At 70.6% G+C, this 55,686-nt stretch carries 51 protein-coding genes and 1 tRNA gene; 33 read left to right on the top strand and 19 right to left on the bottom strand.

Going from position 1 to position 55,686, the window contains the following annotated elements; translation table 11 throughout:
• The first annotated feature begins 14 nt into the window (after positions 1 to 14).
• From rpmI to pheT, 5 genes are all read left to right on the top strand, one after another.
• Positions 15 to 221, top strand: a complete 207-nt coding sequence (gene rpmI, locus G3576_RS08915) for a 50S ribosomal protein L35 (RefSeq protein WP_164694040.1) — start codon at positions 15 to 17, stop codon at positions 219 to 221.
• A gap of 15 nt (positions 222 to 236) precedes the next feature.
• Positions 237 to 602, top strand: coding sequence for a 50S ribosomal protein L20 (gene rplT / locus G3576_RS08910; protein WP_164694039.1), 366 nt, complete (start codon positions 237 to 239; stop codon positions 600 to 602).
• An 82-nt stretch (positions 603 to 684) separates the two neighbouring features.
• A complete protein-coding gene (locus tag G3576_RS08905) occupies positions 685 to 1,146 on the top strand; it encodes a hypothetical protein (RefSeq protein WP_164694038.1) in 462 nt (153 codons plus the stop codon).
• The gene (gene pheS / locus G3576_RS08900) at positions 1,143 to 2,234 is read left to right on the top strand and encodes a phenylalanine--tRNA ligase subunit alpha (protein ID WP_164694037.1); all 1,092 of its coding nucleotides are present in this window, start codon (positions 1,143 to 1,145) and stop codon (positions 2,232 to 2,234) included. The genes G3576_RS08905 and pheS overlap by 4 nt, the downstream gene beginning before the upstream one ends.
• A gap of 4 nt (positions 2,235 to 2,238) precedes the next feature.
• Positions 2,239 to 4,713 (top strand): phenylalanine--tRNA ligase subunit beta, encoded by a 2,475-nt coding sequence (gene pheT, locus G3576_RS08895; RefSeq protein WP_164694036.1) that lies wholly within the window; start codon positions 2,239 to 2,241, stop codon positions 4,711 to 4,713.
• On the opposite strand, the gene G3576_RS08890 is transcribed toward pheT, so the two are convergent.
• The 3 genes from G3576_RS08890 to G3576_RS08880 form a co-directional block, all read right to left on the bottom strand.
• On the bottom strand, positions 4,710 to 4,991 hold the full coding sequence (locus tag G3576_RS08890) for a DUF2218 domain-containing protein (RefSeq protein WP_164694035.1): 282 nt from the start codon (positions 4,989 to 4,991) through the stop codon (positions 4,710 to 4,712). The genes pheT and G3576_RS08890 overlap by 4 nt on opposite strands.
• Before the next feature lie 5 nt (positions 4,992 to 4,996).
• Positions 4,997 to 5,554: a PadR family transcriptional regulator gene (locus G3576_RS08885; protein ID WP_164694034.1), complete on the bottom strand. Its 558-nt coding sequence runs from the start codon at positions 5,552 to 5,554 to the stop codon at positions 4,997 to 4,999.
• Between the two features lie 91 nt (positions 5,555 to 5,645).
• Positions 5,646 to 6,038: a RidA family protein gene (locus tag G3576_RS08880; RefSeq protein WP_164694033.1), complete on the bottom strand. Its 393-nt coding sequence runs from the start codon at positions 6,036 to 6,038 to the stop codon at positions 5,646 to 5,648.
• 136 nt (positions 6,039 to 6,174) lie between these two features.
• Between G3576_RS08880 and G3576_RS08875 the strand changes: the two genes are divergently transcribed.
• Positions 6,175 to 7,176, top strand: a complete 1,002-nt coding sequence (locus G3576_RS08875) for a Bug family tripartite tricarboxylate transporter substrate binding protein (protein ID WP_164694032.1) — start codon at positions 6,175 to 6,177, stop codon at positions 7,174 to 7,176.
• 6 nt (positions 7,177 to 7,182) lie between these two features.
• On the opposite strand, the gene G3576_RS08870 is transcribed toward G3576_RS08875, so the two are convergent.
• The gene (locus G3576_RS08870) at positions 7,183 to 7,587 is read right to left on the bottom strand and encodes a VOC family protein (protein WP_164694031.1); all 405 of its coding nucleotides are present in this window, start codon (positions 7,585 to 7,587) and stop codon (positions 7,183 to 7,185) included.
• A 129-nt stretch (positions 7,588 to 7,716) separates the two neighbouring features.
• On the opposite strand from G3576_RS08870, the gene G3576_RS08865 reads away from it, so the two are divergent.
• The 3 genes from G3576_RS08865 (at position 7,717) to G3576_RS08855 (ending at position 11,864) form a co-directional block, all read left to right on the top strand.
• Entirely contained in the window at positions 7,717 to 8,883 is a 1,167-nt protein-coding gene (locus G3576_RS08865; protein ID WP_164694030.1) for an MFS transporter, read from the top strand.
• A 60-nt stretch (positions 8,884 to 8,943) separates the two neighbouring features.
• Positions 8,944 to 10,749 carry a translation elongation factor 4 gene (gene lepA / locus G3576_RS08860; protein WP_164694029.1) on the top strand — a complete coding sequence of 602 codons (1,806 nt, stop codon included), beginning with the start codon at positions 8,944 to 8,946 and terminating at the stop codon, positions 10,747 to 10,749.
• Between the two features lie 131 nt (positions 10,750 to 10,880).
• Entirely contained in the window at positions 10,881 to 11,864 is a 984-nt protein-coding gene (locus G3576_RS08855) for a tripartite tricarboxylate transporter substrate-binding protein (RefSeq protein WP_164694028.1), read from the top strand.
• Positions 11,865 to 11,975: 111 nt separating this feature from the next.
• On the opposite strand, the gene add is transcribed toward G3576_RS08855, so the two are convergent.
• Complete coding sequence (gene add / locus G3576_RS08850; protein WP_164694027.1) at positions 11,976 to 13,058, bottom strand: adenosine deaminase; 1,083 nt, start codon at positions 13,056 to 13,058, stop codon at positions 11,976 to 11,978.
• Positions 13,059 to 13,202: 144 nt separating this feature from the next.
• Here add and G3576_RS08845 point away from each other — a divergent pair.
• A tRNA-Ser gene (locus G3576_RS08845) sits at positions 13,203 to 13,292 on the top strand.
• A gap of 40 nt (positions 13,293 to 13,332) precedes the next feature.
• On the opposite strand, the gene G3576_RS08840 is transcribed toward G3576_RS08845, so the two are convergent.
• Positions 13,333 to 13,935, bottom strand: coding sequence for a TetR/AcrR family transcriptional regulator (locus tag G3576_RS08840; protein WP_328728912.1), 603 nt, complete (start codon positions 13,933 to 13,935; stop codon positions 13,333 to 13,335).
• Positions 13,936 to 14,069: 134 nt separating this feature from the next.
• On the opposite strand from G3576_RS08840, the gene G3576_RS08835 reads away from it, so the two are divergent.
• Genes G3576_RS08835 through G3576_RS08810 form a run of 6 tightly spaced genes read left to right on the top strand, consistent with a single transcriptional unit; the run spans position 14,070 to position 20,817 of the window.
• Positions 14,070 to 14,942, top strand: a complete 873-nt coding sequence (locus G3576_RS08835) for an FAD binding domain-containing protein (protein WP_164694025.1) — start codon at positions 14,070 to 14,072, stop codon at positions 14,940 to 14,942.
• Positions 14,939 to 15,424, top strand: a complete 486-nt coding sequence (locus G3576_RS08830) for a (2Fe-2S)-binding protein (RefSeq protein WP_164694024.1) — start codon at positions 14,939 to 14,941, stop codon at positions 15,422 to 15,424. The genes G3576_RS08835 and G3576_RS08830 overlap by 4 nt, the downstream gene beginning before the upstream one ends.
• Positions 15,421 to 17,817: a xanthine dehydrogenase family protein molybdopterin-binding subunit gene (locus G3576_RS08825; RefSeq protein ID WP_164694023.1), complete on the top strand. Its 2,397-nt coding sequence runs from the start codon at positions 15,421 to 15,423 to the stop codon at positions 17,815 to 17,817. Before G3576_RS08830 ends, G3576_RS08825 begins: the two co-directional genes overlap by 4 nt.
• Before the next feature lie 23 nt (positions 17,818 to 17,840).
• Entirely contained in the window at positions 17,841 to 18,917 is a 1,077-nt protein-coding gene (locus G3576_RS08820; RefSeq protein ID WP_164694022.1) for a C4-dicarboxylate TRAP transporter substrate-binding protein, read from the top strand.
• Positions 18,918 to 18,938: 21 nt separating this feature from the next.
• Positions 18,939 to 19,496, top strand: coding sequence for a TRAP transporter small permease subunit (locus G3576_RS08815; RefSeq protein ID WP_164694021.1), 558 nt, complete (start codon positions 18,939 to 18,941; stop codon positions 19,494 to 19,496).
• Positions 19,497 to 19,500: 4 nt separating this feature from the next.
• Positions 19,501 to 20,817, top strand: a complete 1,317-nt coding sequence (locus tag G3576_RS08810; RefSeq protein ID WP_164694020.1) for a TRAP transporter large permease — start codon at positions 19,501 to 19,503, stop codon at positions 20,815 to 20,817.
• A gap of 6 nt (positions 20,818 to 20,823) precedes the next feature.
• On the opposite strand, the gene G3576_RS08805 is transcribed toward G3576_RS08810, so the two are convergent.
• Complete coding sequence (locus G3576_RS08805; protein ID WP_164694019.1) at positions 20,824 to 24,264, bottom strand: indolepyruvate ferredoxin oxidoreductase family protein; 3,441 nt, start codon at positions 24,262 to 24,264, stop codon at positions 20,824 to 20,826.
• Between the two features lie 112 nt (positions 24,265 to 24,376).
• Between G3576_RS08805 and G3576_RS08800 the strand changes: the two genes are divergently transcribed.
• The 10 genes from G3576_RS08800 (at position 24,377) to G3576_RS08755 (ending at position 36,723) form a co-directional block, all read left to right on the top strand.
• Positions 24,377 to 24,832, top strand: coding sequence for an Lrp/AsnC family transcriptional regulator (locus tag G3576_RS08800; RefSeq protein WP_164694018.1), 456 nt, complete (start codon positions 24,377 to 24,379; stop codon positions 24,830 to 24,832).
• Positions 24,833 to 25,791: 959 nt separating this feature from the next.
• Positions 25,792 to 27,192 (top strand): sensor histidine kinase, encoded by a 1,401-nt coding sequence (locus G3576_RS08795; protein WP_164694017.1) that lies wholly within the window; start codon positions 25,792 to 25,794, stop codon positions 27,190 to 27,192.
• On the top strand, positions 27,189 to 28,544 hold the full coding sequence (locus G3576_RS08790; RefSeq protein ID WP_164694016.1) for a sigma-54-dependent transcriptional regulator: 1,356 nt from the start codon (positions 27,189 to 27,191) through the stop codon (positions 28,542 to 28,544). The genes G3576_RS08795 and G3576_RS08790 overlap by 4 nt, the downstream gene beginning before the upstream one ends.
• Before the next feature lie 37 nt (positions 28,545 to 28,581).
• A complete protein-coding gene (locus G3576_RS08785; protein WP_164694015.1) occupies positions 28,582 to 30,102 on the top strand; it encodes an SLC13 family permease in 1,521 nt (506 codons plus the stop codon).
• Positions 30,103 to 30,108: 6 nt separating this feature from the next.
• Positions 30,109 to 30,747 carry a cytochrome c3 family protein gene (locus G3576_RS08780; RefSeq protein ID WP_164694014.1) on the top strand — a complete coding sequence of 213 codons (639 nt, stop codon included), beginning with the start codon at positions 30,109 to 30,111 and terminating at the stop codon, positions 30,745 to 30,747.
• A 7-nt stretch (positions 30,748 to 30,754) separates the two neighbouring features.
• A complete protein-coding gene (locus G3576_RS08775) occupies positions 30,755 to 33,469 on the top strand; it encodes a 4Fe-4S dicluster domain-containing protein (protein WP_164694013.1) in 2,715 nt (904 codons plus the stop codon).
• Positions 33,466 to 34,779 (top strand): NrfD/PsrC family molybdoenzyme membrane anchor subunit, encoded by a 1,314-nt coding sequence (gene nrfD, locus G3576_RS08770; protein WP_207622738.1) that lies wholly within the window; start codon positions 33,466 to 33,468, stop codon positions 34,777 to 34,779. Before G3576_RS08775 ends, nrfD (G3576_RS08770) begins: the two co-directional genes overlap by 4 nt.
• Positions 34,776 to 35,300, top strand: a complete 525-nt coding sequence (locus G3576_RS08765; RefSeq protein ID WP_164694012.1) for a DUF3341 domain-containing protein — start codon at positions 34,776 to 34,778, stop codon at positions 35,298 to 35,300. The genes nrfD (G3576_RS08770) and G3576_RS08765 overlap by 4 nt, the downstream gene beginning before the upstream one ends.
• The gene (locus tag G3576_RS08760; RefSeq protein WP_164694011.1) at positions 35,297 to 35,716 is read left to right on the top strand and encodes a c-type cytochrome; all 420 of its coding nucleotides are present in this window, start codon (positions 35,297 to 35,299) and stop codon (positions 35,714 to 35,716) included. The genes G3576_RS08765 and G3576_RS08760 overlap by 4 nt, the downstream gene beginning before the upstream one ends.
• On the top strand, positions 35,713 to 36,723 hold the full coding sequence (locus G3576_RS08755) for a hypothetical protein (protein ID WP_164694010.1): 1,011 nt from the start codon (positions 35,713 to 35,715) through the stop codon (positions 36,721 to 36,723). The genes G3576_RS08760 and G3576_RS08755 overlap by 4 nt, the downstream gene beginning before the upstream one ends.
• Here the strand turns inward: G3576_RS08755 and G3576_RS08750 are convergent.
• Genes G3576_RS08750 through G3576_RS08695 form a run of 12 tightly spaced genes read right to left on the bottom strand, consistent with a single transcriptional unit; the run spans position 36,680 to position 48,436 of the window.
• A complete protein-coding gene (locus G3576_RS08750) occupies positions 36,680 to 37,033 on the bottom strand; it encodes a DUF1622 domain-containing protein (RefSeq protein WP_164694009.1) in 354 nt (117 codons plus the stop codon). The genes G3576_RS08755 and G3576_RS08750 overlap by 44 nt on opposite strands.
• A complete protein-coding gene (locus G3576_RS08745; protein WP_164694008.1) occupies positions 37,030 to 37,488 on the bottom strand; it encodes a c-type cytochrome in 459 nt (152 codons plus the stop codon). The genes G3576_RS08750 and G3576_RS08745 overlap by 4 nt, the downstream gene beginning before the upstream one ends.
• Complete coding sequence (locus G3576_RS08740) at positions 37,485 to 37,799, bottom strand: hypothetical protein (RefSeq protein ID WP_164694007.1); 315 nt, start codon at positions 37,797 to 37,799, stop codon at positions 37,485 to 37,487. Before G3576_RS08740 ends, G3576_RS08745 begins: the two co-directional genes overlap by 4 nt.
• A gap of 1 nt (position 37,800) precedes the next feature.
• Positions 37,801 to 40,296: a cbb3-type cytochrome c oxidase subunit I gene (locus tag G3576_RS08735; RefSeq protein ID WP_207622737.1), complete on the bottom strand. Its 2,496-nt coding sequence runs from the start codon at positions 40,294 to 40,296 to the stop codon at positions 37,801 to 37,803.
• Positions 40,293 to 41,270, bottom strand: coding sequence for a cytochrome c oxidase subunit II (locus G3576_RS08730; protein ID WP_164694006.1), 978 nt, complete (start codon positions 41,268 to 41,270; stop codon positions 40,293 to 40,295). Before G3576_RS08730 ends, G3576_RS08735 begins: the two co-directional genes overlap by 4 nt.
• Positions 41,267 to 41,980 (bottom strand): cytochrome c oxidase assembly protein, encoded by a 714-nt coding sequence (locus tag G3576_RS08725; protein ID WP_164694005.1) that lies wholly within the window; start codon positions 41,978 to 41,980, stop codon positions 41,267 to 41,269. Before G3576_RS08725 ends, G3576_RS08730 begins: the two co-directional genes overlap by 4 nt.
• Entirely contained in the window at positions 41,977 to 42,846 is an 870-nt protein-coding gene (locus G3576_RS08720) for a formate/nitrite transporter family protein (protein ID WP_164694004.1), read from the bottom strand. Before G3576_RS08720 ends, G3576_RS08725 begins: the two co-directional genes overlap by 4 nt.
• The gene (locus tag G3576_RS08715; RefSeq protein WP_164694003.1) at positions 42,843 to 43,163 is read right to left on the bottom strand and encodes a hypothetical protein; all 321 of its coding nucleotides are present in this window, start codon (positions 43,161 to 43,163) and stop codon (positions 42,843 to 42,845) included. Before G3576_RS08715 ends, G3576_RS08720 begins: the two co-directional genes overlap by 4 nt.
• A complete protein-coding gene (gene nrfD / locus G3576_RS08710; protein WP_164694002.1) occupies positions 43,160 to 44,134 on the bottom strand; it encodes an NrfD/PsrC family molybdoenzyme membrane anchor subunit in 975 nt (324 codons plus the stop codon). The genes G3576_RS08715 and nrfD (G3576_RS08710) overlap by 4 nt, the downstream gene beginning before the upstream one ends.
• On the bottom strand, positions 44,131 to 45,021 hold the full coding sequence (locus G3576_RS08705) for a 4Fe-4S dicluster domain-containing protein (protein WP_164694001.1): 891 nt from the start codon (positions 45,019 to 45,021) through the stop codon (positions 44,131 to 44,133). Before G3576_RS08705 ends, nrfD (G3576_RS08710) begins: the two co-directional genes overlap by 4 nt.
• Entirely contained in the window at positions 45,021 to 48,227 is a 3,207-nt protein-coding gene (gene fdnG, locus G3576_RS08700) for a formate dehydrogenase-N subunit alpha (RefSeq protein ID WP_164694000.1), read from the bottom strand. The genes G3576_RS08705 and fdnG overlap by 1 nt, the downstream gene beginning before the upstream one ends.
• On the bottom strand, positions 48,224 to 48,436 hold the full coding sequence (locus tag G3576_RS08695; RefSeq protein ID WP_164693999.1) for a hypothetical protein: 213 nt from the start codon (positions 48,434 to 48,436) through the stop codon (positions 48,224 to 48,226). The genes fdnG and G3576_RS08695 overlap by 4 nt, the downstream gene beginning before the upstream one ends.
• A gap of 545 nt (positions 48,437 to 48,981) precedes the next feature.
• Between G3576_RS08695 and G3576_RS08690 the strand changes: the two genes are divergently transcribed.
• The 7 genes from G3576_RS08690 to mnhG are packed head-to-tail and all read left to right on the top strand — an operon-like array spanning position 48,982 to position 55,521.
• The gene (locus G3576_RS08690) at positions 48,982 to 49,446 is read left to right on the top strand and encodes a PTS sugar transporter subunit IIA (RefSeq protein ID WP_164693998.1); all 465 of its coding nucleotides are present in this window, start codon (positions 48,982 to 48,984) and stop codon (positions 49,444 to 49,446) included.
• Positions 49,447 to 49,496: 50 nt separating this feature from the next.
• Positions 49,497 to 52,445 (top strand): monovalent cation/H+ antiporter subunit A, encoded by a 2,949-nt coding sequence (locus tag G3576_RS08685; RefSeq protein WP_164693997.1) that lies wholly within the window; start codon positions 49,497 to 49,499, stop codon positions 52,443 to 52,445.
• The gene (locus tag G3576_RS08680) at positions 52,445 to 52,789 is read left to right on the top strand and encodes a Na+/H+ antiporter subunit C (protein WP_164693996.1); all 345 of its coding nucleotides are present in this window, start codon (positions 52,445 to 52,447) and stop codon (positions 52,787 to 52,789) included. Before G3576_RS08685 ends, G3576_RS08680 begins: the two co-directional genes overlap by 1 nt.
• Positions 52,789 to 54,387: a monovalent cation/H+ antiporter subunit D gene (locus G3576_RS08675; RefSeq protein ID WP_235951699.1), complete on the top strand. Its 1,599-nt coding sequence runs from the start codon at positions 52,789 to 52,791 to the stop codon at positions 54,385 to 54,387. Before G3576_RS08680 ends, G3576_RS08675 begins: the two co-directional genes overlap by 1 nt.
• Positions 54,384 to 54,875, top strand: coding sequence for a Na+/H+ antiporter subunit E (locus tag G3576_RS08670; RefSeq protein ID WP_164693995.1), 492 nt, complete (start codon positions 54,384 to 54,386; stop codon positions 54,873 to 54,875). Before G3576_RS08675 ends, G3576_RS08670 begins: the two co-directional genes overlap by 4 nt.
• Positions 54,872 to 55,153, top strand: coding sequence for a K+/H+ antiporter subunit F (locus G3576_RS08665; protein WP_164693994.1), 282 nt, complete (start codon positions 54,872 to 54,874; stop codon positions 55,151 to 55,153). The genes G3576_RS08670 and G3576_RS08665 overlap by 4 nt, the downstream gene beginning before the upstream one ends.
• Positions 55,154 to 55,185: 32 nt before the next feature.
• Positions 55,186 to 55,521, top strand: a complete 336-nt coding sequence (gene mnhG, locus G3576_RS08660; RefSeq protein WP_235951697.1) for a monovalent cation/H(+) antiporter subunit G — start codon at positions 55,186 to 55,188, stop codon at positions 55,519 to 55,521.
• Positions 55,522 to 55,686: the final 165 nt, after the last annotated feature.

Raw genomic sequence — 55,686 nt, 5'->3', positions numbered from 1 at the left:
CCAGGAGGTCCGAAATGTCCAAGATGAAGACGAAGTCCAGCGTGAAGAAGCGCTTCACGCTGACGGCGACCGGCAAGGTCAAGGCGGGCGTGGGCAACAAGCGCCACATGCTGACCGCCAAGACCAACAAGATGAAGCTGCAGAATCGCGGCACCTTCGTGCTCCGGAAGCAGGACGGCGACACTGTGAAGCAGTGGATGCCCTACGGTGCGGCACGGTAAGGGGAGCGCGGAACCATGGCACGTGTGAAGCGGGGCGTTACGAAGCACGCCCGTCACAAGAAGGTCCTGAAGCTCGCCGAGGGCTATGTCGGCCGGTCGTCGACCGCCTACCGCCCCGCGCTGGAGCGGGTCGAGAAGGCGCTGCAATACGCCTATCGCGACCGCCGCAACAAGAAGCGCGAGTTCCGGGGCCTCTGGATCCAGCGCATCAACGCCGCGGTGCGCGAGCACGGTCTGACCTATTCCCGCTTCATCGCGGGGCTGAAGGCCGCGGGCATCGAGATGGACCGCAAGGTGCTGGCCGCCGTCGCCTATGACGACGCGGCGGGCTTTGCCGCCATCGTCGAAAAGGCGAAGGGCGCCCTCCCCGCGCAGGCCTGAGCCCCTTCCGGGCATCGGGTTGATCGAAGACAAGAGGGCCGCTCCCGGCAGGGGGCGGCCTTTTTCGTATCCGGGTGCGACGATGAGCAACGATGCCGAGGCAGAGGACGTGCTGTTCGCCCGTGAGAGACTCACGGAGCTCATGGAAGTGCTGATCGAATGGTTCGCCACGAATCCCGACGCGGATCCATGGAGGACGCTGGACGATCTTTTCTATGTGGCGAGCGACCTCGATCAGCGCTTCAAAGCCGCGATGCGACCGCTGGTCGAGCATGATCTCGATGCGCTCTGGCTCGACGCGATGCGCCGGGTCGGGTGCATGATCGAGCGAGCGAACACATCATCGGCCTTGGGCCGCATCACCGGGCACCTTGTCACGCCGGACGAGCCGCGAAGCTCCCCCTGGGGAGGACGGCTGGGTGACCTCGTTCAACACTGTCCGCTGACCTTGGACGAACTGGTCGGCAGCCTCTACCTCTTGCCGCCCGCGCCGATCTTGCGAGAGCGCCTCGCGGGCCCCCATGCAGGAAAGCCAGCATCATGACTGAGACGGACGACCTTTCCGCCCTGCGGGCCGAGACCGAGGCCGCCCTTGCCGGCGCCGCCGATCTTCGCGCGCTGGATGCCGTGCGCGTCGCGGTGCTCGGCAAGTCCGGCAGCCTCTCCGGCCTGCTGAAGGGCCTGGGCCAGGTGCCCGCCGAGGCCCGCAAGGAACGCGGCGCGGCGCTCAACCGCCTGAAGAACGAGATCGAGGCGCTGCTCGAATCCCGCCGCGCGAGCCTGGAGGAAGCGGCGCTCGATGCGCGGCTGAAGGCGGAGCGCATCGACGTCTCCCTGCCGCCCCGCCCCTTCGCCGCCGGCACCTCGGCGGATGGCGGCATCCACCCGATCAGCCGCACGATCGAGGAACTGACCGCGATCTTCGGCTCCATGGGCTTCAAGGTCGTCGAAGGCCCGGACATCGAGAGCGACTGGCACAATTTCGGCGCGCTCAACATCCCGGACCACCACCCGGCGCGGCAGGACCACGACACCTTCTACATGCCGGGCACGGATGCCAACGGCCATCGCCGCGTGCTGCGCACCCAGACCTCGCCCTTGCAGATCCGCACCATGCTGGGCGAGGCGCCGCCCATCCGCATCATCGCCCCCGGCCGCACCTACCGCGCCGACCATGACGCGACGCACAGCCCCATGTTCCACCAGGTGGAGGGGCTGGTGATCGACCGCGGCATCACGCTCGGCCACCTCAAGGGCTGCCTCATCGATTTCCTGCGCAGCTTCTTCGGAATCAGCGACCTGCCGGTGCGCTTCCGCTCCTCCTACTTCCCGTTCACCGAGCCCAGCATGGAAGTGGACATCGGCTGGAACCGGAAGACCGGCGAACTCGGCGGCGGCGGCGACTGGCTGGAAATCCTGGGCAGCGGCATGGTGCACCCGAAGGTGCTGGCCAATTGCGGGCTCGACCCCCGCGAATGGCAGGGCTTCGCCTTCGGCATGGGGATCGAGCGCATCACCATGCTGAAGCACGGCATGCCGGACCTCCGCCCCTTCTACGAAAGCGACCTCCGCTGGCTGCGCCATTACGCCGCGGACCCGCTCGCCCCCGCCTCCCTGCACGAGGGGATCTGACCTCATGAAGTTCACGATGAGCTGGCTGCGTGAGCACCTCGAGACCGAGGCCACGCTCGACCAGATCAGCACCACCCTCTCCGCCATCGGGATCGAGGTGGAGGGCATCGAGGATCGCGCGGCCGCCCTTTCCGGCTTCCGCATCGCGCGTGTCATCGAGGCGACGCAGCACCCCAACGCCGATCGCCTGCGCGCACTGCGCGTCGATCTCGGCGATGGAAAGGAATACTCCGTCGTCTGCGGCGCGCCCAATGCGCGCACCGGCATGGTCGGCGTGGCCGCGCTGCCCGGCGCCTTCATCCCCGGCACCGGCATCACGCTGAAAGTGGGGGAAATCCGCGGCGTGAAATCGGAAGCGATGATGCTGTCGTCGCGGGAGATGGGGCTCGGCGACGACCACAGCGGCATCGTGGACCTGCCGGCGGATGCGCCCGTCGGCGCGCGCTATGTCGATTACGCCGGCCTCGATGATCCGATCATTGAGATCAAGGTCACGCCGAATCGCGGCGACGCGCTCTCCGTCCGCGGCATCGCGCGGGATTTGGCGGCAGCGGGCCTCGGCACGCTGAAGCCGTGGGAGGTCGAGCCCGTCGCGGCCAGCTATCCCTCCCCGCTCACCTGGCGCATCGAGGATCCGCGCGCCTGCAGCTGGGTCCTCGGCCGCGCCGTTCGCGGCGTGAAGAACGGGCCGAGCCCTCAATGGCTGCAGGACCGGCTGGTGGCGATCGGGCTGCGCCCGATCAACGCGCTGGTGGACGTCACCAACTTCTTCACCTTCGCCGTCGGCCGCCCGCTGCATGTCTTCGACACGTCGAAGGTCGCGGGCACCACGCTCGCCATGCGCATGGCGAAGGATGGCGAGGAATTGCTGGCACTGAACGGCAAGACCTACGCGCTGACCAGCGAGGATGGCGTCATCGCCGACGAAGCGCGCGTGGAAGCGCTGGGCGGTGTCATCGGCGGCGAGCATTCCGGCTGCGACGAGGCCACGACCGAATGCTTCATCGAATGCGCGCTCTTCGACCCCGTGCGCATCGCGCTCTCCGGTCGCCGGCATGACGTCCGCACCGATGCGCGGTCGCGCTTCGAACGCGGCATCGATCCCTCGCTGCTGCCCAAGGCGCTGGATGCCGCGACGCGGATGATCATGGAGCTGTGCGGCGGCGAGGCCTCCGAGGTCTCCGCCGCCGGCGCCGAGCCCGCCTGGGCACGGGAGGCGACGCTGCGCTTCGCCCGCGTGAAGGAACTCGGTGGCCTCGACATCGCGCCCGACCTGGCGGTGGAGCGGCTGACGCGGCTCGGCTTCTGCCCGGTGAAGCGGGACGAGGCGTCGGTCACGGTCGCCGTGCCGCCCTGGCGGAACGACATCGCGGGCCATGGCGCGCTGGCGCAGGACCCCTCCCTGCCCGCCGCCCGCGCCCAGGCCGCCGCCGAGGGCTGCGCCGCCATCGAGCCGGAATGCGACCTGGTCGAGGAGGTGCTGCGCCTCGGCGGGCTGGATGCCGTGCCGGCCGTCTCGCTGCCCGTGGCGAGCCCGGTGCCGCGCCCGGCGCTCTCCGCGAAGCAGTCCCGCGCGGCGCTGGCCCGCCGCGTGCTGGCCGCGCGCGGGCTGCTGGATTGCGTGACCTATGGCTTCCTGGCCAAGGAGCAGGCGGCGCTGTTCGGCGAGACGCCGGACAATCTCCACCTGGAGAACCCCATCGCCAGCGACCTCGACCAGATGCGGCCGACGCCGGTGGCCTCCCTCGCCCTGGCCGCGGCGCGCAACGCGGCGCGGGGCTTCGCGGATGTGGGCCTGGCCGAGATCGGTGGCGCCTATCGCGACCCCGCCGCGGGCAGCAGCCAGCTGGCCGTCGCCGCGGGGCTGCGCGCCGGCGAGACGGCGCCGAACTGGGCGGCGCCGGCGCGGCCCGTCGATGCGATGGATGCCAAGGGCGATGCGCTGGCGGTGCTGGCGGCGCTCGGCGTGCCGATGGCCGCCGTCTCCGTCACCACCGATGCGCCGGGCTTCTACCACCCCGGCCGGTCGGGCGTGGTGCGCCAGGGCCCGAAGGTGGTGCTGGCGACCTTCGGGGAGCTGCATCCGAAGCTCCGGCGGGAGATCGGCTTGGCCGGCCCGGCCGTGGCCTTTGAGGTGTTCCTCGACGCCATCCCCGATCCCAAGCGCCGCAAGAAGTCGGTGCCCGACCTGCCGGCCTTCCAGCCGCTGCGGCGCGACTTCGCCTTCCTGGTCGATGCCGGCGTGGCCGCCGACGCAGTACTCCGCGCCGCCCGCAACGCCGACAAGGCGCTGGTGACGGAGGCCGTGCTGTTCGACCGCTATGCCGGCGACAAGGTGGCGGAGGGCAAGGTGAGCCTGGCCATCCAGGTCACGCTGCAGCCGCGCGAGCGGACGCTGACGGATGCGGAGATCGAGGCCGCGAGCCAGAAGATCGTCGCCGCCGTCACCAAGGCGACGGGGGCGACGCTGCGCGGCTAGGCCGGCTGCCAGACCACCTGCGGCGGGTCGCGGAAGGCGAAACGCAGCAGGTGGTCGGCCACCACCTTCTGCATCCGCGCCATCACCGCCTCATCGGTGGCGGTAAGGCGCAGGACCAGCGTGCCTTCCTGCGCTTCCAGCTCGCACAGCGCCTCGGTGAACTCGATGCGGCCCTGGCGCTCGTCATGACTGGTCGGAATGCGGTGGCCGAAATGCTTGCAGAGCTGGCCCATGGTGCGGGCCGGCGTCTCGGTCTCGACGCGGGCGATCGTCATCATGGCGCTCACCCCTGCTCCACCACGCGGGCCGCGGCATCGATGGCATCCGCGATGCGCTGGCGATGCGCGGCATCGATCGGCCCCTGGCCCATGCGCATGCGCAGCGCGAGCTTCAGGTTCTCCATGGCGCGGCGGATCTGCAGCGTGGCGGCGACGCCCTCCTCGCCGCCGGCCTGGGTCATCCGGGCGAGGATCGAGTCCACCACGGCGCGGTTCTCCGCCAGCGCCTGCTCGCCTTCCGGCGTCAGGGTGTAGAGCTTGCGGCTGCCTTCCATGGCGGCGGTGACCTGGCCGATCTCCTCCATCAGGGTCAGCGTGGGGTAGATGACGCCGGGGCTGGGCGAATAGGTGCCGGCCAGGCGGTCCTCGATGGCCTTGATGATCTCGTAGCCGTGGCGCGGCTTCTCCGCGATCAGTGCCAGGATGACCAGGCGCAGATCGCCCTGGCCGAACATGCGCCCGCCGAAGCCGCCGCGGCGGTGATGGTGCGGGCCGTGGCCGCCCTCGCGACCGAAGCCATGGCCGAAGCGCCGGCCCTCATGGCGGTGATGGTGATGGAACATGGCGTCTCCGATTGAACTCCGATATATCTGAAGTCCGATATATCGAAGTCCGATCGACGCCTTCAAGTAAGATATATCGACGATATGTAACTCAACCCGCCTTGTCGCCGAGATAGGCCGTGGCGTCGATCTCCACGAGGCAGTCCGGCGAGCCGAGCCCCGTGACGATGCAGGAGACGCGGTGCGGCCCGTCCTCCGCGAAATTGGCGAAGTAGACCTCGTTCATCGGTTCCCAGTTCGCGCGGTCCGTGACGTAGACCGTGCACTTCACCACGTCCTTCAGGCTGCCGCCGGCTTCCTCGATGACGGTGCGGATGTTGTCGATGCATTGCTGCGTCTGGGCGCGGACGTCGCCGATGGCGAAGCGGCCTTCGCGGTCACGCCCGGTGAAGCAGACGAACATGAAGCCGCCCGCGATGGTGGCATGCGGAAAGGGGCGGCTGCCCTTGAACACCTGGTTGGAGATGACGCCCTGCTTCGGCATGGTCCGGCTTCCTGCTGTGATGGTGGGCGCATCCTAGAACCGTTGCATGCGTGGAAGGCACCCCGGGCCCTGATGACGGCGGCGTGAAGGATTCATGGCCTTCCGGCCACGCAACGGCGGTTGCTAGCCTTTCGGCATGATCCTCCGCCGCACGCTGCTCGCCGCCGCCCTGCCCCTTGGCACCCTGCCCCTCGCCGTCCCGGCGCTGGGTCAGATCTCCGCCAGCCGGCCGATGCGCCTGATCGTGCCGAACCCGCCAGGCGGGCAGTCCGACACCATCGCGCGCCTGTATGGAGAGGCGATCCAGGCCACCTCCGGCCAGGCCGTCGTGGTGGAGAATCGGAGCGGCGCGAATGGCCTGCTGGCGATGGACGTGGTCGCCAAGGCGCCGCCGGATGGGCTCACGACGGGCCTCTTCAGCATCACCATGTTCACCTCGCTGCCCGCCATGATGCCGCGCATGCCGCTGGACGTGGACCGGGACGTGACGGCGATCACCAGCGTCGTCACCAGCACCGTGCTCTGCGTGGTGCAGGAACGGCGGGCGCGGGAGAGGGGCTGGACGGATTTCCGCGCCCTGGTGGAATGGGCGAAGCGGCCGGGGAACGAGTTGACGAATGGCGCGGCGAGCAGTGGTGGCGCGTCCCACCTGCTGACGGCGACCATCGCGCGGCGCGCCGGCGCCGCCATCACGGTCGTGCCCTATCGCGGCGGCGCGCCGGCGCTGAACGACCTGCTGTCCGGCACCATCGACATGGCCTTCGACTTCATGCCGGCCCTGCTGCCGCATGTCGCGGCCGGCACGCTGCGGGCGCTGGCGGTGGGGTCGCGGGAGAGGGTGCCCTTCCTGCCGGACATCCCGGGCATGGGGGACTTTGCCGATCTCGGCATCGGCGACCTCGACCTGCAGAGCTGGAACGTGCTTTCCGGCCCCGCCGGCCTGCCGCCGGAGCTTCAGGCGCGGACGGTGGAGCTGTTCCGCCGCGCCAATACCCATCCGGGGCTGGAGGACCGGCTGCGGCAGAACGGGCTGCTGTCCCTGCCGCCCGTGGAGCCCGCCGCCGTGCGCGCCCGCATCCTGGCGGACCGGCCGCGCTGGGCGGAGATGGTGCAGATCAGCGGGGCGCGGATCGAATAGGGGCGGTCATGCCGCCACCATCAGCATCCACTGCACCCCGAAGCGGTCGGCCACGATGCCGAAGCGCGGAGAGAAGAAGGTCTGCGCCGGCGGCATCCGCACCTCCCCACCCTCCGACAGCGCGGCGAAGTGACGGTCCAGCGTGGCCGCATCGGGCAGCCCGACGGCCAGGCCGAAGCCGCTGAACTGGGTGGCCTGGGTGCAACCGCCGTCGGAGGCCATGACGACGGCATCGCCGATCCGCATCTCCGCGTGCATCACCTTCTCCTCCGACCCCGGCGGGCCATACATGCCGTCCGGGTTGTCGCGGAATCGCATCATCGCCGTGACCTCGGCGCCCAGCGCGGCGCGATAGAAGGCGAGTGCCTCCTCGCAGCGTCCCTCGAAGAAGAGGTAGGGTTGGACGGACATGGCCTGCTTTCCCGAATACTGAACTCTTTGGTAAAATAATTCAGGGGGTCAGGCAAGCGTCCCGCCGGGCCTGACGGCGGCGGCGTTCTGCGCCACCCTGCCAGCATGGGCGGAAGCGGGACGGCGGCGATGGAGGGAGAGGGCAAGGCGCGGCACCTGGCGGTGCTCTGCCTGGCGGTGGTGCTGGTGCTCTCCGTCTGGTTCGCGGGCACCGCGGCCGTGCCGCGCTTGATCGCGGAGGGGCTGATCGCGCCCGCCCGCGCCGGCAGCCTCACCATGGCGGTCCAGCTGGGATTCGTTGTGGGGACGCTGGTCTCGGCGGTGTTGTCGCTGGCGGACCGGCGGGACCCGCGGCGCCTGTTCCTGGCCTCGGCGCTGCTCGCCTCCGCGGTCACGCTGGCGCAGACGACGGTCGAGCCCTCCGGCTTCCTGGCGCTGGTGCTGCGCTTCCTGGCGGGCGCGGCGATGGCCGGGGTCTATCCCGTGGGGATGAAGCTGGCGGCGAGCTGGGCGAAAGGCGATCTCGGCCTGCTGATCGGGCTGCTGGTCGGCGCCGTGACGCTGGGCTCCGCCCTGCCGCACCTGGCGCCGACGCTGCTCACAGGCCTCGGCTGGCAGGCCGCCTATCTCGGTGCGGGGGTGCTGGCGGCGGCGGGGGGGCTGCTGATCCTCGCCTTCCGGCCCGGCCCGATCATGGGCACGCGCCCGCCCTTCCGGCCCGCCCAGGCGCTGGAGGCCTGGCGGAACAAGGGGTTGCGCCTCGCGAACCTCGGCTATCTCGGCCATATGTGGGAGCTCTATGCCATGTGGGCCTGGGTCGGGCTGTTCCTGGCGGGCGTGCTGGGAGGCCAGGCTGGCCCCTGGACCTTCGCCGTGGTGGCCTGCGGCGCGCTGGGCTGCGTCGCCGCGGGGCTGCTGGCGGATCGCTGGAACCGGGCGAGCGTCGCCGCCCTCGCCATGCTGGTCTCCGGCGCCTGCGCCCTGCTGGCGGGGCCGGCCACGGCGCTCGGCCCGGCGGTGGTGCTGGCCCTCGCGCTGGTCTGGGGCTTCGCGGTGGTGGCGGATTCGGCGCAGTTCTCGGCCTGCGTGGTCACGCTCTCCCCGCCCGACTATGTCGGCACCATGCTGACGGTGCAGACCAGCCTCGGCTTCCTGCTGACGGCCCTCACCATCTTCCTGGTGCCGGCCGCGGTCGGCTGGCTCGGCTGGGACTGGGCCTTCGCGGTGCTGGCGCCGGGGCCGCTGCTGGGGGCGGTCGCGATGCTGAAGCTGCGGCCCTTGCTGAACCGCGCTTGACGCAAAGCTTTCCAGGGCGCCCCACAACCCCTATGTGAGCCTCAAACCCGCAGGCCCCCCATGACCGACGTACCCCTCGACCGCATCCGCAACTTCTCCATCATCGCCCATATCGACCATGGGAAATCGACGCTCGCCGACCGGCTGATCCAGAACACCGGCACGGTCGCGCTGCGCGACATGAAGGAACAGCTCCTCGACAACATGGAGCTGGAGCGGGAGCGCGGCATCACCATCAAGGCGCAGACCGTCCGCCTGGCCTACAAGGCGCAGGACGGGCTGACCTACACGCTGAACCTGATGGACACGCCCGGCCACGTGGACTTCGCCTATGAGGTCAGCCGGTCGCTCGCGGCCTGCGAGGGCAGCCTGCTCGTCGTCGATGCCTCCCAGGGCGTGGAGGCGCAGACGCTCGCCAATGTCTACCAGGCGATCGACGCGAACCACGAGATCGTCCCCGTCCTCAACAAGATCGACCTGCCGGCGGCCGAGCCCGACCGGGTGAAGCAGCAGATCGAGGATGTGATCGGCATCGATGCCTCCGACGCCGTGATGATCAGCGCCAAGACTGGCCTGAACATCGAGGGCGTGCTGGAAGCGATCGTGACGCGCCTGCCCGCGCCCGCCGGCAACCCCAACGCGCCGCTGAAGGCGCTGCTGGTGGATAGCTGGTACGACGCCTATCTCGGCGTCGTCGTGCTGGTGCGCATCAAGGACGGCGTCCTGCGCAAGGGCCAGAAGATCCGCATGATGTCGAACGGCTCCACCCATACGGTGGAGCAGGTCGGCGTCTTCACGCCGAAGATGGTGCCGGTCGATTACCTCAGCCCCGGCGAGATGGGCTACGTCACCGCCGCCATCAAGACGGTGGCCGACACCAATGTCGGCGACACGCTCACGGAAGATCGCAACCCCGCCAGCGAGGCCCTGCCCGGCTTCAAGCCCAGCGTGCCCGTGGTGTGGTGCGGCCTCTACCCCGTCGATGCCGATGATTTCGAGAAGCTGCGGGAGAGCGTCGCCAAGCTGCGCCTCAACGACAGCAGCTTCCACTACGAGGCCGAGCACAGCGCGGCGCTCGGCATGGGCTATCGCTGCGGCTTCCTCGGCCTGCTGCACCTCGAGATCGTGCAGGAGCGCCTGTCGCGCGAATTCGACCTCGACCTCATCGCGACGGCGCCTTCCGTCGTCTACAAGATCCGCCGCACCAACGGCCAGGTCAGCGAACTGCACAACCCCGCCGACATGCCGGACCCCTCCGTGATCGACGAGATCGAGGAGCCCTGGATCAAGGCGACGATCATGGTGCCGGACGAGTATCTCGGCCCGGTGCTGACGCTGTGCAGCGAACGCCGCGGGCAGCAGCTGGAGCTGACCTATGTCGGCGCCCGCGCCATGGCCGTCTATCGCCTGCCGCTGAACGAGGTGGTCTTCGACTTCTACGACCGGCTGAAGTCCATCAGCCGCGGCTATGCCAGCTTCGACTACACGGTGGACGACTACGTCGCCGGCGACCTGGTGAAGATCTCCATCCTGGTGAATGCGGAGCCGGTGGACGCGCTGTCCTTCATGGCGCATCGCAGCCAGGCGGATCGCCGCGGCCGCCAGATCTGCGAGAAGCTGAAGGAGCTGATCCCGCGCCAGCTCTTCAAGATCCCCATCCAGGCCGCGATCGGCGGCCGCGTCATCGCGCGCGAGACGATCAGCGCCATGTCCAAGGACGTCACCGCCAAGTGCTATGGCGGCGACATCAGCCGCAAGCGCAAGCTCCTCGACAAGCAGAAGGAGGGCAAGAAGCGCATGCGGCAGTTCGGCAAGGTGGAGATCCCGCAGAGCGCCTTCATCGCTGCGCTCAAGATGGATGCCTGACCGCGATCACAGCCCTTCGGGGCCGTTGAATCCGGCTTGACGCCGCCTTGCCCCATCTAGATCAGTAACGCAGTGGTCCGATCGGACCCTGCGCAGGGCGGCAACGTGACTTCCAAGGGAGAAGCAAGAGAATGTTCGAAACCGGCAAGCGCGCCCTGATGGGCCTGGCGGCAGCGGCGCTGCTGTCCGCCCCGGCCCTGGCCCAGGCCCCCTACCCCACCCGCCCCATTACCATGATCATCCCCTTCGCGGCCGGCGGCCCGACGGACACGGTGGGGCGCCTCATCGCCCAGACCATGGGCAATGAGATCGGCCAGCCCGTGGTGGTGGAGAATGTCGGCGGTGCCGGCGGCACGCTGGGCGCGCAGCGCGTCGCGCAGGCGCGTCCGGATGGCTACACCATCCTGCTGCACCACATCGGCATGGCCACCATCCCGACGCTCTACCGCCGCGTGGCCTATGACCCGATCAACGGGTTCGAGACGGTGGGCCTCGTCACCGACGTGCCGATGACCCTCGTCGCCCGGCGCAACTTCCCGGCCAACAACCTGCAGGAACTCGTGCAGGTGATCCGGCGCGACCGGGAAAAGCTGAACTACGCCAATGCCGGCATCGGCGCGGCCAGCCACCTCTGCGGCCTGCTCTTCATGCACGCCATCAACGCACCGATGACGACCGTGCCCTATCGCGGCACCGGCCCGGCCATGAACGACCTGGTCGCCGGCACGGTGGACCTGATGTGCGACCAGACCACCAGCACGACCGAGCAGATCCGCGGCGGCACCATCCGCGCCTTCGCCGTGACGACACCGGCGCGCGTCGCCTCCCTGCCCGAACTGCCGACGGCCGCCGAGGCCGGGCTGCCGGGCTTCGATGTCAGCGTCTGGCACGGCCTCTATGCGCCGCGGAACACCCCGCGCCCGATCATCGACCGGCTGAACCGCTCCCTCGTCTCCGCGCTGCGGGATGAGACCATCGCCCGCCGCTTCGGCGAGCTGGGCACCGCGCCGGTCGCGATCGAGCGTGCGACACCGGAAGCGCATCGCGCCTTCTGGCAGGCCGACATTGCCAAGTGGCGCCCCCTGATCCAGGCCGCCGGCCAGTTCGCCGATTGATTCGTCAGGCTGCCGCGGGGCGGCTGCAAGGCGGGGCGCCCTGACGTCGCAGCCGGTTCGGGATTCAAGGTTGCAGGAAGGGGCGGTCCGCGGGGGCCGCCCCTTCGCGTTTCAGCGGCGCGTGACGGAAAGGTCGAGCGTGCGGTCCGCGGGATCGAGGTCCCGCTCCAGCGCATCCAGCGCCTCGATGAAGGAAGCCCGCAGCGCGGCCTTACGGGGTTCGGGAAGCCAGCTTGCCTCCACGCCGGACAGCGACAGTGCGCGTGCCTCCTCCACGCCCCAGCCGAGATCGGCGAAGACGGTGCGCCATGAATGGCCCATGGTCGTGCCGAAGATCGCCGGATCGTCCGTGCCGAGCACCAGGTTCAGCCCGGCCTCGCGCATCGCCTTGATCCGCTGGCGGCGCGGCGCGCGGTTCAAGGGCATGCCGGACCAGCAGGCCATGGTGAAGGGCACCTGCTCCGCGCGCGCCCGCGCCACCACCAGCGGGTCGGCCAGGATGCCGTAGCCATGGTCCAGCCGGTCACAGCCCAGCGCATCGCGGCAATGGGTGAAATGGGCGGGCGGTGCCTCGAAGGGTGCCTGGTTGTCCTCGCACAGATGGGCCGTGCGGCGATACCCCGCCCGGCCGGCCTGGCGCCAGGCCTCCACCCAGACCAGGGGCGGGCCGGCGCGCTCCGCCCCATCCAGCCCGATGCCCACCACCTCCGGCCGCGGATGCTGCGCCATCCAGTCCAGCATCTGCAGCGCTTCCGACGGCAGGCAGACGCTGCGATCGATGCAGGCGATGAGGCGCGAGGAAACGCCATAGGCGCGCTCCCCCTTGGCCAGGCCCTCGATCAGCCCATCCACCAGTTCCGGGTAGCCGATCCCCGTCGGCGTCGCGTAGTGCGGGTTGAAGAAGATCTCGGCATGCCGCGTGTTGCCGTGGCGGTGCAGGTCCTCGATGCATTCGAAGGCGACGCGGGCGAAATCCTGCGGCGTCGCCATGGCGAGGGCCGAGAGGCGCAGGATCTCGAGGAAGTCGTAGAAGGTCTCGAACCGGTATAGCTCCGCCGCCGGCTTCGGCAGCCGCAACTCATTCAGCACGGCGAGTTCGTCCAGCGTCTCCGGCCTTATGGCGCCGGCGATGTGCAGGTGGAGTTCCACCTTCGGCACGGCATCGAGGTAGTCGGAGAAGGAGAGCCGCGCCATCAGCGGCGACCCCCCGGCGGGAAGGGCGATATGGTCATGAACCGAAGGGTCCCACCCCCTTGCGGGGAGCGTCAATCAGCCGTCGCATTTCCCGCAGGCCGGGGTTGCCGCCCCGCCCCGGTCTGGCTAGAACGCGCGTCCGAAGGACAGGTGGCCGAGCGGTCGAAGGCGCACGCCTGGAAAGTGTGTAGGCGCGAAAGCGTCTCGTGGGTTCGAATCCCACCCTGTCCGCCACGCACCGCCGCGGTGCCCCAGCCCCCCCTGACAAGCTGTCCTATCCGGCTTGCGGCCGCCTGATGCCGGCCAGGAAGCGATCCACCGACTCATCGATGACCGGACTGACATCGTCCGGCGTCGGCAGCTGGTAGATGAAGCGGCGGATGCCGAGATAGACGATGCTGCCGTGCAGCGCCCACATCGCTTCCATGTCCGGCGCACCATAGGGGCCTGCGGCCGCGATCTCGTCCCGCAGCTGCGCCAGCAGGCTGTCGCCGACGCGGGAGAGGTAGCGCTGGTTCAGCGCCTCCCCCGCCAGGCCGGCCCACATGAAGATGCGCATCCATTCATAGGTGAAGATCGCGGCCGCGTATTGGCGATAGAAGTGGCGCAGCCGCTCCTCCAGTGGTCTCGACCGATCAGCGATCTCCGCGTTCCAGTGCGGTGACAGGCGGTCGAGGAACACACGCTCGAACACCGCCTCCACCAGCTCCGCCTTGCTGGCGAAGTAGCGGTAGAGCAGCGCCTGGGTGATGCCGATGCGCTGCGCCAGGTCGCGTGTCGTGCCGCCGAGCCCGACCTCCGCGAAATAGGCGACGGCGCCAGCCAGGATCTGGTCTCGCCGCGCCTGCGGTTCCAGGCGACGCCCGGGTCGCACCACGCCGTCCAACGCTTCTCTCCCCTCCGCGCGGCAGTTGAAGCCGCTGCTTGACAATGATCCTAGTTTCTGGTGATCAGATGATCAACAAGCGATCCGCCTTGCGGCCAACGCAGGGTCACGGAGGGACGAACGTCATGAAATGGCCGGCCTTCGGCTATGCCCGGGCATCGACTCTGGAGGAGGTGTTCCGGCTCCAGGCGGAACACGGCGATGACGCCCGGCTGCTGGCCGGCGGGCAGACACTGCTTGCCACCCTCGCCTTCCGCCTCTCCGAACCGAAGCTGCTGGTGGACATTACGGGCGTGGCCGCGCTCCGCGGCATCGCGCTGCAAGGCGGGCTTCTGCGGATCGGCGCGCTGACGCGCCATGCGGAGCTGGGGCGGGATCCGCTGGTCGCGCAGCACGCGCCTCTGCTGACGGAAGCGGTGCCCTTCATCGCCCATCCCGCCATCCGCAACCGCGGCACCATCGGCGGCAGCCTGGCCTATGCCGACCCGGCGGCCGAACTGCCGGCCTGCATCGTGGCGCTGGACTCGACGATGGTGCTCGCCTCCGCAGCGGGTGAACGGCGCGTGGCAGCCGGCGACTTCTTCACGGGGTTGCTGGAGACGGCGCTGCGGCCGGGCGAGTTGATCGCGGCGGTCGAGGTGCCGGTCGCCACGGACGCCTCCCGCAGCGCCATCGTCGAGGTCGCCCGCCGGTCCGGCGACTACGCCATGGCCGGCCTCGCCACGACGCTGCGGCTGGAAGGCGGCGTGATTCGCGCGCCGCGGCTCGTCTATTTCGGCGTCGGCAACGGCCCGGTGCTCGCGGCCCGGGCGAATGCGGCGCTGGAGGGCAGGAGCCTGGACGCCGCCGCCATCGCGGCCGCGCGCGCCGCGCTGGCCGGGGATCTCGACCCGCAGGCCGATCTGCATGGCCCACCCGAGATGAAGCGCCACCTGGCCGGCGTGCTCACGCAGCGCGCCCTCTCCCGTTTCCTGCCCGCCGCGGAGGCCGCCGCATGACCAGCCGCGTGGACATCACCCTGACCGTGAACGGCGAACGCGTGACGCGCAGCGTGGAAGCACGCCGTCACCTCATCGACTTCCTCCGCCTTGACCTGGGCCTGACCGGATCCCATGCGGGCTGCGAGCACGGCGTCTGCGGCGCCTGCACGGTCCGGGTGGATGGCGAGATCGTCCGCGGCTGCCTGGTGTTGGCCGCCAGCCTGGATGGCGCGGAGGTCACGACGATCGAGGGCCTGTCCGACAGCGGGGAGATGGCCGACCTGCAGGACGCCTTCATCGCCCGCAACGCCGCGCAATGCGGCTTCTGCACGCCGGGCATGGTGATGGCCGCGGCCGACATCGTGCAGCACCACCCGCATGCCACGCGCGCCGAGATCCGGGAGCATCTGTCGGGCAACTACTGCCGCTGCACCGGCTACCAGGCGATCGTGGACGCGGTCGAGGCCACGCTGGAGGCCCGAGGGGGAGCCGCGCGATGAACGACATGCCGACCCCCGCCTCCATCGGGCTGTCGCGGGAGGACCTGCCGAACTCCTATATCGGCCGCTCCGTCCCCCGCCCCAACCTGCCGAAGCTGGTGCAGGGCCGCGCCACCTACACGGACGACGTCCAGCCGCCGCGCCTGGTGCATGCCGCCTTCCTCCGCAGCCCCTACGCGCATGCGCGCATCCTGTCGGTGGACAGCGCCGCCGCGATGCAGGTGCCGGGCGTGGTGCGCGTCTTCACCGGCGCCGACCTCGCCAAGGTCTGCGATCCCTGGGTCGCGACGCTCGATCACCTGAAGGGCATGAAGTCCGCGCAGCAGCATCCGCTGCCGCTGGACCGCGCGACCTGGCAAGGAGAGCCGGTGGTCGCCGTGGTCGCCGACAGCCGCGCGGCCGCCGAGGATGGCGTCGCGGCGCTGGCGGTGGAGTGGGAGCCCCTGCCCGCGCAACTCGACATCGAGACGGCGCTCGACCCCGATACGGTGGTGATCCATCCCTCGCTGGGGGACAACCTCTGCTTCACCCGCACCGCGGAGAAGGGCGATGTGGCCGCCGCCTTCGCCGCCGCGCATCGCGTGGTGGAGGCAACCTTCCTGACCGGCCGCCATACCGGCGTGACGCTGGAAGGGCGCAGCATCCTGGCCGACTACAACAAGGCCGAGGGCACGCTGACGGTCCATCACTCGACGCAGGCGCCGCACATGATGCAGGGTGTCTTCGCCAAGCAGCTGCGGATGGAGGAAGGCGCGGTCCGCGTCATCTGCCGCGATGTCGGTGGCAGCTTCGGCATCAAGGTGCATGTCTATCCGGATGAGGTCGCGGTCGCCGCCATGGCGAAGGCGATGGGCCGGCCGGTGAAGTTCGTGGCCGATCGCTTCGAGAGCTTCGTCTCCGACATCCACGCCCGCGACCACCGTATCAAGGGCCGCATCGCGGTGGACGCCGAGGGGAAGATCCTCGCCTTCGACATCGATGACCGCACCGGCATCGGCCCCTATTCCGTCTATCCCCGAACCAGCGCGATCGAGGGCAACCAGGTCGTCAACCTCTGTGGCGGGCCATACGATTTCGCGAACTACCGCTGCACGACCACGGTCGTCTTCCAGAACAAGACGCCGACCTGCCAGTACCGCGCCGTCGGCCATCCCATCGCCACGACGGTGACGGAAGGGCTGGTGGACCTGGCGGCGGAGGCGCTGGGCATCGACCCGATCGAGATGCGCCGGCGCAACCTGATCCGCGACGACGCCTATCCCTACACCTCCCCGCCCGGCATGCGGTTCGAGGGGCTGTCGCACCACGCGGCACTCGCGAAGCTGCTGGAGATGGTGCCGGTCGAGAAGATCCGCGCCGACCAGGCGGAGCAGCGCAAAAAGGGAGTCCATCGCGGCCTCGGCTTCGCCAGCTTCATCGAGCTGACGAACCCCTCCCCCTTCATGTACGGCATCGGCGGCGCGCGCATCTCCGCGCAGGATGGCGCGACGGTGCGCATGGACCCCGATGGCTCCATCGTCGCGCTCTCCGGCGTCACGGAGCAGGGCCAGGGGACGGAGGGTATCCTGCGCCAGATCGTGGCCCACGGCGTCGGCGTGCCGCTGGAACGCGTGAAGGTCATCACCGGCGACACCCAGACCACGCCCTATGGCGGCGGCACCTGGGCCTGCCGCGGCGCGGGCATCGGGGGCGAAGCCGCGCTGCAATCCGCCATCGCGCTGAAGCAGCAGATCCTGGTCGTCGCCGGCGCCATGCTGCAGGCGGCGCCGGAAAGCCTCGACATCGTGCTTGGCCAGATCGTGGACAAGGACACGGAGCGGGAGCGCATGCCGCTCTCCGAGCTTGGCCGCATCGTCTATTACCGAGGCGACACGCTGCCGAAGGACCTGCCGCGGGAGCTGGTGCAGACGCGGCACTTCATCACCAAGGACTACCCCTTCGCCTTCACCAACGGCATCCAGGCCAGCTGGGTGGAGGTGGACACCGACACCGGCATGGTGAAGCTGCTGGAGCATTGGTGCGTCGAGGATTGCGGCCGGGTGATCAACCCGCTGCTGGTCGATGAACAGGTGCGCGGCGGCATCGTGCAGGGCCTTGGCGGCGCGCTCTATGAGCACTGCGTCTATGACGAGCAGGGCAATCTGCTGACCACGACGATGGCCGACTACCTGGTGCCGATGTCGGCCGAGATGCCGGAAATGCACATCGGCCACGTCGAGACGCCGACCGGCGAAAGCCTGCTCGGCGCCAAGGGTGCAGGCGAGGCCGGGACCGCGGGCGCGCCGGCCGCGCTGATGAACGCGATCAACGACGCTTTGCGGCCGCTATCGGCGCGCGTCACTGAACAGCCCTTCACGCCGGCGCGCATCCTGCGCGCGCTCGGCACCGTCTGAACAAGCAGGGAGGAGAGAAAGACATGACGACCATCCGTCGCCGCAGCCTGCTCGCGGGCAGTGCCGCGCTGCCGATCTTCGCCGCGAATACCGCGCAGGCGCAGACCGCGCTGAACATCCAGATCGCCGCCAGCCATCCGGTCCAGAACTTCTGGATCCACATCATGAAGAACGTGTTCCAGCCGGAGGTGGACAAGTTCCTTCGCGACAACGGCAACACGCACCGCATCAACTGGCGCGAGGCCTATGGCGGCACGCTCTACCGCTTCCAGGACACGATGGAAGCGGTGCGCGACAACATCACCGACATCGGCTATGTCGGCACGCTCTGGGAAGGCAGCACCATGCCGCTCCAGAACGTTACCTACTTCACGCCCTTCGCGACCGGCGACCACGGCCTGATCGCCAATGCCTTCGAGCGGATGAACGAGACGGTTCCGGCGATCCGCCAGAACTGGAACGGGCTGAACATGATCCCGCTCAGCTCCTACATCACCGACACCTACCACATCTGGTCGAACTTCCCGATCCGCAGCCTGGACGATCTGCGCAACCGCAAGCTCGCGGCACCCGGCACCAGCGCGGGCTGGCTGTCCGGCACGGGCGCGACGCCGGTGGATGGCGCGCTGACCACCTACTACACCGATATCCAGACCGGCGTGATCGAGGGCGCGCTCTCCTTCTATGTCGGCATCCTGCCGACGCGGGTCCATGAGGTCGCGAAGTACATCACGGAATGCGACCTCGGCGCGATGTATGTCGGCGGCATCGCCGTCAACAGCCAGCGCTACGGCCGCTACCCCGAGATCGTCCGTCGCGCGCTGGTCGCGGCCGGCAAGGCCTCGACGGCCGCGCATATCCGGGACGTCTCCGATCGCGTGGCGACTGCGAAGTCGGAAATGGTGCAGAAGGGCGCCATCGTCTCCACCCTGCCCGCAGCGGAGCGCGATCGCTGGATCCGCGGCCTGCCGAACCTGGCCAAGACCTGGGCGGACAGCTCCGGCGCCGCTTCCCGCGACGTGCTGAACGCCTATTTCGCGTCCATCCGCGAGGCCGGCCAGACCCCGGGCCGCAACTGGGACCGCGAACTCACCGCCTGACAGGGCTGACGGAGCGCCGCCATGGCTGACGATATCGACATGGCGGCGCTGGATGCCGCCGCCGCACCGAGAGCCTTCGACCCGGTGCGGCTGCTGCTGGATGCGCTGGCGGCGATCGGCACGATCTGGACCTTCGGGCTGATGTGCCTGATCTGCGCCGACGTCATCGGACGCTCCTTCCTCAATGCGCCGATCACCGGCGTGGCGGAGATCGCGGCGCATTCCGTGGTCGGCATCGTGTTCCTGCAGATCGGCGCCACCGTCTACAACCGGCGCATGACGCGGGCGGACTTCCTGATCGATCGCCTGCATCGCAGCGTGCCGGGCGTGGCGCGCATCATCGAGATCCTGTTCATGCTGCTGGGCGCGGCGATCATGGGCTTCGTGGCGCAATCCGCGTGGCCGGGCGTGTGGAATTCGCTGGCAGCGCGCGAGTTCTTCGGCGTGCAGGGCATCTTCACCGTGCCCACCTGGCCGTTCCGCGCGCTGATCGTGCTGGGCGGCACGGCGGGCGCACTCGCCTATCTCGTCCTCGTCCTGCATGACATCCGGGCATCGCTGCGCCCGGCGCGGAGCTGACGCCATGGAAGACGTCACCATCGGCTTCGCGCTGATCGGCATGATGGTCGGGCTGATCGTCTTCGGCCTGCCCATCGGTCTGTCGCTGATCTCCACCGGCGCCATCGGCGTGTGGCTGATCCGGGAGAATCCGGAACTGGCCTTCCGCTTTACGGCCCTCGCGACCTATTCCGGCATCCAGGACTACGTCTTCGCCACCATTCCGCTGTTTGTCCTCATGGGCCTGCTCGTCAGCATCTCCGACATCGGCAAGGACACCTTCGAGGTCGGGCAGGCGCTGTTGCGGCGCGTGCGCGGCGGGCTCGGCATGGCGACGGTCGGCGCCAATGCGGTCTTCGCCGCCGTCACCGGCGTCTCCATCGCCTCCGCCGCCGTCTTCACCAAGGTGGCGGTGCCGGAGATGGTGCGGCACGGCTACACCATGCGCTTCGCCGCGGGCACGGTCGCGGGTTCCTCGATCCTCGGCATGCTGATCCCGCCATCCCTGCTGATGATCGTCTATGGCGTGCTGGCCGAAGTCTCCATCGGCAACATGTTCATCGCCGGCGTCATCCCTGGTGTGATCATCGCACTCGGCTTCGTCGTCATGATCTGGATCTACGCCAGCTTCTTCCCGACCCGCATCATGACGCGGCAGACGCAGCCGGAACTGACCCAGCGCGCCATGCCGACGGGCGAGATGGTGGTGAAGTCCGTGCCGATCATGGCGCTGGTCGTGCTGATCCTGGGCGGCCTCTACACCGGCTTCTTCACGCCGACGGAAGCGGGCGCCGTGGGTGCCGCGGGCGCGCTGATCCTGGCGCTGCTGCGCGGGCGGCTGGATCTGCCGAAATTCTGGCGCGTGCTGCGGGAAACGGGGCTCGTTTCCGCCGCCATCCTGTTCCTGCTGATCGCGGCGGGCCTCTATTCGCGCATGCTGTCGCTGGCCGGCGTGCCGCAGGCGATCGGCGAGATGGTGGAGCATCTGGGCCTCGGCCCCTACGGCTTCCTCACCGTCTTCGTGATCATCGTGCTGCTGATGGGCATGATCCTCGACAGCACTTCGATCCTGCTGATCATGGTGCCGATCGGCGCGCCCATCGCCTCCGCCATGGGCTTCGACCTCATCCACTTCGGGATCATCACCATCATCGCGGTGGAGATGGGGCTGCTAACGCCGCCCTTCGGCATCTCGGTCTTCACGGTGAAAGCGACCTTGAACGATCCGCGCGTCGGCATCGAGACGATTTTCGCCGGCGCCCTGCCCTTCGTCGCCGTGATGGGCCTGGCGCTGATGGTCATCGCGCTGGTTCCCTGGCTGGCCACCGCCCTCGTGAACTGAGGCGCCTCACGCCGCGGCGGCGGTTGCCGCCGTGGCGTCGATGCGGGCCGCGATGTCGGCCCAGGCGCGACGCGTCTTTTCCACGTTGCGCGCCTTGATCGGGCCGAACCCCTTGATGCCGGCGGCCGCTTCCGCCCAGTCGCAGATCGCGCCATGCGTCGCGGGCGACAGCCGCGCCAGGAAGCCCTGGATCGCGTCCCGGTATTCCTCGATCAACGCGCGTTCCATCCGCCGCTCCTCCGTGCGCCCGAAGGGATCGAGCGGCGTGAAGCGCAGGCGCTTGCCGTGCCGCAGCAGCCCCATCGCCTTCAGCATCCAGGGCCCGAAGGCGCGCTTGGCGGGCAGGCCCGTATTCGGATCCAGCTTCGACAGCAGCGGTGGCGAGAGATGCATCTCGACGCGCTGTGTCCCGGTGAACTGCGTCGAGAGTTGGGTCTGCCAGGCCGGCAGGCTGTGCAGCCGTGCGACCTCGTATTCGTCCTTGAAGGCCATCAGGCGATACAGCTGCGTGGCGACGGCGCGGGACAGCCGATCCTGCCCTGGAAGCGCCGCCTGTTCGGCGGATCGGACCGTGGCGATGAAGTCCGCATAGCGCTGCGCATAGCGCGCATCCTGGTAGTCGGTCAGGTCGGCGACGCGCCGCGCGATCAACGCCTCCAGCGTTTCCGGCATGCGGGGCGTTGCGTGACGCCCCTCGATGGCGGCCTGCCGGCCGAGCGCGAAGGCCGCAAGATTGCGTTCGATCTGCGCACCGTTCAGCCGGATGGCCTGTTCGATCGCCACGGAGGAGACCGGCACCAGGCCGCGCTGGAAGGCCAGGCCGAGCAGCCAGATATTGAGGTAGATGGCGTCGCCGAAGGCTTCGGTCACCTCCGTCGCCGCATTCACCGCATGCAACTCGCGCGTCACCGCGGCCAGGCTCGCCATCATGCCAGTGTCGTCATAGCGGGTTGTGGTATCGCGGACGAATTGCGCGGTGGGGGCGAGCTCAGCATTCACGATGGCGGCGGTGCGCTTCGCGCCCAGCAGCGGCCGCGCATTGCGACCATGGGCCACCACCATGTCGGAGGCGATCAGCAGGTCCGCCTGTCCGGCACCGATGCGTGGCGCGGGGATGGTCGCTTCGTCCGTGCCGGGCTGGCCGATGCGCAGCTGCACATAGACGCCGCCGCCCTTCTGCGCGAAGCCGAGCGTGTCGACGCTGCGGCTCGGCCTTCCATCGATATGCGCGGCCATGCCGAGGATGGCGCCCAGCGCCGTCACGCCCTGCCCGCCAACGCCGGCCACCATGACGTTCCAGGCACGGCCATCCACGGGCTGGGGCAGGACGGGGTCGGGCAGTGCCTCGCCGGGCCGCGCGGGGGTCTTGGGCTTGGAGGGCTCCGCGCCCAGCAAGGTGACGAAGGACGGGCAGAAGCCCTGCACGCAGGACAGGTCCTGGTTGCAGGCGGATTGCTCGATCTTGCGCTTGCGGCCCCAGGGCGTCTCCAGCGGCTCCACCGCGATGCAGTTGGAGACGCGGGAACATTCGCCGCAATCCTCGCAGACCCGGGGGTTGATCACCGCGCGGCGCTCGGCGGCGGCGGCGGTGCCGCGCTTGCGCTTGCGGCGGCGCTCGGTCGCGCATTCCTGGTCGTAGATCAGGGCCGTCACGCCCGGCACCGCGCGCAACTCCCGCTGCACGGCGTCCAGCGTGCTGCGGTGGTGGTAGGTGATGCCGGCGGGCATCTCCGGATCATCCTTGTGGCGATCGGGATCGTCGGCGACGACCGCGATGCGCTGCACGCCCTCCGCCCGGATCTGGGCCGCGATGCGCGGTACGCCTGGCGCGCCCTCCACCGCCTGCCCGCCGGTCATGGCGACGGCTGAATTGACCAGGACCTTGTAGGTGATGTTGGCCTTGGCCGCGACGGCGGCGCGGAGCGCCAGGCTGCCGGAATGGCTGAAGGTGCCGTCGCCGATATTGGCGAAGACGTGGGGCTCCTCCGTGAAGGGCGCGATGCCGAGCCAGGTGGCGCCTTCCCCGCCCATATGGGTGAAGGGTTGGCTGCGACGCTCCGGCATCTTGGTGGTTAGCCAGTGGCAGCCGATACCCGCCATAGCACGGGAGCCTTCCGGCAGCCGCGTGGAGGTGTTGTGGGGGCAGCCGGGGCAGAAGGTCGGCTCCCGGATGACAAGCGGTTCCGCCGCCGCGGCGGCCTGCGCGTCGAGTTCGGCGATGCGGGCGGCGAGCGCCTCGGTGCGCAGGTCGGCCGGCAGTCGTGCTGCGAGGGCACGGAGGATCTGCGCCGTGTCGAGTTCGGCCAGCTCGGACAGCAGCGGCGCCCCGCGTTCATCCTGCTTGCCGAGGATTCGCGGGCGACGCTCCAGGGCGTAGAGCGCGGTCTTCAGCTGTGGCTCCAGGAAGGCGCGGCGGTCCTCCACCACCAGAACCTCCTCCAGCCCCTCCGCGAAGGCGCGGGCGGCTTCGGCATCCAGCGGCCAGGCTAACCCGACCTTCCAGACTCGCAGGCCACCGCGGCGGGCGATCTCTGGCGTGATGCCGGCATCGGCCAGCGCCTGGCGCAGCGCGGCGAAGGCCTTGCCGCGGACGACGATGCCGAAGCGCGCGGCGGGCGGATCGATGACCAGCCTGTCGATGCCGTTGGCGCGCGCGAAGGCGACGGCTGCGGGCAGCTTGAACAGGCGCAGCCGGCTTTCCTGTTCCAGCGCGGAAGGATCGGGGACGCGGAGATGCAGGCCGCCCGGCGGCAGCACGACGCCGTTGGGGGCCTGCGTGACATAGGCGCCAGGATCGACGCGCAGCGTCGCCGCGGCGTCCATCGTCTCCGCGATGCATTTCAGCCCGACCCAGGTGCCGGCGAAGCGGGACAGCGCGATGCCCTTGACGCCGTATTCCAGCACCTCCGCCACCTCGGCGGGGTCGAGCATCGGGATCTCGAGATCCTGGAAGGTGAACTCGCAGCCCGAGGAGACGGTGGAGGATTTGGCGGAGGGGTCGTCGCCGGAAAGGGCGAGCACGCCACCCTTGGGCGAGGTGCCGGCCGAATTGGCGTGACGCAGCGCGTCGCCGCTGCGATCCAGGCCTGGGCCCTTGCCATACCAGATGCCGAAGACGCCTTCGTGACGGGCGCCGGCGGAAAGGGGCACCTGCTGCGTTCCCCATACGGCGGTGGCGGCCAGGTCCTCATTCAGGCCAGGATTGAAGACGATGTCGGCGGCCGCGAGCCGGGCGGCCTGCTTCTCCAGTTCCTTGTCGTAGCCGCCGATGGGCGAGCCGCGGTAGCCGCTGATGTAGCCCGCCGTGTTCCAGCCGAGCGCCTGATCCAGCTGTCGCCGCAGCAAGGGCAGGCGCACCAGCGCCTGGATGCCGTTGAGGACCACCGGCTCCCCGGCCAGGTCCCATTTGTCGTCCAGGCTCGCTTCGGGGCGCTGGAGGCTGCCCATGCGACGTCTCCCGTATTCCAGTTCCCTGACTATGGGCAGGATGCGCTGGTCGCGCCAGGGAGTTCTCCCGTAGTCTGTTGTGCACCGCCGAAAGAACGGAAGGAGCTACCGTATGGACGCCATCGACAAGAAGATCCTTCGGGCGCTCTCCCAGCGGGGAAGGCTGACCAATGCGGAACTGGCAGAGGCGGTGGGCCTGTCCGCATCGCCCTGCTGGACGCGGGTGAAGCGGCTGGAGCAGGCGGGCGTGATCCGCGGCTATGCCGCGCTGCTGGACCAGGCCGCCCTCGGATTGCCGGATACCGTCTTCATCGAGGTGATGATGGAGCGTCATGACGAGGAGAATCTGAAGCGCTTCGAGTCCTCGGTGCGGGCGATCCCGGAGGTGCTCGAGTGCCACCTGATCACGGGCGAGTACGACTACATGATCAAGGCCGCTGTCAGCGGCACGCAGGGCTATGAGACGCTGCTGCGGGAAAGGCTGTACCGGTTGCCGGGGATCCGCCACACGCGCACGAGTTTCGCGCTGAAATGCCTGAAGCAGGAGATGGCCCCTGTTCCGGTGTGACGCCTTCCGCGGGCGTCCTGCGCTCCAGAAGGCCACCGACCTTAGGGGGTTGGCCGCCGGTGGCGGGACCGGGCATGCACCCCGGCAACTCGGCTGTTCCAGGCGTCAGGCAGGGCCACTGATCGGTTGGCCCGACTGCGCGGCCGGCCGCACCGGACAATGCCGACGCCTGCGCCGCGTGTTCGCCGTTCCGAACATCCAGGGCTAACGCGCGCCTCCCCCGCGTCCGGATCGGGGGACACCGGCACCATCGCGACGGGAGCGTCGCAACCGCGGGCGGTCCACACCGTTCAGCCTCCTCAAGCCGCCTGTCGCGGCCAGGAAGGGAGACTGCCGGTGTTCAAGGGTGGATTGCTGTGGCTCATCGGGATCCCGATCCCCATCATCATCGTGCTGCTGCTGCTCGGCGTGCTGTAGCGCGGAACTTCCAGCGCCATGCCGCCGCCGCATTTGCGCCTGGTCCCCCGCACGGCGTCCGTCGTGTGGTCTGGGCGTGGCGACGGCATCGGCTTGGCCGGCGGCGGCCAGCGGCAGATTGCAGAAGCGCACGGGCTAAGCCGCCACGCTGGGCCGCAACGCCCACGGCACAGTGACGCCTTTGCCGAAGGTGGGTGCGCCGACACGGCCTTGCTGTTCCTTGGCACATCGCGGCTTCCCGGCGCAGTGCGGCAAACCCGCCCGGCCAAGCGACCCCTGACCTCGCGGCCAAGGCGCATCGGCTCAAGCACCACCACTTCCTGGCAACACAGGCGCTGGCGCGCGCGACCGGCGTCGGCAGGCCCGACGCGCCGAGCAACGGCCTCTCGATGCGCTTGCCACGGCGGTCAGTGGAAAAGTCCGCACGCTGGCGGCGCGCGAAGTGTCATCGCGCCACCAAGCCGGCAGCGGCTTCGCTCGACCACGATGCCTCTCCGGCAGACGCAGCGCCGCCAGTGACACCCGGCTTTCCGCCCCCTTCCATGTCGATGCGCGTCCCGCTGCTGGTCGCCGCGGCGGTGTTCGTTTTTGTCACCGTCGCCAGCCAGGTGGCACTGCGCCTTGCCGCCCACGGCATGGATCAGGAAGCCAAGCGCCTGGGCCGCGTCTATCTCGATGGCCTTTCCGCCGCGATCCTGCCCGCGCTGCGTGCCCAGGACGACGCCGCGCTGCGGGAGGCGCTGGAACGCGCCATGGGTTTCCGCGAAGGCATCAGCGAACGTCGCATGGTCGTCGCCACGCCCAACGGCCGCATCCTGGCAGAAGCCGGCATCGGCCCCGACCCCGACTGGCTCGCCCCCTTGCACCGCGGGAATGTGGGATCGGCCTGGGAAGTTTCCTCGGATGGCGACGCGGTCTGGGTGCAACGCCCGCTGGTCGATGGCACCCTTGTGGCGCTGATCGCGGCAAAGCTCGATGTCGGCTCCATCATGGAGCGACGGGACAGCCTGCGCTTCGCCACGCTGGCATTTGGCCTGGCCGTCGCCGCGCTGGGTGGTGGGCTCGCCGCGCTCGCCGTCCGGCAGGCGCTCCGCCCGGTGCTGGTGGTGACGGAGGCGCTCGGGCGTTCCGGTGCCGGCGCCATCGCGCCCATTCCGACGGCCGCCATGCCGCCCCCGGGAACGGAGGGCGCGCGCCTCGCCGCCGCCTTCAACGGCATGGTGGCGCATGTGGCGGAGCGCGAGACGCTGGCCCGCCGGCTGTCGGAACGCGAACGCGCCGCCACGCTCGGACGCCTCGCGGCCACTGTCGCCCATGAGGTGCGCAACCCGCTGGCCGGCATGCTGACGGCCGTCGATTCCGCCCGCGATTTCGGCGACGACGCCACCGAACGCGCCGAGGCGCTGCAGGTGATCGAGCGGGGGCTGCGGCAGATCGAGGGCGTCGTCACCTCCATCCTTGCCGTGCACCGCGATGGCGGGCCGCCTCGTCCGCTCGAAGCCGCGGATCTGGACGACCTTCGCCTGCTCGCGTCGCCCGAAGCCGCGCGCCGCGGCATCGACCTGGAATGGCGCGTGGACCTGCCGCATCCCTTCCCGACCGATGCGTCGCTGCTCCGACAGGCCGCCCTGAATCTGCTGCTCAACGCCGTGGCTGCCACGCCGGCCGGCCGGCAGGTCATGCTGGATGCGCGCAGGACCAAGCCGGGCCTGCTGACCGTGATGATCGAGGATCAAGGGCCAGGCTTGCCTGCCGGCGCCGAACAGCGCCTGCACGGGCAAGGCGAGGAAGCGGAAGGCCGAGGCCTCGGTCTCGACGTCGTCGCAACGCTGGCGCGGCGGCTCGGCGCCTCGGTGATGGCGGAGCCAGGTCGTGGCGACCAGGGCACGCGCGTCACACTGCTTGTGCCGGAAGCCGAAGCCGCCGCGGCCAGGCCGGCATGACGACCCTTCCCGCAGGCTGCTCCGTCGTGCTGGTGGAGGACGACGCGGTGCTGGGCCAGGCGCTGATGCAGCGCCTCCGCCTCGCCCGCGTCACCACGCATTGGGCTCGGACCGCAACGGAAGGGGCGGCGCTGCTGCGCCGGCACCGGCCGACGCTGCTGCTCTGCGACATCCGCCTGCCCGATGGGGATGGCGAGGCGCTGATCGCGCGGCTGATGCCCGAACTCGGCGGCGTGCCCGTGGTGGCGATGACGGCCTATGGCGGCGTGGACCAGGCGGTTCGCCTGCTGCGCGCGGGCGCCGATGACTATCTGGCCAAGCCCTTCCCGATGACCCGGATCTTCGAGAAGCTGGCCGCCTTCGCCCGGCGCGGCATCCCCCTGGTGCCGGAGGAGACGGGGGTGCCGGTGGCCGATGCGCCGGGCTGGCGATCGCCCCCGCTGCGCGCGCTGCATGCCGCGCTGGAACGCATCGGCCCCGCTTCCGCGCCCGTTTTGTTCCTGGGCGAGAGCGGCGCCGGCAAGGGTGCGGCCGCGCGGCGGCTGCATGCACTGTCCGGCCCGCGCGCCGCAGCACCGCTGGCCGTGGTGGATTGCGCCGCGCTGCCGGCGGATATCGCGTCGGCGGAAGCGTTGCTGTTCGGGCATGGCGACGCCGCCGGCCTGCTGGAAGCCGCCGGCGCGGGCACGCTGCTGCTGGATGAGGTGGCGGACCTTTCCGCGCCGCTGCAGGCACGTCTGCTGGGTGCCCTGGAGGAGCGCCGCTTCCGCCGCATCGGCGGGACGGAACCCATCATGCTCCGCGCGCGCCCCATCGCAACCACGCAGGCGGATCTCGCCGCCGCCGTCGCGGCGGGCAGCTTCCGCGCCGATCTGCTGTTTCGCCTCTCGGTCATCAGCTTCACCGTGCCGCCGCTGCGCGACCGGCCCAGCGACACGGAGGATCTGGTCCACCACTTCCTTCGCCATTTCGCCGCTGAGAATCGTTCCTTGGCGCCAGACGCATTGGCGGCGATCCGTGCGCATGGCTGGCCCGGCAATGTGCGCGAATTGCGCAACAGGGTGGAGCGAGCCGTGCTGCTGGGCGATGCCACGGCGATCGCCGCCGCAGACCTGTTCCCCGAAGGCCAGGCCCCGGCGACGCCGGATGCTGCATCGCCGCCGCCCTCGGCCGAATCCCTTTCTCTCGCGGAAGCGCGGGACGCGGCCGAGCGCGAGCACATCCGGCGCGTCGTGGCGCGCTGTGGCGGGCGGATCGGGGACGCCGCGAATGCGCTCGGCATCGCGCGCACGACGCTCTGGGAGCGCATGCGGCGCCTCGGCCTGGGTGCCCGAACGGACACCGAGGGATGACCGACCTCGCCCCCCGGATCTCACGGAGAAGATGGCGATGAGCCAACCCCAGGCCGCGGCGTCCGCCCTGCCCTCCGGCGCACCGGGCGCCGCCGTCGCCCCCACTCGGGCGCGGACCGTGGGGCTCATCCTCGGGCCGATCCTCTTCGCGGTCATGCTCGCCCTGCCGCCCCCCGCGGGGCTGGAACCCGTGGGCTGGCGGGTCGCGGCGGTCGCTGTGCTGATGGCAACCTGGTGGATGACGGAAGCGGTGCCGATCCCTGTCACCGGCCTCCTCCCGCTGGTGCTGTTCCCTGCCCTCGGCATTGCCAGCGGCAGTGCGGCTTCGGCGCCCTATGCGGACCCGCTGATCTTCCTCTTCCTCGGTGGCTTCCTGATCGCATTGGGGCTGGAGCGCTGGAACCTCCACCGGCGCATTGCGCTCCGCGTCGTCGCGGCCGTCGGCACCCGTCCGGCGGCGCTGGTCGGCGGGTTCATGCTGGCCACGGCTTTCCTCAGCATGTGGGTCAGCAACACCGCGACGGCGGTGATGATGTTGCCGATCGGCCTGTCCGTCATCGGGCTGCTGTCGAGGGATGGCGAAGATGCGGGCGGCTTCGGCACCGCGCTGCTGCTCGGCATCGCCTACAGCGCCAGCATCGGCGGCCTCGCCACCCTCATCGGCACGCCGCCCAACGCGCTGCTCGCCGCCTTCGTGGCGCGCAGCTATGGCATCGAGATCGGCTTCGCGCAGTGGATGGCGATCGGCCTGCCGATCACGGTCGCGCTGCTGCTGCTCGCCTGGCTGATCCTGACGCGCCTGGCCTTCCGCCTGCCGACAGCCGCGGTGACGGGATCGGCGGCGCTGATCCGGGATGAACTCGGCAAGCTCGGCCGGTTGTCAGGGCCGGAGATCCGCGTCGGCCTCGTCTTCCTGGCCGCGGCCTTCCTGTGGGTGTCTCGGCCAGCGCTGTCGGGCGTGCTGCCGGCGGGGGTGAACGACACGGTCATCGCCATCGCCGCGGGGGTTGCGCTGTTCATCATCCCGGCTGGCGGCGCCAACCCGCCTGGCACCGCGCTGCTGGACTGGTCGGCGGCCAAGCGTCTGCCGTGGGGCGTGCTGCTCCTGTTCGGTGGCGGCCTGGCGCTGGCCAGTGCCATCGGCAGCAGCGGCCTCGCGGCCTGGATCGGCGCGGCCTTCGCGGGGCTCGATACCTGGCCCGTCATCCTGGTGGTGGTGCTGGTGACGGCGGCGATCGTCTTCCTGACGGAACTGACCAGCAACACCGCGACCGCCGCCGCCTTCCTGCCGCTGATGGCCTCCGTCGCGCCGGCGCTGGGCGCGGACCCCTTCCTGTTGACCATCCCGGTGGCGCTCGCGGCGTCCTGCGCCTTCATGCTGCCGGTCGCGACGCCGCCCAACGCCATCGTCTTCGGCAGCGGGCACCTGACCGTCGCGCAGATGGCGCGGGCGGGCTTCCTGCTGAACCTCGCGGGCATCGTGGCCATCGTCGGCCTCACCTGGCTGTTCGTCGGGCCGGTCTTCGCCGTGCCGGAAGGTGCGGGGCCGGTGAACTGAACGGCCATGCCGCAGCACTTCACCCCGCGCGCCGATGGGCGGCTGCGCCTGGCCCTTCTGCTCGGGCTGGCGGCGCTGATCGGCGCGGCGCTGCTGGCCTTCGTCATGGTGCGGTCGGACCACGCCTGGGCGGTGGGGAGGCCGGCGCCGCAGCCCATTCCCTTCAGTCATGCCCTGCATGCCGGGGGCCTCGGCCTCGACTGTCGCTACTGCCATGCTGGGGTGGAGCGTGCGGCGGAGGCGGGGATGCCGAGCGCCTCCCTCTGCCTTGGCTGCCATGGCGATGTCTGGGCCGGCGCCACCGCGCTGGCACCGCTGCGGGACAGCCTGGCGCTCGGCGCACCCATCCCCTGGTCATCCGTCCACCGGCTGCCGGACCACACGCGCTTCCACCACGGCGCCCACATCGCCGCCGGTGCCGCCTGCGAGACCTGCCACGGCCGGGTCTGGGAGATGCCCCAGACGATCAAGGTGCGGCCCATGTCCATGGGCTGGTGCCTCGATTGCCACCGGGAGCCGGAGCCGCGGCTGCGGCCGGTGGAGGCGGTGTTCGACCGCGACTGGCAGGGCCGCCCCCCACCCGCCAACCCGCATGCCGGGGGGGCGGTGTCGCCGCTGACCCAGTGCTCGACCTGCCACCGATGAGGGCTGCATGACAGACACGCCGCCCGACCGCCGGGAGGTATTGCGCCTCGCCGCCGCCTCCCTGGCCCTGGCCGCCGCCGGCTGCGACAGCGGGCCGGACGAGTTCGGCCATCCCCTGCATGGCGCGGCCGAGGGGGGCGGGGAGGCCGCGAGCTTCGCGACCGTGCTCGAACTCGGCGGGCTCGGCCGCGGCGTACTGGTGCGGCGGCGCGGTGGCCATGCCATCAAGCTGGAGGGCAACCCGGACCATCCCGCCAGCCTCGGCGCCACCGACGTCTTTGCCGAAGCCGCGGTGCTGTCGCTCCATGACCCCGCCCGGTCCCGCCGCGTGCGGGAGGGCGGGCGCCCGCGCCCGCCGGCGGCGCTTGATGCGGCGCTGGCCTCGGTGCGGGCCGAATTGCTACCGCGGGGCGGGGCGGGTTTGCTCCTCGTCACCGGCCCCATCGCCTCCCCCACAACCGCTCGGCTGATTCGGGCGGTGCTGCAGGACTTCCCGGCGGCGCGCTGGCAGCAGCATGACCCACTGGCCGATGATGCGGGGTTGGAGGGCGCCACCCGCGCCTTCGGCCAGCCCGTGGCGACGCTGCCGGACTTCGCCCTTGCGCGCTGCGTGCTTGCGCTGGGCGCCGACCCGCTCGGCCCCGGCCCGGCGCAGCTTCGGCTGGCGCGGGACTGGTCGCACGCCCGCGCCGAGGGCCGCGACCGCGGCGACCTTCCCGTGCTGATGGTGGCGGAGGCGACGCCGACCCTGACCGGCGCGCGGGCCGATCGCCGCCTGGCGATGCGGGAGGTCGAGCCCTTCACCCGCGCCATCGCCACCGCGCTCCGCGTCCCGGGCCTCGCGGACACGGGCACGCATCCCGAGGCCGCCCCGGTGGCCAAGGCGCTGCTTCGCGCCGGGGAGGCAGCGGTGGTGCTGGCGGGGCCATCGCAGCCCGTGGCGGTGCAGGCGCTGGCGCATGCGATCAACGCGACGCTCGGCTCCACCGTGATGCGCCACGTCGAACCGCCCTTCGCCCGCCCCGGACCGATGGGCGATTCGGCGCTGGCCGCCGCGCTGGCGGCGGGCGCGGTGACGCATCTGCTCGTGCTGGGGGTCAATCCCGCCGGCACTGCGCCGGCGCTGCGCGGGACCATGGCGCAAAGGCCCTTCAGCCTGCATCTGGGCGCGCATGTGGACGAGACGGCGCATCTCTGCCGCTGGCACGCGCCGCTGGCGCATGAGTTGGAAGGCTGGGGCGACACGCGCGCCTTCGACGGCACCGCCGCCATCCGCCAGCCCGCCACCACGCCCCTGGTCCCGGAAGCCCGCGGCCTGGACGACGTGCTGGCCGCCCTGCTCGGCCTGGCGGAGCGCGGCGAGGCGCTGGTGCGCGCAACCTGGCAGGCCAGCTGGGGCGAAGCCGGTTTCGAGCCCCGGTGGCGTGCCGCGCTGGAAGCGGGTGTGGTGGAGGGCACGGAATCCCCTGCCCTTCGCCCGGCGCTGCGCGCGGACTGGGACCCCGGGCCGCCAGCCCCGCCGCCTTCCGGCCTGCTCGCGATCTTCGCGCCGGACCCGCATCTGCTGGACGGCCGCTTCGCGGAGAATGCCTGGCTGCAGGAACTCCCGCGACCCCTGACCAAGACGGCCTGGGGCAATGCCGTGCTGGTCGCGCCCGCCGATGCCGCCGCGCTCGGGCTGACAGCCGGTGACGAGGTGCTGGTCGAACTCGCCGGCCGCAGCCTGAAGGCGCCCGTCCTGCCGCTGCCCGCCCAGCCGTCGGGTTGCGTCACCCTGCCGCTCGGCGGTGGCCGCGAGGCGGGCGGGGAGGTCGGCACCGCGCGCGGCTTCGATGCCGCGCTTCTGCGCGATCCCGCCTCGCCCTGGGCCGCCGGCCCGGTCACGCTGCGCCGGACCGGCCAGCGGGCCGCGATCATCGCCACACAGACCGGGATGCCGGCCGATCCCCCGCCCGTGCTGGCACCGGGAGAGTCGATCCCACCCCGCGCGCCCGGGCCGTCGCTCTATCCGGGCTGGACCTACGAAGGCCAGGCCTGGGGCATGGCGATCGACCTCGATTCCTGCATCGGCTGCAATGCCTGCGCCATCGCCTGCCAGGCGGAGAACAACACGCCCGTCGTCGGCCCGCAGGAGGTCGCGCGCGGACGGGAGATGCACTGGCTGCGCATCGACCTGCACCAGGCCGAAGACCACACGATCTTCCAGCCCGTGCCCTGCATGCATTGCGAGAAGGCGCCCTGCGAGGTGGTTTGCCCCGTCAACGCGACGGTGCATGACGACCAGGGGCTGAACCTCATGGTCTATCCCCGCTGCATCGGGACACGGACCTGCTCCAACAACTGCCCCTACAAGGTGCGGCGCTTCAACTGGTTCGACTATGCGCGGTCCGAGGGCGGGCTCGCCCTGCGCAATCCCGACGTGCCCGTGCGGCCGCGCGGCGTGATCGAGAAATGCACCTACTGCCAGCACCGCATCGCCACCGCCCGCACGCAAGCCCGGCTGGAAGGCCGACCCGTGCGCGACGGCGAGGTCGAGACCGCCTGCCAGCGCGCCTGCCCGACCCAGGCCATCACCTTCGGTGACGTCAACGACCCCGCCAGTGCCGTGTCCCGCGCGAAGGAGGAGGGGCGGAACTACGCGCTGCTCGGCGAGCTCGATACGCGGCCGCGGACCACCTACCTCGCCCGCATCGCGCCGGGCGACACGGGATCGGCGGGATGAGCAGGGCCGATGCGCGCACCATCTCCGGCGTGCCGCTCGCCCGCTTCGGGCTGGCCTGGTGGCTGGCTTTCGGCGCCGCGGCGGGCGGCGTCGTGCTGCTCGGCGTCGCCATCGCCGTGCTGCTGTGGCGGGGCACCGGCGTCTGGGGCACCAACATCCCCTATGTCTGGGGCTTCGACCTCATCAACTACGTCTGGTGGATCGGCGTCGCCAATGCCGCCAGCCTCTTCGCCGTGATCCTGGTACTGCGCCGGCATGGGCTGCGCACCGCCGTGAACCGCTTCGCGGAGGCAGCGGCGCTGGCCGCCGTGGTCGCGGCAGCGCTCTATCCGATCCTGCACCTCGGGCGGCCCTGGCTGTTCCACTGGGTCTTCCCCTACCCCGCCACCACGCAGTTCTGGCCGCAATTCCGCTCCACCCTGATCTGGGATTTCTGGGGCATCACCTCCCATGTGCTGGTGACCGGCCTGTTCTGGACCATCGGCCTGATCCCGGACCTGGCCACGATGCGGGAGCGTGCGGCGGCACGGGGCCGGCGCGTGCTGGCGCTGGCCTATGGCATCGGCGCGCTGGGCTGGCGCGGCTCCATGGCGCATTGGGCTCGCCACCAGCTGGCCTATCGCCTGGTGGCGGCGCTGCTGCTGCCCCTGCTGCTGGCCGCGCAGACCGTGGTCGCGCTGGAATTCGCCACGACCGTGATGCCGGACTGGCACCAGGCGCGGCTGCCGCTGCATGTCGTCGTCACCGGCCTTCCCTCTGGCCTCGGCGTCGTCCTCGCCCTCGCCGCCCTGCTGCGTGAGGGGCTGGGCCTGCATCGCGAGATCGATGACGGCGACATGCGCCTGCTGTCCCGCCTGACCGCCGCCGCCGCCACCGCCTGCCTCTGGATCTACGCCGAGGAACTGCTCTTCGGCCTGGTGCTGGAAGGGCCGGAGACGCGGGCGGCCATGGCGATCCGCGCCTTCGGTACCTATGCGGCGATCTACTGGGCGGCGGTCGTGCTGACCGCGCTGCTGCCGCTGCTGCTCTGGAGCGACCGCATCGGCCTCGGCGCCTGGACCGCGGTGCCGATCGGGCTGCTCGCCGCGGCGGGCGTCTGGCTCGACCGCTTCTCCCTCGTGGTCGCGGGGGCGGAGCGGTCGAACCTGCCCCTTCCCCGGCCGCCCTATGGGCCGAGCGGCTGGGAATGGGGCCTCTTCCTCGGCACCATCGCGCTCTTCGCCCTGCTGATGCTGGTCTTCGCGCGCCTCGTCCCCGTGGTCTCGATGTACGAGATGCGGCACGAGGAAGCGGAATCCCCGGCCGCATGAGCGCGCCCGGCGCCGTCGTCGCGGAATTCGCCCGCGCGGAGGAGATGGTGGCGGCGCTGCGGGCCGTGCGCGATGCGGGCTGGCAGCGCATCGACGCGCATGGCCCCTATCCGGTGCCGGAAGCGGCGGAGATCATCGGCACGCGGGGCTGGCCGGTGGCGGCCATTGCGGTCGGCGCGGGCATCCTCGGCGGCGCGCTGCAATACGGCGCGCAATGGTACCTCTCCGTCCACGACTATCCGCTGAATGTCGGCGGGCGCCCGCTGCATGCCTGGCCGCTCTTCCTGCCCGCCACCTACATCGTCGCCGTGCTCTGGGCCGCGGTGGCGGCGCTGCTCGGCATGCTGTGGCTGAACGGCCTGCCGCGCCTGCACCACCCCGTCTTCGCCGCGCCGGGCTTCGAGCGTGCGATGGAGGACCGCTTCTTCGTCTCCATCCTGCCCGCCGCCGGGGAGGCCAGCCGGGCGGAAGCGCTGCTGCGCGCGCAGCCGGGCGCGCTGCGCGTGGAGCGGGTGCCATGAGGCGCGCCGCCCTCGCCCTGGCGCTGCTGACGCTGGGCTGCGACGGCTGGTCCGAAAGCCCGCCCCCCGAGCCGCCACGCCCCGCCCCCGCCGGTGCCGTGCCGCGCGGCGATGGTGCGCGGACGGCCGCCCTCGCCGCGCCGGGGCCGCCGGTGGATGCCGCCCTGCTGCGCCTCGGCGCGGAGCGCTACGCCATCTTCTGCGCGCCCTGCCATGGCGCGGGCGGCGCCGGCGACGGGCCCGTGGTGGCGCGCGGCTTCCCGCGCCCACCCCCCTTCCCGGCGGAGGCCGCGCGGAGCATGGCGGCGGTCGCCACCAACCGGGCCGGCGCGCACCCCTTCGATGACCGCATCCCCCCGCGCGATCGCTGGGCGATCGCGCGCTTCATCGAGACGCTCGGCGGCGCGCGGCCATGATGGTGCGCCTGGTCATCGCGCTCGGCGCCCTCCTCCTCGGCGGCGCCGTGCTGGCCTGGGGCGGCGCGCCGGCGCTGGAGGCCTGGCTGCTGCCCTTCCACCTCGTCCTCGGCCTGGTCGTGGGCGCGATCGGCGCGCTGCTGGTGGCGCACCTGCTGGTCGAGGACTGGCTCGCGCCGCCGCGGCCCTCGCTGGAAGCGCTGGCGTGGCTGGCGCCGCTGGCCGCCCTGCTGGCCCTGCCGCTGCTGCTCGCGCCGGCCGCGCTCTACCCCTGGGCGGCGGATCCCGGCCTGGCCGAGGGTCCGCGCGCCGCCTGGTTCTCCCTGCCCGTCTTCCGGCTGCGCGTCGGGCTGCTGCTCGGGGCCCTGGTGCTGGCCGCGCTGCTGCTGGCCCGGCCCGGGGCGGGGCGGCGGGAGGCGCGCTTCGCCCTGGCGCTATGGCTGCCGGCGGGGCTGCTGCTGGCACAGGATATCGTCCTCTCCCGCGATCCCGCCTGGTTCGGCAGCCTGCAGGGCACGGCGCTGGTGATCGAGCAGGCGTCGGCCGCGCTCTCCCTCGCCGTGCTGGCGGTGCTGCTGCGGCGTGGCGAGGACGGGATGCGCGGGGTGGACCGCGCGCTGCTGGTGCTCGCGACGCTCACGGTCTGGCTCTGGTTCGTGCAGTTCGTCGTGGTCTGGATGGCGGATCTGCCGGCGGAGGCCGCCTGGTACCTCCGACGCGGCGGCGCCTGGGCCTGGCTCAAGGCCGCCCTGGTCGCGATCCTGGCCGCCGCCATCCTGCTGGCCCTGTTGCCCCGGCCCGGGCCGCGGCGCCTGGGGCTGGTGGCGCTGCTGCTGCTGGCGCAGCACATCGGTCATGGGCTGTGGCTGCTGCGGCCGGAGGCACCGGGCGGCGCCCCGCCCCTGATGGTGGAATTGGTGGTGGCAGCCGGCGTGCTGGGCCTCGCCTGGTGGTGGGCCGCGCTCAGCGCCCGCCGTCGCGCATCCGCCAGGGCCAGCGACCATTGATCTCCACCTCGATCGACAGGCTCAGCATGGTGCGGATCAGCACCACGAGCCCCAGCGCCGCCACCGTGCCGAGGTCGAGCGGCGCGACCACCGTGCCGATGATGTCCGCCGCCACCAGCAATTCGAGCCCGACCAGGATGGCCCGCCCGAAGCGGCGGCGGTAGCGCAGATAGGCTTCCTCGGTCTCGCCGCCCATGAGGTCCCGCGCGAGCGCCCCGGTGGTGACGACGGCCCCCGCGAGGATGACGACGACGCCCGCCGCCTCCAGCCCCTCCATCGCCCAGCCGGCGGCGGTCGCGACGATGGTCATGGCGCGGTGCGCGGCGGGGGGCGCTCCGTCGGCCCGCCATCGCCGACGCTGCGGGAGGGCTGGCGCCCCGGCGGCCAGGCCGCGGCGCCCGGGGCGCCCAGCGTGTAGAGATAGGCCGCCATGTCCCGCGCCTGCCCATCCGTGAGGCCGAGATAGGGCATCGCCGTGCCGGGCCGGATCGAAGGCGGGTCCAGCAGGAAGGACACCAAATTGCCCGGCCGGTTCGGCAGCACCCCCGCGACATAGCCGCGCTGCGCATAGTCATCGAGCGGCGGCCCCACCATGGCGCGTGCATTGCCGACACCCGGAATGCGGTGGCAGGCGCCGCAGCCGAGTTCCGTCATCGCCGCGCGCCCGCGCGCCGCATCCCCACCGGCAACGTGCAGGTGGGGCGGCGGCGCCGCTTCGTCGCAGGCGGCCAGCAGCACCAGCAGGGCGGGCAGCAGGCGCCTCATCGGCACACCGGTGCCAGCAGCGGCGGCAGGCCGACCACGAGCGTCGCGCCGGCGAAGAGCAGCCCAACGCCGCCGCCGGTGCGCCCGAGGAAACCCGGCATCCGCGCCGTCACCCGCGTCGCCAGCAGCACCGCGGCGACGACCGCGACAGTCAGCCCCGCCACCACCACCTGCACCACCGGCACCTCCATCCGGTGCCACCCCCACAGGCAGGCGAGGGAGACGAAGACGTACACCGCCAGGAAATGCCCGGCCCAGAGCAGCGGTGGCAGCAGCAGGGCCCGGAAGGCGGAGGCGCTGGGTTCGGTCATGTCACCGCACGAAGAGGAAGGGCGCGAGGTGGACGAGCGGGAAGCCCACCACCCAGAGCAACGCCGCATAGGTCCAGAACCGCGTCGCGATCCGCACGGCGAGGTGGCGGTCCGGCGCGAAGTCGCCAAGCCTCGCCCGCGCCAACGCCATGCCCGCCATGGTCATCGCCACCAACAGGTGAAACGCCTGGAAGATCCAGGTGACATGCGCCAGCGCATCCCGCGCGTGCCGCGATGGCGGCCCGAGCGCCATCGCCGCCCAGCCCTGCAGCAGCAGGAACACCACGCCCGTGCCCAGTGCGACCGCCAGCCAGCGCACCAGGCCCGCCCGGTCGTCACGCCGGATTGCGCGCTCCGCCAGCCAGGCTGCCGCGACGGAAGCAACCAGCGGCAGCAGCGCCGTGACGGCCGGCCAGGACAGCGTCGCCCGGACCACCGCCGGCGGCCACTGCGCCGCGAAGCCCCAGAGGTAGAAGAAGGCGAAGGCCAGCGAGGCATAGAGCGCCGCATCCGCCGCCAGCGTGACCCAGAGCGCCGTCCAGGCGGGGGACCGGTGGTGCCCGCGTGCCAGCGGCAGCATCAGGCCCGGCGCCGCCTCCACCTCCCTCGGCAGGTCGTGGTCACGTTCGGATGGCCACATCCAGACGACCACGGCGACAAAGGCGGCCACGGCGCCTGCCACCGCCACGGCATAGGCCTGCACCAGGATGCCGAGGAACAGCCCCGCGAAGATCGCGGCCGTGACCAGCGGACTCCAGGTCGGGCCAGGAAGGTCCAGCGCCATCTCCGGCACCGCCTCGACCTCCGTCGTCGCAGGCGCCAGGCGTCGCCCGCCCTGCGGGTCCGGCATGAAGCCGACACCGTTCAGAACCGCACCCCGCAGCCCCGCCTGGTCCCAGAGCGGGTAGCGGGATTCGATCACCGGCACGGCGCGGAAATTGTAGACGGGCGGCGGCGTCGCGATCCATTCCAGCGTGCCGGCACCCCACGGGTCGTCCTGCGTGCGCCGCCCCCGGAAGGCGGCATGCGCCAGGCCGCCCAGGAAGATCAGCAGGCCGAGCGCGAACATCAGCGACCCCGCACTCGCCATCAGGTTCGACCATTCCCAGCCGAGGCCGGCGGGGTAGGTGTAGACACGCCGCGGCATGCCGGCGAGGCCGGTGTGGTGCAGCGGCATGAAGTTGATGTTGAAGCCGACGAAGAGCAGCCAGAAGCCGATCTTACCCGTCGTCTCGCTCGGCATCCGTCCCGTCGCCGCCGGCCACCAATGGTGCAGCGCACCCAGCACCGGGAAGACCGATCCGCCGATCAGCACGTAGTGCAGGTGCGCCACGACGAATTGCGTGTCATGCGCCACCAGGTCGAAGGGCACGAGGGAGACCATCACGCCCGTCAGCCCGCCGAGGACGAAGATCACGACGAAGCCAAGGGCAAACAGCAGCGGCGTGCGGAACACCGGCCTGCCCATGCCGACCGTCGCGATCAGCGCGAAGACCTGGATGCCCGAGGGAATGGCGACGAGCGAGGAGGCCGCGGAGAAGAAGGCCAGCGACATCTGCGGGATGCCGACCGCGTACATGTGGTGCGCCCACAGCCCCATCGACAGGAAGCCGGTGCCGATGGCGGAGGCGACGAGCCAGTTGTGCAGGAAGGCGGGCTGGCGCGCATGCACCGGCACGAAGGTCGCCAGCAGCCCCACCGCTGGCAGCAGGATGATGTAGACCTCCGGGTGGCCGAACAGCCAGAACAGGTGCTGCCACAGCACCGGGTCGCCGCCGCGCGAGGTGTCGAAGAACGGCCAGTCGAAGGCGCGCTCCAGCTCGAACAGGATGGAGCCGAGGATCAGCGGCGGGAAGCCGATCAGGATCATCCCCGCCGTCGCCAGCATGTACCAGGCGAAGAGCGGCATGCGCGACAGGCTCATGCCCGGCGCGCGGCTGCGCAGGATGGAGACCGTCAGCTCGATCGCGCCGGCGACGCCCGCGATCTCCGCGAAGGTCACGCCGATCAGCCAGAAATCGACGTTGATGCCGGGGGAGAAGGCCTTGCCCGACAGCGGCGGGTAGATAAACCACCCCGCATCCGGCGCCGCGCCGATGACCAGCGATGAGAGCAGGATCAGGCCGCCGAAGAGGTAGCACCAGAAGGAGAAGGCGCCGAGCCGTGGAAAGGGCAGGTCCCGCGCGCCGAGCATCAGCGGCAGCAGGTAGGTCGCCGCCCCCTGCAGCACCGGCACGGCAAACAGGAACAGCATCATCGTGCCGTGCATGGTGAAGACCTGGTTGTAGGCCTCCGGTCCCAGCACGGTGTTGTTCGGCACCGCCAGCTGCGTGCGGATCAGCAGCGCCAGCAGGCCGGCGATGGTGAAGAAGAAGAAGGCCGTCACGACGAAGCGCGCGCCCATCGGCCGGTGGTTCACCGCCGACAGCGCCCGCCATCCCGGCGGCGAGGCCCAGGCCTGGGTGAGCTCGGCCTCCTCTCCCGCTGGTCGCGTCACCGCAGGCCTTCCAGATAGGCGGCCAGGGCGTGCAGCTGTGGTCCCGTGAGGCCGTTGTAGCTCGGCATGTTGGCACCCGGCTTGATCTGCTGCGTCGCGGCGATCCAGCCGGTCAGGGAGGATCGGGTATTCGGGAGGATGCCCGCGCCGATGGTTCGGCGGCTGGCGAGATGCGTGAGGTCCGGCGCCGTCGCACCCTCCGCGCCATGGCCGCGCACGGCGTGGCAGGACCCGCAGCCGGCGGCGGTGAAGATCTCACGCCCCTTGCGCGCTTCGTCGCCCTCCGGTTCCGCGGCCGGGCGGGCCTCGCGCCACATCCAGTCCTGCCACTCCGCCTGCGGCAGCGCGCGCACGGTGAAGGCCATGTTGGCGTGCTGCAGGCCGCAGAACTCGAAGCAAGCACCGCGGAACTCGCCGGGCGCATCGGCGCGCAGCAGCGCGTAGTTCGTCCGCCCCGGAATCATGTCCACCTTTCCGCCGAGCGTCGGGATCCAGAAGGAATGGATGACGTCCTCCGTCAGCAGCCGGAAGCGCACGGGCACGCCGACGGGGATGTGCAGCTCATTGGCCGTGACCACGGGGGGCCCGCCCGGCACGGGATTCGGGTAGCGGAACTCCCACCAGAACTGCCAGGCGACGACATCGATGGTGAAGGCGCCTTCCCTTTCCTCCGCGAAGGGCCAGGGAATGCGCAGGCTTGCCACCAGCAGCAGGGGCAGCACGATCGCCGGCAGCACGACGCCGCCGCCCGCGACCATCCACAGCGTCGGCCGTGCACCCAGCCGGAAGCGCGGCAGCAGCCAGGCCTGCACCACCGCCAGCGCCACCATCGCGCAGACGATCACCGAGACCCAGAGCGTCAGCTTGAACAGCCAGAGCGTGTCGCGCGCATTCGGCCCGGTCGGGTCGAGCGAGGACTGGTCCCCCCCGCAGCCCGCGACCAGCAGCAGCACGAGCAGCGGAAGCAGCCTCATGCGGCGGGCCGCACCAGGCGCAGCGCGCCCGCGACGCCAACCAGCAGGAAGACGAGCCCGCCCGGCACCCACATCAGCAGCCCGCCCAGCTGCTGGTCCGCCAGCGCCGACAGGCCGAAGACGGCGGTGGTGCCGAGATGGCTGGCGTAGAGCGCGCCTGGCGCGAAGACGATCACCGCCCCGAGCAGCCCCATCTGCGCCGACGCCACCGCGCCCAGCGCCAGCGATCCCGGCGAGGCATCGGCCAGCAGCGCGCGCCACAGCGCGATGGCGATGCCGAGCAGTGAGAGGTGTGACAGCCAGTAGAGCGCGCCATCCCGCAGCGCCGCGTCATAGGGGCCGGGCAGGTGCCACAGCCAGAACAGCGCGGTGAAGGCGGCCGTCAGCAGCGCCGCGCCACGCCGCGCCGGCGGCGGCAGCGCCATGGCGATCAGTGGCGCCGCGACCAGCACCAGAACCATGTGCTGCGCCGCCCGCGCCGAGAACAGCGCCACCGCCAGCGCGCAGAGGGGCGTGATGAACACGGCGCCCGTGACGCCGAGCCCCGCCCAACCCGCGCGTCGGCGCCCGACCGGCACGCCCCGCGTCGCTCGCGTCAACGTCAGCGCTGCCAGCGCCAGCCCCGCGAACAGCGCTGGGTCCAGCGTCCAGCGCCCCCACAGCTCCCAAGGCAGCGGCGGGGCGCCACACCAGGCGAGGACGTCGTTCATGCCGCGGATTTCGGGCGCAGATAGGCGAACCAGTAGGCCGCGCCGACCAGCACGCCACCGATGACGTTCCCGATCGTGACCGGCACCAGATTGGCCACCAGCCCGCCGAACCCGATCGCGCCATAGGCCGCGGGATCGATCCCCGCCTGCTGCCAGAAGGCGGGCGAGGCGCCGTCCAGCACCAGCCAGCCGAAGGGGATCAGCATCATGTTCGCGACCGAATGCTCCAGCCCCAGCGCCACGAAGGCGGCGATGGGGGGCACGATCACCAGCACCTTGTCCGCCGCGCTCCGCGCCCCGAAGGCGAGCCACACCGCCAGGCAGACCAGCATGTTGGCGGCGATGCCGCTCGCCAGCGCCGTGCCGAAGCCGAGATCCGACTTCCGCGCCGCGACCTTCAGCGCCGCCGCGCCGACCGCACCCTCCCCCGCCTCATGCACCCCCGCCGCGAAGGCGAGCAGCGCGATGGCAACGGAGCCCACGAAGTTCATCACCCAGGCGATGCCGAGCGCGCCGAGGATCGGCGAAAAGCCCGCCTTTCCCTCCGCCCAGGCGACCACGAGCAGCGTGTTGCCCGTGAACAGTTCCGCGCCGCCGACCAGCACAAGGATGAGGCCGAGCGAGAAGGCGACGCCACCCAGCAGCTGCGCCGCGCCAAACGGCATCGCCTCCGCCCCAGCGGCGGCCACGAGGTAGAAGAGCCCGCCGAAGCCGATATAGGCGCCCGCGAGCACGGCCAGCACCGCCAGCACCTTGCCGTCCAGCGCGGCCTTGGTCTCGCCCTTGCTCGCCGCCGTGGTGGCGATCTTCTCCGGCGGCTTCACATCCGCCGACGCATCGGGCTGCTTCTGCGACGCCGCCGTCATGCATCCGCCTCCCCGGCCGCATCCGCCAGTGCCGCCCGCGCCTTCACGAGCCGTTCCTTCCGGAAGCCCGTCACCGGCACCGCGCCGGACCAGGTGAGCGCCAGCACGCCATTGGCCAGCGCCAGCCGTCCATCCAGCGCTTCGGAAGCACCCTCCGCCCGCCGGCGCGCCACCAGCAGGTCGCGCCAGGCGACGGTCAGCGCCACGGCGTCCATTCCCTCCTGCGCCGTGGCGGGCGGCGCTTCCGCCAGCACGCGGTCGATCGCCAGGCGGGCGAGGTGCCGGGCCTGCCGCTCCTCCTGCGTCACCACGCTCATCGCCGCACCCGCTGGGTGGATCGGAAGGCATGGTCGGGGCGGCACGCACTCTCGTTTCCGGCGCGCAGCACCGCATGGCGCATGGCGGCGCCGCCAAGGATCATGGCGAAGGAGGCGATCTCTGGCAGCAGCGCGCCGGCGCGGCCGCCGATCACGCGGCCGATCCCATGCGCCACCAGAGGCACGGCAATGCCGATCGCCTTCCCGCCCGTGGCGTTCAGCGCGCCCGTCTTCCCCTCCCGCAGGGGGCCATCGAGGCCCTTGTCGGCCAAGCGCTTCTCGGTGGTGCCCGCCGCCAGTAGCTCCGCCGCGCCGGCCAGCAGCGCCAGCGTCTCCAGCCGCCGCGCGGAGCCGACCTCCCCCGCCGCGCGCTGCAGCAGCGCGAGGGCGGAAGCCGCGCCGGCGACGGAGGCCGTGCCGAACTGCGCCGCCAGCGGTGCCGGCGCGGCCGCCCAGAGCGGCGTGCTGGTGCTGGCCAGCAGGCCCGCGGTGTAGACCCCCATGCCGGCGCCCGTGACCGCCGCCGGCAGCTGCGCGGCATCCGAGACGCGCCGCGCGAAGGGCCAGCGCCGGCCCAGCACCTCCCCCATCGCCGTCAGGGCGGAAAGTCCGCCGAATAGCGTCAGCAGCCAGGATCCCATCGACATCGGCGAGGTCGGGCGGAAGATCCGTAGCATGTTGTACCAGCGCGACCGCGTCTTCAGGTGCTGCACCAGCACCAGCGGCCCGATCGCGCTGCCGGCCAGCGCCAGCAGCCGCGCGCGGCGCGTGAGCCCCGCGCCTTCCGGCTGCCGGTTCGCGATGGCCGCGATTACCTGGCTGGCGCCGGCGATGCCGACCGCCACGATGTAGAAGGAGACCTTCCAGTCGAAGGAGCTCGCCTTGGTGACGGGGCGGCCGTGATAGGTCTCCCCTCGCCATTCCTGCTGCACCGCCGGCGGCAGCGCGGGGCGCTCGATCCGCGCGCTCATCGCCGGCCGACCCCCAGCAGCAGCGCCACCGCCGCCAGCCCCGCCATGGTGGCGAGGCCGGATAGGAAGGCCGGCTTCGCGTTGCGCGCGGGCCGGGATGGTGCGGGCGGCAGGTTGTAGTGTTCCGGCCGCTCGGCCAGCACGAAGATGGCGTTCAGCTTGCGGATCCCGCCCGTGGCGCCGGGACTTCCGGGCGCGCCGTAGACATAGGCCTTGTCCTGGCCCTGGGCGTGCAGCGCCTCCACGCGGCGATCGGCGCGTTCCTGCAACTCCTCCACCACGCCGAACTGGATGCTGTCCGTCGGGCAGGACTTGGCGCAGGCGGGTTCCAGCCCGCCCTTCAGCCGGTCGTAGCAGAGCGTGCATTTATGCGCCTTGCCGTCATCCTTCGAGAGTTCGACGACGCCGAAGGGGCAGGCCGGCACGCAGTAGCCGCAGCCATTGCAGATATCCTGCTGCACCACGACGGTGTCGAATTCCGTGCGGAACAGCGCGCCGGTCGGGCAGGCTTCCAGGCAGGGCGCCGGGTCGCAATGCTTGCAGACATCCGACATCATCAGCCAGTTGGACTGGAAGGGCGCCATCGTCCCCTCCCGCGGTCCGTTCTCCTTGAACGTCACGTGCCGCCAGGTATTCGCGCCGAGCTGCCCGGTGTTGTCGTAGGAATGGCCCGTGAGCTTTCCGGTCTCTGCCGGCAGGTTGTTCCATTCCTTGCAGGCCACCTCGCAGGCCTTGCAGCCGATGCAAAGAGTGGTGTCGGTCAAGAAGCCGTAGCTTCGGCCGGGTTCGATGACCACGCCCGCCGTCAGCTCCGCCTCGTCCCGCAGCAGCGCCGGCGGCGCGCGGCCTGCCTCCCGCGCGCGCCCATGCGCAAGCCCGCCATCCATCAGCCAACCTCCTGAAGGGGACGAGCCAGCCGGCCCGGCCTGAGGGCGCAGACCAGCGCCTTGTTCTCGTGCATGCCGGTGTTGGGGTCCCCCACCACGGCGGTCAGCACATTCGCGATGTCGCCGGTCGCGATGCCGGACCAGCCATAGTGCCAGGGCATGCCGATCTGGTGGACAACGCGCCCGCCATCCAGCGTGAAGGCCCGCAGCCGGTCCGTGACCAGCGCGCGGGTCTCGATCTCGCCGCGCGGCGTGGAGAGCACCACCCAATCCGTGCTGGCGATGCCGAGGGTGCGCGCCAGCTCCGTCGGGATCTCTACGAAGCCCTCGGGCTGCAGTTCCGACGTGCTGGGCACGATGCGCGTCGGCGTGCCGCCCGAATGATGCTCCGTCAGCCGGAAGGTGGTCAGCGCATGCGGCCAGCGCGGGTCGGCCGGCGCGGCCAGCGGGTTGGCGTCATAGGCCCAGCGCTTGGCCGCGGGGTTGCCCTCCACGCCGGGGTGCAGCGCGTTGCGCACCGGCGTCTCGGTCGGCTCGTAATGCTCGGGCAGCGGCCCATCCTTGAGGCCGGAGGGCACGAAAAGACCCGCCACGCCGTCCGGAATCATGAAGAAGGGCTGGTCGCCGCGGATCGCGTCCATGCCCGCGGGCTTCGACTCCCAATCAGGCTCGAAATCCGGCCGCTTGTCAGTCGGGAAGTCCACGCGGTCATGGCTGCGCCATTCGCCCGCCTGCTCGTCCCACCAGGCCAGCCGCTTGCCCTCGGACCACGGCACGCCGGCGGGGTCGGCGGAGGCGCGGTTGTAGAGGGTGCGCCGGTTGTCCGGCCAGGCGAAGCCCCAGTCGAGATGCGTGCCCGGCCCCTGCGCCCCATCGGGCACCCGCGATCGCGTTCGGTTGCGCCCCTCTTCCGGGAAGACGCCCGAATAGATCCAGCATCCGCAGGCCGTGGAGCCATCATCCTTCAGCGCCGCGAAGCCCGGCACGAGCTTCCCATTGGCAACGGTGCGGCCGTTGATCTCCCGCAGCACCGCTTCCGGATCGGGCTCGCCCTGTTCGTCCTCCGGATAGTCCCAGGTGATGGCGCGGATCGCGGCATCCTGCGGCCGCGTGCTGCCGGCATGCAGGGCCTTCATCCGCCGCGCGAGGTGATGGATGAACCAGAGCTCGGACCGGCTGTCGCCGGGCCCATCCACGACCTTGTCGTGCCACTGCACCAGCCGGTGGATGTTGGTGAAGGATCCCGCCTTCTCCCCGGACAGCGACGCCGGCATCAGGAACACCTCGGTGCCGATATCCTCGGGCCGCATCTCGCCATCGCGCACCAGATGGCCGTCGCGCCAGAAGGTGGCGGTATCGGTTTCCGCCACGTCGCGCACCACCATCCACTCCAGCCGCGCCAGGCCGCGCTGCACGAGTTTCGAGTTGCTGCCGCCGACGACAGGGTTCTGCCCCATCACGAACAGCCCGCGGATCACGCCGCGTTCCATCGCGACCGTCAGCGGCAGCTGCGAATGGTCGCCGGTGACGCGCGCCATGAGGTCGTGCCCCATGCCGTTCTCCGGCGTCGCGGCCTCGCCGTACCAGGCCTTGAGGAGGGAGACGTAGTATTTGGGAAAATGGTGCCACCAGCCGGTCGGGTTGGTCTCGGCCTTCAGGTAGTCCGCCAGCGTCGCATGCGGGCGGAAGGCATGGGGCTGCGGCATGTAGCCCGGCAGCAGGTCATAGAGCGTCGCGATATCGGTGCTGCCCTGGATCGAGGTATGGCCCCGCAGCGCCAGGATGCCTCCGCCGGGCCGACCGGTATTGCCCAGCAGCGCCTGGATGATGCCGGCGGCGCGGATGATCTGCGCGCCCTTGGTGTGGTGGTTCCAGCCGACGGCGTAGCAGATCGCCGCCGTCTTCTCCCGCCCCGAGGCCCTGGCCAGCGCATCCGCGACCTTCGGGAACAGGTCGCGCGGGCAGCCCGTGACGCTTTCCACCATCTCCGGCGTGTAGCGGGCGTAGTGGCGCTTCAGGATCTGGTAGACGCAGCGCGGGTGCTGCAGCGTCGGGTCCTTCGGCGTCGGCCCCTCATGCAGCCGCTGCGTCGCCTCGGCGAAACCCTCGATCTCGACATAGCCCTCGGCGAGGGAGGACGGCACGACGACGCCGTCATACTGCCAGCTCTCGACGTTGTAGCGCCGGCCTTCGTCGTTCCAGCCGGAGAAGTAGCCGTGCAGTTCCTCCGGTCCCTTGTAGTCGGGGCCGACGATGGTCGAGAGGTTCGTGTAGGGCAGCGCATAGTCGCGGAACCAGAGGTCGTTCTCCAGCAGGTGCCGGATGATGCCACCGAGGAAGGCGATGTCGGTGCCGGCACGGATCGGCGCGTGGATATCCGCCAGCGCGGAGGTGCGCGTGAAGCGCGGATCGACATGCATCACCGTCGCGCCGCGCAGCTTCGCCTGCATGACGAAGCGGAAGGCGATGGGATGGTTCTCCGCCATGTTGGAGCCCATCACCAGCACGGCGTCCGAATTCGCCAGGTCCCATTGCGGCATGGTGGAGGCGCCGCGCCCATAGGTCGCGCCGAGGCCGGGGACGGAGTTGTTGTGGCAGACACGCGCCTGGTTCTCGACGAACACCATGCCGAGCGCGCCGGAGAAGAGCTTCTTGATCAGGTAGTTCTCCTCGTTGTCGAGCGTCGCGCCACCCATGGAGGCGATGCCGAGCGTGTGGTTCACGCGCGTGCCGTCGGGCAGGTGGTTGATGAAGGTCTCGTCCCGCGTGCGCTTCGCCAGCTCGGCGATGCGGTCCATCGCCCAGTCCAGCCCCACCTCCCGCCATTCCCGCGCGCCGGGCGCGCGGTGCAGGCAGCGGTCGAGCCGCTGCGGGCTCGCCATCAGGCCGAAGGTCGCTGCCCCCTTCGGGCAGAGCGTGCCCTGGTTCACCGGACTGCGCGGATCACCCTCCACCGCGATGGGGCGGCCCTGCTTCGCATAGACGAGCTGTGCGCATCCCACCGCACAGTAGGGGCAGATGGAGGTGCCGACCCTGTCGGCCGTTTCCAGCCGCGGCCGCAGCCCCCGGGATGCTGCGCTTTCCGCCGCCTCGGTCTTTTCCGGCGCACCGCGCAGCTGGCGCGGCACGGACCAGTCCGCCAGGAAGCCGGCGGCACGGTCGGCCAGGCCGCGCCGTATCGGACGCCCCCGCGGGGCCTTGCTCATGCCAGAACCTCGATGGCGGTCACGATCCCCGCCATGAGCCTGGGTGCCGCGTGGTGGCTCAGCCGCACCCGTCGCCCGGGCAGCGCGGCCAGTTCCTGCGCTTCCAACGGCGCCGAGGGCGAGAGCAGGAAGACGTGTCCGCGCCCTTCCGCATCCAGCAACCGCAGCCGTCCTTCCTGCACCAGCAGCACCACGCCGATGGTGTCCATCCGATCGCTCGGCCGCGTCCGCACATCGCCTGGTGCAGGAATCGGATGCCAGGCACGGCCCGGCGGCGCCTGTCGCGCCGGCAAGGCGCCCGTTGACCCGAAGGCCGCTCCCCGCTCCCGCACTGCGACCATCTGACGGCCCCTCCCGCACCTGCTCCGGTGGCAACGGCGGCGGCGTCCGAAGGTTCGAAGGAGGCGAGCGAACCGCCACACGGTTCGCCGCAGCGAACCGGCCGTCCGAAAAGGCGAACGAGGTGCGCGAGGCTCCGCGTGAGGGCCGACGGCGTAGCGACCGCCGACGCACCAAAGCGCCACGCGGCGCCCGCCCGGCGTTGGGTTTCCTCACGCGATAGGTATCGCGCCTTGCCGATCACGCCATTGATTCTGCTTCATCCGATTGTTACCTGGACGTGCGGCGCGGGCGTGAGCAGGCGTGGTGCAGCGCGCCTGCGATCTGCCGCGCGTGCCTCGGCCCTGTTCCCGTCACCCCGCCAGGCGAAAGCGAGGCGGGGTCGGCGGCAGCCCATGGACGAGGGGACGCAGCGATGGCGATTACCGATCACCTTGCCCCGACGGGCATCTTCATCGACCTCAGCGAGTCGACCAAGGACGCCGTCCTGCAGCGCCTGTCAGCCGAGGCCGCCCAGCGACTTCAGCGGCCCGTGGAAGACGTGCTGGAAGCCGTGGAGGCACGCGAACGGCTCGGTTCCACAGCGCTAGGCCGCGGCGTCGCCCTCCCGCATGCGCGGCTCGAGGGCGACCACCCTCCTCTTGTCCTGTTCGCGCGGCTGCGGCGCCCCGTGGAGTTCGATGCGCGGGACGAGGAGCCGGTGGACCTTGTCATCCTCGTCATCTGGCCAGAATCGGCGCCAGACGGGTTCCTGCCCACCCTGGCCGATACCTGCCGGTCGCTGCGGCAGGCCCAGCACCTTCGCAAGCTGCGCGCGGCGCGCACGGCGGAGGAGGTGCTGGCACTGCTGGCCAGTGGCGACGCGGCGGGAACGGCGTGATGCCCGCTCGCCGACATCCATCCGCACCGGCCTCCGGCTGACCTGCTGCGATGCCGGACAGCCTGATCCTTCTTGCCCTCATCGGCCTGCCCTTCGCCGCGTCGGTCGCCGCAGGGCTTCTGCCGACCCATGCGCGCAACGCGGCCGCGGCCCTCGCCGGTGGCGTCGCGGTTGCCTGCCTGATCCTCGTCTGGGCGGCCTACCCGACAATTTCAGCGGGCGGCGTGTTGCGGACGGAGATCGCCTGGCTCCCCGCGCTCGGTCTCAACCTCTCACTGCGCATCGATGGCTTTGCCTGGCTCTTCGCCGGTCTGGTCACCGGCATCGGCGCGCTCGTCGTCCTTTACGCTCGCTACTACATGGCGGAGGAAGACCCGGTCCCCCGCTTCTTCGCCTTCCTGCTCGCCTTCATGGGGGCGATGCTGGGCGTGGTGACCTCGGGCAACCTGATCCTGCTCGCCTTCTTCTGGGAATTGACGAGCCTCTTCTCCTTCCTGCTGATCGGCTACTGGCACCACGCCGCGACGGCGCGGGACGGCGCGCGCATGGCGCTGACCATCACCGCGACGGGAGGGCTGGCCCTCTTCGCCGGCGTGCTGGTGCTAGGCCATATCGTCGGCAGCTACGACCTCGATGTGGTGCTCGCCGCCGGCGACCAAGTTCGCGCCCATCCACTCTACCTGGTGGCACTGCTGCTGATCCTGCTGGGCGCGCTGACGAAAAGCGCGCAGTTCCCCTTTCATTTCTGGCTGCCGCACGCGATGGCGGCGCCGACGCCGGTCTCCGCCTATCTGCACTCCGCCACGCTGGTGAAGGCTGGCGTCTTCCTCATGGCGCGCCTCTGGCCGGTTCTCGGCGGCACGGATGCCTGGTTCCTGATCGTCGGATCGGCGGGGCTGCTGACGATGCTGCTGGGCGCCTACATCGCCATCTTCCAGACGGACCTGAAGGGACTGCTGGCCTATTCCACCATCAGCCATCTCGGCCTCATCACGCTGCTCCTCGGTCTCAACAGCGAATTGGCGCTGGTCGCCGCCATCTTCCACATCATGAACCACGCGGCCTTCAAGGCCTCGCTGTTCATGGCCGCCGGCATCATCGACCACGAGACCGGCACGCGCGACATCAGGCGGCTGTCGGGCCTCAATCGATCCATGCCCTTCACCGCGCGGCTGGCGCTGGTGGCGGCCGCGGCCATGGCGGGCGTGCCACTGCTGAACGGCTTCATCTCCAAGGAGATGTTCTTCGCCGAGGCGCTGACGGCGGAATCGCCTCTCGGCCTGCTGAACATCCTGCCTTTCGCCGCCATGCTCGGCAGCGCCTTCAGCGTCGCCTACTCGCTGCGCTTCATCCACGGCGCCTTCTTCGGGCCCGAGCCCAGGGACCTGCCACGCCAGCCGCATGAGCCCGCGAACTGGATGCGCCTGCCCGTCGAATTGCTGGTGCTGACCTGCATCATGGTGGGCGTGCTGCCAGCCGCGACGGTTGGTCCCTTCCTGGCGCATGGCGTGCAGTCCGTGCTCGGCCACGACGCGCCCTACTACAGCCTGGCGGTCTGGCACGGCTTCAACCTGCCCCTGCTGATGAGCGTCATCGCGCTCGGCGGCGGCGTCCTGCTCTACCTCCTGCTGCAGCGGCACCTCCGCCGTGGGCTGGACCGCCCGCCGCTGATCGGCCGGCTGGAGGGCCAGCGGATCTTCGAACGCACCATGGTCTTCCTCTCCTGGCGCCTGGCGCGGCGGGCGGAGGCCCTGGCCGGCACGCGCCGCCTGCAGCCCATGCTGCGGCTCATCGTCGGCGCTGCCTTCCTGGCCGGCGGCACGGCCGCCTGGCTGCGCGGCTTCGGCCCCGGCAACCTGCCCGCATCGCCCGTGGACCCGGTGCTGGCCCTGGTGTGGATCGGCGGCGGAGCCTGCGCCATCGGCGCCGCCATCATGGCCAAGTACCACCGGCTGGCCGCGCTCATCCTGATCGGCGCGACGGGCCTCGCGCTCGTCGTCACCTTCGTCTGGTTCTCCGCGCCCGACCTGGCGCTGACGCAGCTGACGGTCGAGGTCGTGACGACCGTGCTGCTGCTGCTCGGCCTCCGCTGGCTGCCGAAACGCGCGGACACGCCCGATGGCGTGGGGCTGGAGGTGCTGTCGCGCACGCGACGCCTGCGTGACCTCGGCTTGGCTGTCGCGGCCGGCAGCGGATTGGCGGCGCTGTCCTACGCGGTGATGACACGCGTGCCGCCCGAACTGCTCGCGCAGGATTTCCTCCAGCGCGGCTACACCGAAGGCGGCGGGACCAATGTGGTGAACGTCATCCTGGTCGATTTCCGGGCCTTCGACACGCTCGGCGAGATCTTCGTCGTCGCCGCCGTGGCGCTGACCGCCTATGCGCTGCTGCGCCGCTTCCGCCCCGCCCCCGACAGCGTCGAGGTGCCGGAACAGCAGGCCCATGCCGATGGCGCGACGGCCGGCGCGGTGGTGACCGGCCGCGGGGAGGTGCGAGACGGTGCCGACTGGCTGCTGGTGCCCTTCACGCTGACGCGCCTGATCTTCCCCGTCATGCTTGTCACCGCCGTCTTCCTGCTTCTGCGCGGTCATGACATGCCCGGCGGCGGCTTTTCCGCCGGCATGGTCGTGGCGATCGCCATCATCCTCCAATACATGATCGGCGGCACGGACTGGACGGAGGAGCGCCTGCGGCTCCGCCCGCAACTCTGGGTTGGCATGGGCCTGCTGATCGCGGCCTGCACCGCCCTCGCGGCGCTGTTTTTCGGCCGCCCCTTCCTGACCACCTACTTCGCCTATGCGGAGTTGCCGCTCATCGGGCGCGTGCCGACCGCCAGCGCGCTGATCTTCGACATCGGCATCTTCATGCTTGTCGTCGGGGCAACGCTGCTCATGCTCGTCGCACTGGCCCACCAATCCGTGCGCGGCCACCGCGCCGTGCCACGGCCGGTGGAGCCCACCGAAGCGCCGGTGCCTCTCGTCACGGCAAGGACGCGCTGATGGAACTTGTCGTCTCGCTCGCCATCGGCGTTCTGACGGGCTCTGGCGTCTGGCTGCTGCTGCGGTCGCGCACCTTCCAGGTGATCATCGGCCTGTCGCTGCTGTCCTACGCCGTCAACCTGTTCATCTTCTCGACGGGTGGGCTTCGCACCGGCGCGGCGGCCATCCTGGAAAAAGGGCAGGAAGGCAGCCTGGCCCAGTTCGCAGACCCGCTGCCCCAGGCGCTGGTGCTGACCGCCATCGTCATCGGCTTCGCCACGACGGCGCTGCTGCTGGTGGTGCTGCTGGCCGCCCGCGGCCTGACCGGCACCGACCATGTGGATGGACGGGAGCGCGACCGTTGATGGGCTGGATGGACCACCTGGTGGCCGCGCCGGTACTGGTGCCGATGATGGCGGGTGCCGCCATGATCCTGGCCGGGGATCGGTGGCGCGGCGCCGTCGTCGCGCTGGGCCTTCTCTCCACCGTCCTGCTCGTCGCCACGGCGGGCTGGCTGCTGATGCTGGCCGATGCGCCGCAGGTGCAGATCTACCGGCTTGGCGACTGGCCGGTGACCTTCGGCATCGTGCTGGTGCATGACCGCGTCTCCGCCCTGATGCTGGCGCTTGTGGCCGTGCTCGGCCTGTCGGCCTTCGTCTTCTCCCTGGCGCGGTGGGACCGCGCAGGGGCGCATTTCCATCCGCTGTTCCAGTTCCAGCTGATGGGGCTGAACGGCGCCTTCCTGACCGGCGACCTCTTCAACCTCTTCGTGTTCTTCGAGGTAATGCTGGCGGCGTCCTACGGGCTCGCGCTGCATGGATCCGGCACGGCGCGGGTGCGGGCCGGGATGCACTACATCGTCGTCAACCTCGTCGCCTCGCTGCTGTTCCTGATCGGCGTCAGCGTCGTCTACGGCATCTCCGGCACCCTGAACCTGGCGGATCTGGCGGCACGGATGCGGGATGTGGCGGCGGCGGACCGGGCGCTGCTCGAAGCGGGCCTGGCCGTGATGGGGGTCGCCTTCCTGGTGAAGGCGGCAATCTGGCCACTGGGCTTCTGGCTGCCCGCAACCTATGCCGCCGCCACCGGTCCCGCTGCCGCCATCCTGTCGATCCTGAGCAAGGTGGGCGCCTATGCGGTGCTGCGCGTCTGGATGCTCCTGTTCGGGGGCGAAGGCGGTGATTCCGCCGGTTTCGGCGGGCCGGTCATCCTGGCCGGCGGCCTGCTGACGATCGCGTTCGGATCCATTGCGGTGCTCGCCACCCAGAACCTGTCGCGCCTGGCGGGAGCGAGCGTGCTCATCTCCTCCGGCACGCTGCTGGCAGCGATCGGCGCCGGACAGGTCGCGGTGACAGGCGGCGCGCTGTTCTACCTCGCCAGTTCCGTGCTGGCCCTTGCCGCGCTCTTCCTCCTGATCGAGCTGGTGGAGCGTGGCCGCGATCCGGGTGCCGACGTGCTGGCGGTGACGCGGGAGATCTTCGGCACTGGGGACGAAGAGGACGGCGCCGACGCGCCGGAGGCGGCCGGCGTCGCCATCCCCGCCATTGTGGCGGTGCTCGGCCTGGGCTTCATGGCCTGTACACTGCTCCTGGCCGGGCTGCCGCCGCTTTCTGGCTTTCTGGCGAAGTTTGCCATGTTGGCCCCGCTGCTCGGGCCGGCGGATGCGAGCATCGCGGTCTCTCGATGGGTCCTGGTCACGGCCTTCATCCTGTCGGGCCTCGCGACGCTGGTCGCCATGGTGCGCGTGGGCATCGACGCATTCTGGGCTTCCCCCCCGGCCACGGTGCCCCGCGTCAGCCTGCTGGAGTTGGCGCCGGTCGGGCTCCTGATCGGCCTCAGCGTGGCGCTCACTGTCGCCGCGGCTCCTGTCATGGACTACATGCAGGCAGCCGCCGCATCGCTCCACGCCCCGGGTGCCTATCTGGACGGCGTCCTCGGCGGGGTGCGGGGGGCACGCCCGTGAGGCGGCTGCTGCCCCATCCCCTTCTGGCAATCGCCTTCCTGGTCCTATGGCTTCTGCTGACCGAGAGCGTGTCGCCGGGCGCCATCCTGCTCGGCATCGTTCTCGCCATTGCGGGCTCTGCCGTCCTGGCCGGCCTGGGCTTTCCCAAGGGCATGCCCGCGCGGCTTCGCCCGGTGCCGGGCCTGCTGCGCGATGTGTTGGTGGAGGTGGTCCGGTCCAACAATGCGGTCGCCCGGATCATCCTGCAGACCCGCGAACCAGGCGAGCGCCGTTCCGGCTTCGTGCAGATCCCGCTCGACATGCGCAGCCCCCATGGCCTCTCTGCCCTGGCCTGCATCCTGACCGCAACGCCGGGCACGGTCTGGGTGGATTACGACGCCAAGGGCGGCGTGATGCTGCTGCACGTCCTCGACCTCGTGGATGAGGAGACGTGGGTTCGCACGATCAAGGACAAGTGGGAGCGCCGGCTGATGGAGATCTTCGAATGAGTGCCGCGGTGCTTGGCTGGTCGCTCCTTGCAGCCCAGCTGCTGCTGGCCGCGGCCATGGCCTTTGCCACGCTGCGCCTGCTGCGAGGGCCGCGGGCGCAGGATCGTGTGCTGGCGCTCGACACCCTCTATGTGAATGCCGGCATGCTGCTGCTGGTCTTCGGTATCCGCACCGGGAGCACGCACTACTTCGAAGCGGCGCTGCTGATCACGCTGCTCGGCTTCGTCGCGACCGCCGCCTTGTCGAAGTTCCTGATGCGGGGCGAGGTCATCGAATGAGGGGTGCGACGGACCTTCCCCTGTGGGCTGCCTTGGCGGTCGCGCTGCTGGTGCTGCTGGGCGCCATGCTCGGATTGATCGGCTCCATCGGCCTCTTGCGGCTGCGCAGCTTCTACGATCGTGTCCATGCGCCCACGCTGAGCACGACGCTCGGAATCGGGTCGATCCTGGCGGCCTCGATGCTGTTCTTCTCGGTGGCCCAGTCACGCCTGGTCATCCATGAGATCCTGATCGCGATCTTCATGGTCATCACGACGCCGGTGACGCTGATGCTCTTGACCCGTGCCGCCCTGCATCGCGACCGAGCGGAGGCAAACCCTGAGGCGCCGCCTCCGTTGCAGGCGAGGAAAGCTGAGGCGGAGCGGTGATGACGGCAGGTTCTGCGGGCGCGCAGCCTGGATCGTCCGGCGCCTGAAACGAAAAGCCCGCTAGATCAGCGATCTAGCGGGCGTTATCTCATTGGGATGCGGGGACAGGATTTGAACCTGTGACCTTCAGGTTATGAGCCTGACGAGCTACCGGGCTGCTCCACC

It is taken from the genome of Falsiroseomonas algicola, assembly GCF_011040385.1.
Lineage (GTDB): Bacteria > Pseudomonadota > Alphaproteobacteria > Acetobacterales > Acetobacteraceae > Falsiroseomonas > Falsiroseomonas algicola.
This window is presented reverse-complemented; position numbering and strand designations above follow the sequence as displayed.

Excerpts from the sequence above, each read along its gene's own strand:
- rpmI (WP_164694040.1), top strand. The coding sequence starts at position 15 with ATGTCCAAGATGAAGACGAAGTCCAGCGTGAAGAAGCGCTTCACGCTG.
- rplT (WP_164694039.1), top strand. The coding sequence starts at position 237 with ATGGCACGTGTGAAGCGGGGCGTTACGAAGCACGCCCGTCACAAGAAG.
- G3576_RS08905 (WP_164694038.1), top strand. The coding sequence starts at position 685 with ATGAGCAACGATGCCGAGGCAGAGGACGTGCTGTTCGCCCGTGAGAGA.
- pheS (WP_164694037.1), top strand. The coding sequence starts at position 1,143 with ATGACTGAGACGGACGACCTTTCCGCCCTGCGGGCCGAGACCGAGGCC.
- pheT (WP_164694036.1), top strand. The coding sequence starts at position 2,239 with ATGAAGTTCACGATGAGCTGGCTGCGTGAGCACCTCGAGACCGAGGCC.
- G3576_RS08890 (WP_164694035.1), bottom strand. The coding sequence starts at position 4,991 with ATGATGACGATCGCCCGCGTCGAGACCGAGACGCCGGCCCGCACCATG.
- G3576_RS08885 (WP_164694034.1), bottom strand. The coding sequence starts at position 5,554 with ATGTTCCATCACCATCACCGCCATGAGGGCCGGCGCTTCGGCCATGGC.
- G3576_RS08880 (WP_164694033.1), bottom strand. The coding sequence starts at position 6,038 with ATGCCGAAGCAGGGCGTCATCTCCAACCAGGTGTTCAAGGGCAGCCGC.
- G3576_RS08875 (WP_164694032.1), top strand. The coding sequence starts at position 6,175 with ATGATCCTCCGCCGCACGCTGCTCGCCGCCGCCCTGCCCCTTGGCACC.
- G3576_RS08870 (WP_164694031.1), bottom strand. The coding sequence starts at position 7,587 with ATGTCCGTCCAACCCTACCTCTTCTTCGAGGGACGCTGCGAGGAGGCA.
- G3576_RS08865 (WP_164694030.1), top strand. The coding sequence starts at position 7,717 with ATGGAGGGAGAGGGCAAGGCGCGGCACCTGGCGGTGCTCTGCCTGGCG.
- lepA (WP_164694029.1), top strand. The coding sequence starts at position 8,944 with ATGACCGACGTACCCCTCGACCGCATCCGCAACTTCTCCATCATCGCC.
- G3576_RS08855 (WP_164694028.1), top strand. The coding sequence starts at position 10,881 with ATGTTCGAAACCGGCAAGCGCGCCCTGATGGGCCTGGCGGCAGCGGCG.
- add (WP_164694027.1), bottom strand. The coding sequence starts at position 13,058 with ATGGCGCGGCTCTCCTTCTCCGACTACCTCGATGCCGTGCCGAAGGTG.
- G3576_RS08835 (WP_164694025.1), top strand. The coding sequence starts at position 14,070 with ATGAAATGGCCGGCCTTCGGCTATGCCCGGGCATCGACTCTGGAGGAG.
- G3576_RS08830 (WP_164694024.1), top strand. The coding sequence starts at position 14,939 with ATGACCAGCCGCGTGGACATCACCCTGACCGTGAACGGCGAACGCGTG.
- G3576_RS08825 (WP_164694023.1), top strand. The coding sequence starts at position 15,421 with ATGAACGACATGCCGACCCCCGCCTCCATCGGGCTGTCGCGGGAGGAC.
- G3576_RS08820 (WP_164694022.1), top strand. The coding sequence starts at position 17,841 with ATGACGACCATCCGTCGCCGCAGCCTGCTCGCGGGCAGTGCCGCGCTG.
- G3576_RS08815 (WP_164694021.1), top strand. The coding sequence starts at position 18,939 with ATGGCTGACGATATCGACATGGCGGCGCTGGATGCCGCCGCCGCACCG.
- G3576_RS08810 (WP_164694020.1), top strand. The coding sequence starts at position 19,501 with ATGGAAGACGTCACCATCGGCTTCGCGCTGATCGGCATGATGGTCGGG.
- G3576_RS08805 (WP_164694019.1), bottom strand. The coding sequence starts at position 24,264 with ATGGGCAGCCTCCAGCGCCCCGAAGCGAGCCTGGACGACAAATGGGAC.
- G3576_RS08800 (WP_164694018.1), top strand. The coding sequence starts at position 24,377 with ATGGACGCCATCGACAAGAAGATCCTTCGGGCGCTCTCCCAGCGGGGA.
- G3576_RS08795 (WP_164694017.1), top strand. The coding sequence starts at position 25,792 with ATGTCGATGCGCGTCCCGCTGCTGGTCGCCGCGGCGGTGTTCGTTTTT.
- G3576_RS08790 (WP_164694016.1), top strand. The coding sequence starts at position 27,189 with ATGACGACCCTTCCCGCAGGCTGCTCCGTCGTGCTGGTGGAGGACGAC.
- G3576_RS08785 (WP_164694015.1), top strand. The coding sequence starts at position 28,582 with ATGAGCCAACCCCAGGCCGCGGCGTCCGCCCTGCCCTCCGGCGCACCG.
- G3576_RS08780 (WP_164694014.1), top strand. The coding sequence starts at position 30,109 with ATGCCGCAGCACTTCACCCCGCGCGCCGATGGGCGGCTGCGCCTGGCC.
- G3576_RS08775 (WP_164694013.1), top strand. The coding sequence starts at position 30,755 with ATGACAGACACGCCGCCCGACCGCCGGGAGGTATTGCGCCTCGCCGCC.
- nrfD (WP_207622738.1), top strand. The coding sequence starts at position 33,466 with ATGAGCAGGGCCGATGCGCGCACCATCTCCGGCGTGCCGCTCGCCCGC.
- G3576_RS08765 (WP_164694012.1), top strand. The coding sequence starts at position 34,776 with ATGAGCGCGCCCGGCGCCGTCGTCGCGGAATTCGCCCGCGCGGAGGAG.
- G3576_RS08760 (WP_164694011.1), top strand. The coding sequence starts at position 35,297 with ATGAGGCGCGCCGCCCTCGCCCTGGCGCTGCTGACGCTGGGCTGCGAC.
- G3576_RS08755 (WP_164694010.1), top strand. The coding sequence starts at position 35,713 with ATGATGGTGCGCCTGGTCATCGCGCTCGGCGCCCTCCTCCTCGGCGGC.
- G3576_RS08750 (WP_164694009.1), bottom strand. The coding sequence starts at position 37,033 with ATGACCATCGTCGCGACCGCCGCCGGCTGGGCGATGGAGGGGCTGGAG.
- G3576_RS08745 (WP_164694008.1), bottom strand. The coding sequence starts at position 37,488 with ATGAGGCGCCTGCTGCCCGCCCTGCTGGTGCTGCTGGCCGCCTGCGAC.
- G3576_RS08740 (WP_164694007.1), bottom strand. The coding sequence starts at position 37,799 with ATGACCGAACCCAGCGCCTCCGCCTTCCGGGCCCTGCTGCTGCCACCG.
- G3576_RS08730 (WP_164694006.1), bottom strand. The coding sequence starts at position 41,270 with ATGAGGCTGCTTCCGCTGCTCGTGCTGCTGCTGGTCGCGGGCTGCGGG.
- G3576_RS08725 (WP_164694005.1), bottom strand. The coding sequence starts at position 41,980 with ATGAACGACGTCCTCGCCTGGTGTGGCGCCCCGCCGCTGCCTTGGGAG.
- G3576_RS08720 (WP_164694004.1), bottom strand. The coding sequence starts at position 42,846 with ATGACGGCGGCGTCGCAGAAGCAGCCCGATGCGTCGGCGGATGTGAAG.
- G3576_RS08715 (WP_164694003.1), bottom strand. The coding sequence starts at position 43,163 with ATGAGCGTGGTGACGCAGGAGGAGCGGCAGGCCCGGCACCTCGCCCGC.
- nrfD (WP_164694002.1), bottom strand. The coding sequence starts at position 44,134 with ATGAGCGCGCGGATCGAGCGCCCCGCGCTGCCGCCGGCGGTGCAGCAG.
- G3576_RS08705 (WP_164694001.1), bottom strand. The coding sequence starts at position 45,021 with ATGGATGGCGGGCTTGCGCATGGGCGCGCGCGGGAGGCAGGCCGCGCG.
- fdnG (WP_164694000.1), bottom strand. The coding sequence starts at position 48,227 with ATGAGCAAGGCCCCGCGGGGGCGTCCGATACGGCGCGGCCTGGCCGAC.
- G3576_RS08695 (WP_164693999.1), bottom strand. The coding sequence starts at position 48,436 with ATGGACACCATCGGCGTGGTGCTGCTGGTGCAGGAAGGACGGCTGCGG.
- G3576_RS08690 (WP_164693998.1), top strand. The coding sequence starts at position 48,982 with ATGGCGATTACCGATCACCTTGCCCCGACGGGCATCTTCATCGACCTC.
- G3576_RS08685 (WP_164693997.1), top strand. The coding sequence starts at position 49,497 with ATGCCGGACAGCCTGATCCTTCTTGCCCTCATCGGCCTGCCCTTCGCC.
- G3576_RS08680 (WP_164693996.1), top strand. The coding sequence starts at position 52,445 with ATGGAACTTGTCGTCTCGCTCGCCATCGGCGTTCTGACGGGCTCTGGC.
- G3576_RS08675 (WP_235951699.1), top strand. The coding sequence starts at position 52,789 with ATGGGCTGGATGGACCACCTGGTGGCCGCGCCGGTACTGGTGCCGATG.
- G3576_RS08665 (WP_164693994.1), top strand. The coding sequence starts at position 54,872 with ATGAGTGCCGCGGTGCTTGGCTGGTCGCTCCTTGCAGCCCAGCTGCTG.